Consider the following 57232-nt stretch of genomic DNA (forward strand, 5'->3'; position numbering starts at 1 on the left):
TGCTATCCCGATATGCCCGAGGGGCCGCCGCTTGCGACTTCGTCGCGGGCGCGTCGGTCGCTCGGACGCGAGCCGGGCCGCGAACGTCGCTCATAAGACTCGCTCCCTGGTGGTTGCGTGGTCTGTGCGCGATCGGTTTGCGCTCTGAGCGGTCGTCGTGTTGGTCTGATCGGCTGTGGATCCGCTGCTGTGGATGGGCGACTGGATGAAATATTTCGGCAATTCGGCGAGATGTCTGCCGGTATTTCTGTCGTTCGGGATATCTGCCTCGGGGCGGGCTCCGAGTGGATCCAGCATCGTGTGGGCGTGGGCGCTTCGGGTGGGAACGGATCGGACGGCGTGGGTCGGGTCGGAGGGTGCTGCTCGGTGGTTGTCGGGGCGCGCTTAGAGTTGGGGCGTGTCCTTGTCCCATGCCGAAAGCGCCCTGACGTCTGAGCAGAGGCACCGAGTTCGTCCCGCGTCGGAGAGTGACGTCGGGTTTCCGTTCTCGGCTGTCGTCGGACAGGAGCGGCTGCAGTTGGCGTTGGTGCTGTGCGCGGTGCACCCCGGCATCGGTGGTGTGCTGGTGCGCGGCGAGAAGGGCACGGCCAAGTCGACCGTGGTGCGCGCGCTGGCCCAGTTGCTGCCGCCCGTAGTGGACGAAACCGGGGCACGGCCCGCGCGGTTGGTCGAACTGCCGGTCGGCGCGACCGAGGACCGCGTGATCGGCTCACTGGACTTGGAGCGGGTGCTGCGTCATGGTGAGCAGGCGTTTCGTCCCGGCCTGCTGGCCGCCGCGCACCACGGTGTGCTCTACGTGGACGAGGTCAACCTGCTGCACGACCACCTGGTCGACGTTTTGTTGGACGCGGCCGCGATGGGCCGGGTACACATCGAACGCGACGGTGTCTCGCACTCACATCCCGCGCGGTTCGTCCTGGTCGGCACCATGAACCCCGAAGAGGGCGAGCTGCGTCCCCAGCTGCTGGATCGGTTCGGGCTGACCGTGGATGTGGCCGCGTCGCGGGAGGTCGACGTACGTATGGCGGTGGTGCGCCGCCGGCTGGACTACGAGGCGGATCCGGCGGGGTTCGCGGCGCGGTACGCCGCCGCCGACCGCGCGGTGGCCGAACGAATTCTCGCGGCCCGTGATCGGGTCGAACAGGTGGCACTCGACGATGTGGAGTTGCGCAGGATCGCCGCGCTGTGTGCGTCGTTCGACGTCGACGGGATGCGGGCGGACCTGGTCGTCGCGCGCGCCGCGACCGCGCACGCCGCCTGGCGTGGCGGCGAGTCGGTGACCGAGGCCGATGTGCGCGTCGCTGCCGAGCTCGCGCTACCGCACCGGCGCCGGCGCGATCCGTTCGACGAGCCCGGCATCAGCGACGAGCAACTCGACGACGCGATGCGCGACGCGGCGGCCGAGGCGCAGCCGTCCGCAGCCACCGGCGACTCGGAGACCGTGCCGCCGGCGCGTGCGGAACCCGGGGAGGACGGTCCCTCCGACGACCCCGACGGCGGACCCGAGAATCCTTCCCCGCCGGATGGCCCTGGGGGCGGCAAGGCGCGCGAAGGACACAGTGGCGCACCGGTTTCCGCCGCGGCGACGCCACCGCGCTGGGAGGTGCCCGGCGTCGGTGAAGGTGCGCCCGGCCGCCGCTCGCGTGCCGAATCGCGGCACGGGCGGGTCGTGCGTCCCAGCACCGACACCACCTCGGGTCTCTACCTGCTCGGCACCGTATTCGCCGCCGCGCCGTACCAGCGCGCCCGTGGACGCGTCGCCGGTCCGCTGCAACTTGCCGCCGACGACCTGCGCGGCGCATGCCGGGAAGGCCGGGAGGGCAATCTGATCGTGTTCGTGGTCGACGCGTCCGGCTCGATGGCCGCGAGGGACCGGCTGTCGGCGGTTACCGGCGCTGTACTCGCGTTACTGCGGGACGCCTACCGACGTCGCGACAAGGTTGCCGTCGTCACCCTGCGCGGCGCCGATGCCGAACTCGTGCTGCCGCCGACGTCGTCGGTCGACATCGCGGTGCGCCGATTGTCCGGACTGCGCACCGGCGGGAAGACGCCGCTCGCGGCGGGTCTGCTGCGGGCGCGTGACGTCGTTCGGCGCGAACGCGTCCGCGACCCGCGCCGCAGGCCGATGCTGGTGCTGTTGACCGACGGCCGCGCGACCGGCGGCGTCGATCCGGTCGGGCGCGCGCGCGGCGCCGCGGGATTGCTCGCCAACGACGCGGTGACCTCGATCGTGGTCGACTGTGAACGCGGCATGATCCGCCTCGGCTTGGCCATCGACCTCGCCCGCGACCTGCGTGGCGGATATCTGAGACTGGCGGAGCTGACCGGAGATTCGGTCGCGGACATCGTCCGCGCGGGCTCTGGTCATGGGAGCGGTGCGTCGCTGCGGGTCGCGTGAACAGCAGGGCCTCCACCATCGCGCAACGCCTTCCGGGCGCGCGGATCGAGTGCGCGCAACTGCTACCCGAGAACCGGACACCGTCCGGGATCGGTTTCGCCGCGGCCTACTCCGTTCGGGAGCCAGCGTTGTCATGGCGCGATAGTGCCCGAGTTCAGGGCGAAGTTCGGTCGAGGAATAGCGAGGAGATTCGATGCCCAAGGGTGTTCCGGAGACTGTGCCCGACGACGGGCTGACCACGCGGCAACGGCGCAACCAGCCGGTACTGGCGGTACATACCGGGCCGGGCAAGGGTAAGTCGACCGCCGCGTTCGGTATGGCACTGCGGGCCTGGAACCAGGGCTTCGATGTCGCGGTGTTCCAGTTCGTCAAGAGCGCCAAATGGAAGGTGGGGGAGGAGGCGGCCTTTCGAGCTCTCGGCAAACTGCACGAGGAAACCGGAGCGGGCGGACCGGTCGAGTGGCACAAGATGGGCGAGGGCTGGTCCTGGACCCGCAAAAAGGACAGCGAGGAAGACCACGCCGCGGCCGCGCTCGTCGGGTGGCAGGAGATCGCCCGCCGCCTCCGGGCCGAACAGCACCGCTTCTACGTCCTCGACGAATTCACCTACCCGCTGAAGTGGGGCTGGGTAGACCTCGGTGACGTGATCGATACCCTGCTGGCCCGCCCCGGCAACCAACATGTGGTCATCACCGGCCGCGACGCCCCCCAACGCCTCGTCGACGCCGCTGACCTCGTGACGGAAATGACGAAAATAAAACACCCCATGGACGCCGGCCGCAAAGGCCAAAGAGGCATCGAATGGTGATCAACCTCGTACCCTCCCGGTTGCGTGGCCGCCAGCCGCGGTACTCAGCGAGACGACCGAGCCCTCGTGCGGCGACGGGGTGGCTCGGGTGACGGCTGTGGTGGTTGCGGCTCCTGCTTCCGGGAGTGGCAAGACGACGGTCGCGACCGGGTTGGTAGGGGCGCTACGGCGGGTCGGGCATCGGGTGGCCCCGTTCAAGGTAGGGCCGGACTATATCGATCCTGGATATCACGGGTTGGCCGCCGGACGGCCGGGGCGGAATCTGGATCCGGTCCTGGTAGGGACCGAACGCGTGGTGCCGCTCTATCGACATGGTGCGCGAGGGTGCGACCTCGCCGTGGTCGAGGGCGCGATGGGGTTGTTCGATGGGCGGATCGATCCGGATCACTCCGGGCCGGTGGCGGAGGGGTCCACAGCGCAGGTCGCGAGCCTGCTCGGTGCGCCGGTGCTGCTGGTAGTGGACGCTCGCGGGCATAGTCAGAGCCTGGCGGCGCTGCTGCACGGGTTCGCCACGTTCGACAGTGGGGTCCGGCTCGGCGGGGTGATTCTGAACCGGGTCGGCAGCGTGCGGCATGACCAGGTGCTGCGCGCGGCGTGCGAGCGGGTCGGTCTGGCGGTGCTCGGTTCGCTGCCGCGGATGGCCGAATTGGCGGTTCCCTCCCGGCACCTCGGCTTGATTCCGGCCGTGGAACACGGCGCCGCCGCGACGGCCGCCGTTGCCGCGATGACCGATCTCGTCGCCGCGCATGTGGATCTGCACGCTGTCACGGCACTGGCCCGGTCGACGGTGAGCGGCCCGGCGTGGGATCCGTCCGAAGCTGTCCGCGGTCCGGACATCGCCGGTGGCTCGCGGGCATCCGCCGAGTCCACCGTCGGCGTTGCCGTCGATACCGTGGACGGGGGCCCGCTGATCGCCATCGCGGGTGGGTCGGCGTTCACCTTCGGGTACGCGGAGCACCGGGAGTTGCTGCTGGCGGCGGGGGCGCGGGTGGTCGTGTTCGATCCGCTGCGTGACGAATTGCCCACCGGTACGTCGGGGCTGGTGCTGCCGGGTGGGTTTCCCGAGGAGCATGCGGCGGAGCTGGCGGCCAACACCGGTCTGTTGCGGGCTGTGGCCGAGTCGGCCCGACGCGGGATGCCGGTGCACGCCGAATGCGCCGGGCTGCTGTATCTGACCAGGTCGCTGGACGGACACCCGATGGCGGGCGTGGTGCGTGCCGACGCCGCCTTCGGACCGCGACTGACCCTGGGCTACCGAGATGCCGTGGCACTGGCCGATTCCCCGCTGTGGCGGACCGGAGAACGTGTGCGCGGGCACGAATTTCATCGAACCCGCCTGATTACCGCGACGTCGGACGTTGCGGCATGGGGTTGGCGCGACAGCGCCGACGAACCCGCCCGCGAGGGCACGCTGATCCGTAATGTGCACGCTTCGTATCTGCACACCCACCCTGCCGGAAACCCTGCAGCGATCACCCGTTTCGTCCGTGTCGCGACGGACTACGCGAGCTCTCGTGCCGACGGCTGAACTCGTGGTCGGCATCGGACTCCGGCCGGGCACCTCGGCGGACCGTATCTATGCTGCGCTGCGAGAAGTCCTCTGCGACAACACCATAGGGTGCCTTGCCACACTCGATCGACGCGCGGGGGAGCCCGGACTTCGTGCGGTGGCCGCTGAGCTGGGTGTGCCGATCAAGTCCTACTCCGCCGCCGTCCTCGCCGCGGTCGACGTCCCCAACCCGGGCAGCCGGACATTCGCGGCGGTCGCGACGTCGAGTGTCGCCGAGGCGGCGGCGGTCCTGGCCGCGGACGGCGCTGCGTTGCTGGTACCCAAGCGGATCGTGCGCGGAGTGGTGATCGCGGCAACGCGCCTCGGCGGCCCGAGGTAGGACAGCGCGCCCATCGGGCCCGGATATCCGCGCGGGTCGGGCTGGAGTGCGACGGACTCGCGGCGAAGGGCGGCCCGAACGGGTTGCCGGTTCGCCGAGGCACGAATCGTTCCCACACGACCGAGACGACGTACTTCGTGCCGCGCGAGGCACAACGCGGTGACGCGGCGGCGCCCTGGGCTACGGTGCGACCGACCCCCAGTCGGCGAAGCCGGTGGGGGCGTGGCGGCCGATGCTGGCGTGTTCGAACAGGCCCCAGCCCTCGGCATCGCCGCAGCGCGCGTGGGCGACGTGGTCGATGACGCCGTAGGGCGTGCGGGCGACAACCGCGGGGTCGGTGAGGTCGTAGCGGCTGGTATCCGACCAGTCGCGGCCCCTCCATTGGCCGTGCTTCCAGTCGGGGTCGCCGCCGTAGCCGCAGCCGACGTGCAAAGGGATTCCGGTGCCCGGCGTGATCTCGATGTCGATCGGCTTGCCGTCCTGCGTGGTCAGCGCCAGCCGCGCCGCGACGGGAAGTCTTGTGCCGGCACGGTACTCGATCGATATCCGCGGCCAGCCGAGTTGCTCGGTGCGTCCGTCCGGCCAGATCCGGGTCGCGTCGTTGAGTGTGCGCCGGCCGTCCGGCTCCTCCTGCACGATCACGACCACCGCGAAGTCCTCGAACCGCAGCGGCGCGTACAACCACCAGAAACCGCCGGACGGCTCGGCGGCGGCGCGTCCGGCCGGCTCGGTCTCGCCGACCGGGCGGATGCCCCACGAGCGATCCCGCGTGCCGGTCCACACCGCTGGATCGACCGCGATGTCGTCGCCGTCCACGTGCAGTGTTCCCGCCCACGAACCGACCTGCGCGAACCGGGACGCGTCGATGATCGGCCGGTTGCCGGCGAGGATGAGATGCGGCTGCTCCTGCACGGCGGGAAAAGCGCCGGTCCAGGTGAGATCGAAGCCGAGGTCGTCGTGCTCGCAGACCACCCGGATGCGGTGCAGCGGCTCCTGCACCTCGATGCGGTATCCGCCGACCCGCTGTTCCAGTCCGCGGGGGCCGAGCGCGTCGGAGAACCGCACCGACCGCAGGATGTCGCCACGCCGGACCGCGGCGTAGGCGTCGGTCACTCCGAGGTTGGGGTACACCCCGAGACCGGTGATCAGCAGCGTGCCACCGTCGCGGTCGTGAGCGTTGAAGTAGCTGCGGTCGTAGAAGTTCCGGTCGCTGCTGGCCACCCTGGCCAGCGACAGCGCGGTCTGATGGATCGGGTATTCGTCCAAGGGTGCCGGCATGGTCAGTCCCATTCGTAGGTTCCGTCGAGTAAAGCTTCCAGGAACGCGCGGTGCATGACGTAATCGTCGCGGTCGGTGGTATCGGTGCCCTCACCGAAATGGATCATCCTGCGTTTCACCCTGGCCATCACGATCGCGAAGCGCAGCGCGGCGTAGACGAGATAGAAGTCGAGGTCGCGCGCGGAATAGCCGGAGACCTCACGATATTTCGCCACCACGTCGTCGCGGCGCAGGAAGTCCGGAAGGCCGGGTCGGTCGACTCGCGTCGCGATATCCTGGAAGAACCGATGGGTGAAGATCATCCAGCCCAGGTCGATTTCTCGTGGCCCGAGCGCGGCCATCTCCCAATCCAGCACCGCCACCGGATCGAATCCTCGGTAGATGATGTTTCCCGGACGGGCGTCGCCCCAACTGAGCACATCCGGGCCGGGATCGGTCGGCCAGTGCTCGTCGATCCACTGGAATGCCCTTTCGATGAGCGGGATTCGGAACCCGTCGTCCGCCAGCGCCCACCGATACGAGGCTCGCTGTGCCTCGACGTGTCTGCGCAGCGATTGCCCCGGTCCGCCCAGCATCGGGAAACGTGCTGCGGGATCGGGGATGTCGTGGATCTCGGCAAGCACCTGGACGGTGTTGTCGGCCAGCCGGAGGCGTTCGGCGGGGCTGGCATCGAACAGCCAGCCGGCGAACACGTACGGCGGATTGTCCGACGGCACCCGTCCGTCGACCCGCCGCATCACCAGGAATGGCGCACCGAGCGCCTTTTCGTCGGTTTCCAGCCAGCACAGCTCGGGTACCGGCGCGCCGGTGGCCGCCGCGACGCCTGCCATCACCTGGTACTGGGTGGCCAGGTCGTAGGTCTCGAACACCGGGAACGATCCGGCTTCGGGCGCTATCCGTGCGACGAACGATCCGCGCTCTCGCGCCGGTCGTGCACGCTCCATTCGGCGTCGAACAGGACTGTCGTACAGGACATGCCGCCGGACTCCGGGCGGGCCACCGCGGACATCCGCGGGGGCCGGTCGGCCGCGACCCGCGCGGCAAGCCAACGTGCCAGATCCGCGGCGAGCGTGTCGAGGTCGCGAGCGCTGACAGTCAGCTGGTGGCGCTGGGCCGGGTATGGATCGTCGGCCATGGTTGTCCTTCTGACGTGCGCACCCCTGGCGCGCACTGGTTGAGCGGATACGCGACTGTAAAGCGTTCCAGCGGTGTGCCGGGCCGAAACGGCCATGAAATCCAACCGGTCCGCTCGACGCGGCACACCGAGGACGCGCGCGGACCTGCGACAGCATCCTGGTCCGGGAATATCCGGTGATCCGGTCGACCGTCAGCCGACGGTGATGGCGTCCAGGCGGGTGCGCAGGAAGTCCGCGGAGACCACCGGGGGAAGGTCGCGCCTACGGCCGATCGGTGGTGCCAGCGGCCGCACCACCGCATCGTGGTTGAGCTCGTAGAAGTAGATCAGCGACACCAGGTCTTCGTCGGGAGCATGCGGCTGTGGTGGCTGCACCCGATGCCGTCCGGGCGACCAGCGCGCACCGCTCCAGTAAGCCAGCAGGTCGCCGATGTTCACGGTGAGCGCGGTCGGGTCGTAGGGTGCGTCCGCCCAGCCCTCCGGTTCGGTGTACACCTGCAGACCGCCCGCACCCGGCTCGCGATCCAGCACGGTCACAGTCCCGAAATCGGTGTGCGGACCGATGCGGAACTGTCCGGGCTCCGGACGGCCGAGCACCGACATGGCCGGGTAGTGGTTGATGTTGCAGGTCCAGGTGGGGTGTCCGGCCAAGCGGACGAACGGGTTGGTGGGCAGTCGCAGCGCGGCTGCGCACAAGGCGAGCAACTCGTCGGAGAGCACACGCATGGCGTCGGTGTAGCAGCTGATCAGCTCACGCAACTGCGGCACCTCGTCCGGCCATACGTTGGGCCGGAACCAGACGTCGTCGACCTTCGGATCGCCGGTACGGGTGTCGGCGCCGACGGCGAAGGTCTCCTTCAGATCCGGTGGCGTGGCCGTTGCCTCGGCGTAGCCGTTCGCCTCCCTGCCCGGACCGATCCAGCCGCGTCCACCGACGGTCACCGCGTAGCGCTGCTTCACCGTGTCCGGCAGCGTGAAGAAGCGCCGGACCGCGGCGCGCACCGCATCGGACAGGCCCTCGGGCACACCATGGCCGCGTACCAGCAGGAATCCGGCCCGGCACAGACCCTCGTCGACCGTGCGTTCGACCTCGGACGCCGCGGTGCCGCCCGCCCGCCACTCGGCGAGATCGATGGTGGCGATGGCCTTCATGGCGCTTGGATTCCGTCCGCGACGCCGATGTCCTCATGCCACAGCGCGGGATTCTCCGCGATGAACTCGGTCATCAACTCGATGCAGCGTTGGTCCTGGAGCACGGTGACCGACACACCGCACTCGGCAAGCCAATCGTGCCCGCCGGAGAAGGTCTGCGATTCTCCGATGATCACCGAGCCGATACCGAACTGACGCACCAGACCGCTGCAATACCAGCAGGGCGACAGCGTGGTCACCATGATCGTGCGGCCGTAGCCGCGCCGCCGTCCGGCCGCGCGGAAGGCATCGGTTTCGGCGTGGATGCTCGGGTCATCGGACTGTACCCGGCGGTTGTGGCCGCGTCCGAGCAGCGTGCCGTCGGCGTCGAACAGGGCGGCGCCGATCGGGATGCCGCCCTCGGCGAGCCCACGCAGTGCCTCGTCGTAGGCCACTCCGAGCAGCTGCTGTGCCGATCTCACCTGCGTCATGCGTCCACTGTCCAGGCAAGTCGCCCTCGCCCGCAACGTACAGTTCGTCAGTCGGACGAACACTGCCGTCTTGCCTCGCGCGTTCCGGCCGGCGCAGCGGGCTGTGCCTTCGCCGATGCGTGGAATCCCAGCGACGATTCCGGACCAGGTCCACCGCGCGGGGCCGGCCTGCCACCGACCGGGCGCACCGGAGACGGTGTGGTCGCGGTGCGACTCGATCGATTGCCGGACGCGCACGGACAGCACGTAGGCTCGAGACTTGTGCCGAACCCGTCAGACACAACCCGAGACCAGCCCGCGGGCGATCCGAACTACCTGGTCGGGCTCGATCTCAACGGTCGCCGCGTCGTGGTGATCGGCGGTGGCAGTGTTGCGCAGCGCAGGCTCGGTCTGCTGATCGCCGCCGGGGCCGATGTGCATGTGGTGAGCCGTGCGGTCACGCCCGCGGTCGAGGCGATGGCGAGTTCGGGCCGGATCGCCGTGACACTCCGCGGGTACGTCGCCGGCGATCTCGACGGTGCCTGGTACGTGCTCGCGTGCACCGACGACCCGGAGACGAACGCGGCGGTGGTGGCGGAGGCGATCCGGCGGCGGATCTTCTGCGTGCGCGCCGATATCGCCCGGCTCGGCACCGCCGTCACCCCGGCTACCGCGCGCTACGACGGACTGACGCTCGGTGTATTGGCGAGCGGGCAGCACCGGCGTTCGGCCGCGGTGCGCAACGCGCTGCTGGAGGCTCTGCAATCCGGTGTGGTGACCGATGATTCGACGCCGATCGTTCCCGGCGTCGCGCTGGTCGGCGGTGGCCCTGGCGACCCCGACCTGATCACCGTGCGCGGTCGGCGGTTGCTGGCCAGGGCCGATCTCGTGGTCGCCGACCGGCTCGCCCCGCCGGAACTGCTGGCCGAACTCGGGCCCGAGGTCGAGGTGATCGACGCGGCGAAGATCCCCTACGGGCGGGCGATGGCGCAGGACGCGATCAATACCGCGCTCGTCGAGGGCGCGAAAGCGGGCAAGTTCGTGGTGCGGCTCAAGGGCGGTGACCCGTACGTGTTCGGGCGCGGCTACGAGGAGCTGGAGGCCTGCGTCGCGGCCGGCGTTCCGGTCACCGTGGTTCCCGGGGTCAGCAGCCCTATCGCGGTGCCCGCCGCCGCGGGTATTCCGGTGACGCATCGCGGCGTCACCCACGAGTTCGTGGTGGTGAGTGGTCACGTGGCGCCGGATCACCCGGACTCGTTGGTCGACTGGCCTGCACTGGCCAGGTTGCGCGGCACCCTGGTGCTGATGATGGCGGTAGAGCGAATCGAGCAGTTCGCCACGGCACTGCTGCACGGCGGGCGTCCGTCCGAGACACCAGCGACAGTCATCCAGGAGGGCACGCTGCGCACCCAGCGGGTACTGCGCGCCGACCTCGCCACCGTCGCCGCGCGGGTCCGTGAAGAAGGCATCCGCCCGCCGGCGATCGTGGTGATCGGCCCAACTGCCGGATTCTCTGCCGACTTTGTCGAATCACCCACCGCGTAGCGCTGCGGCCCCAGCTCGGCGCAGGCCGGTCGTTTCGGTGTACCGGTGATCGGACGGCGTTGTCGGCCGTCGCCGCCCTTCAGGCCGAGGTGCCGGGGGTGTCTCAGACGTCCGAGTTTGTCGGGTTTGCCGGTGTCTGATCACGGTCGTCCGGGGCCGTTCGATCGTGCCGAATCCACGACACCCGGCAGTTCGTCTCGGATCCGGCCGGATCGCCGTGGCGCGGGCGACGGTGCTGCCATCAATTACAGTGGCTCACTGTGCTCCAGAATCCCGCTGCGATGATGCAGTACCCGATGACGCAGCGGGCCTTCGGGCTCGCGATCCTAGTACTGAGCGGGTTGCAGCTCATGGTCGTGCTCGATGGCACGGTGGTGATCTTCGCGCTGCCTCGACTGCAGGAGGAGATGGGGCTGTCCAGCGCGGGTAGTGCGTGGACGGTGACGTCCTACGGTCTCACCTTCGCGGGCCTGATGCTGCTCGGTGGCAGGCTCGGTGACGCCTTCGGGCGCAAACGCATGCTGATCCTGGGCGTCGGCCTGTTCACCATCGCCTCGCTGGCGTGTGGACTCGCGCAGAATCAGACGATGCTGATCGGAGCGCGCGCGTTCCAGGGCGCGGGCGCGGCGGTCGCCGCGCCGACGGCATTCGCCCTTGTGGCAACGACTTTCGCTCCTGGCAAGGCGCGCAACCAGGCGATCGCGATCGTCGGTTCGATGGTCGGCATCGGTTCGGTCGGCGGTCTGGTGGTCGGTGGCGCACTGACCCAGCTGTCGTGGCGGTGGATCTTCCTGATCAACGTTCCGATCGGGGCGCTGATCATCCTCGGCGCGGTCTACAAGCTCGCCGACACCGCCCACCACCGATCGGCGTTGGATGTTCCCGGCGCGGTGCTGGGCACCATCGCCTGCGCCGCCATCGTGTTCGGCGCCACCGAGGGGCCGGAACTCGGGTGGGGTCATCCGGCCATCATCGGTTCGTTGATCGCGGGCGTCGTGCTGCTCATCGTCTTCGTGGTGATGGAGCGACGCGTGGCGGACCCGCTGCTGCCGTGGTCGCTGTTCGACAGCCGTGACCGGGTCGCCACCTTCCTGCTGATCTTCCTGGCCGGTGGTGTGCTCGGCGCGATGACCTTCTTCGTCGCCCAGTTCATGCAGAACGTGATCGGCTACGGCCCCCTGAAGGCGGGTGTCGCGGCGATTCCGTTCACCGTCGGCATCGGCATCGGCGGCGCGCTGGCCTCCAAGGCCGCGTTGTTCATCGCGCCGCGCTGGCTGCTCGCCTGCTCGGCGGTGGTGCTCGGCGCCGGGCTGCTGTTCGGTTCCACCCTCGACGGAGGCGTGCGGTATTGGACGACGCTGCTGCCCCTGCTCGTCGTGATGGGCTTCGGCGTCGGCATGGCGATGGTGCTCGCGCCGCTGTGCGTGCTGGTCGGTGTGCCGCCGGCGAACATCGGTCCGCTGGCCGCGGTCGGGCAGATGTTCATGAACCTGGCGACACCGGTGGCCATCGGCCTGCTGACGCCGATCGCCGCGTCGCGCACGCTCTCGCTGGGAGGACACACCGGCAAGGTCGCGGAGATGACGCCCGCCCAGATCGCCGCGCTGGGTAGTGGGTACACCCTGGTGCTGTTCGTGTGTGCGCTCATCGCCGTCGCCGCCGTGCTGGTCGCGCTGACGCTGCGGTTCACGCCGCAGCAGCTGGCGAAAGCGCAGCATGCGCAGGAAGAGGCCCAGCAGGCCTGAACCCACCTGGCCTGCCGATCACATCCGGCCCACGACCCTGCGCGGTGTCACCCGCACGATCACGCGCGGACCATCGTGCACCGCGGCCGGGTTGAAGTCGAGGTACTTCTTGCCGGTGTACTTCAACGACAACTCGTCGGGCAGCGTCTTGTCCGGGTCCGGAGTGAGCGTTGCATCGCCGCGGATCTCCGCGTACACGTACGGGTTGTCCGGTGGGTTGATCAGTACGGTGATCCGCGGGTCGCGAATGAGATTCTTTCCCTGCTGACGATCGGTCGTGGTGGAGAACAGTAGATCGTCGCCGTCGCGCTTGATCCAGACCACGGTCAGATGTGGTTGTCCGATCGTGGCCGCGGTGGCGAACACCCGCTCCTGATCCAGGTGCTTCTTCAGGTCGTCGGACAGCATGACGGTTCCGGTCATGTGCTGAACGAACAAGCGGACGCGCCACGGCATTCCCGCCGCCTCGCCGCGGCCTCGGCGATCACGCACGGCCGGAGCCCGGTGTCGCCGTTCGTCGGAAGAGGCAGTCGACGTCCTTTCGCTGTCCTGCGCGTCGCCGTGCGTTCCTACTTGTTCTGCGGGAACCCGAGATTCAGCCCGCCGTGGCTCGGGTCGAGCCAGCGGGTGGTGACTGCTTTGCCGCGGGTGAAGAACTGCACGCCGTCGGTGCCGTGTGCGTGCGCGTCACCGAACAGCGAGTTCTTCCAGCCGCCGAAGCTGTAATAGGACATGGGAACCGGGATCGGCACGTTGATCCCGACCATGCCGACCTCTACCTCGTTGTGGAAGCGCCGCGCCGCCCCGCCGTCGTTGGTGAAGATGGCTGTCCCGTTGCCGTAGGGGTTGGCATTGACCAGGGTGAGCGCGGCGTCGTAACTGTCGACCCGCACGATCGACAAGACGGGACCGAAGATCTCGTCGGTGTAGACGCTCATGTCCGTGCGGACGTGATCGAGAATCGTCGGTCCCAGCCAGAAACCCTCGGCCGCACCGTCGGCCTCGACGTCGCGGCCATCGAGAATCACCGTGGCGCCGGCGGATTCGCCGGCCGCGACGTAGTCGGCAACTCGGTCGCGATGTGCGCGCGTGACCAGGGGCCCCATGTCGGCCGCGCCGGTGCCGTCGCCGGTCCTGATGGTCCTGGCCCGCTCGGCGATCTTGCCGACCAACTCGTCGGCCGCACCGCCGACCGCGACCACCACGCTGATCGCCATGCATCGCTCGCCGGCGGAGCCGAACCCGGCGTTGACCGCGGCGTCGGCGGCCAGGTCCAGATCGGCGTCCGGCAGCACCACCATGTGGTTCTTCGCGCCGCCGAGCGCCTGCACCCGCTTGCCCGCCGCGGTGCCGCGCTGGTAGACGTACCGCGCGATCGGCGTCGAGCCCACGAACGAGACAGCCTTGATGCCCGGGTTGTCCAGCAGCTCATCCACCGCGACCTTGTCGCCTTGCAGCACCGTGAAGACGCCTGCGGGCAGTTCGGCTTCGGCGAGCAGTTGGGCCAGCCACAGCGCGGCCGACGGATCTTTCTCACTCGGCTTGAGCACCACGGTGTTGCCCGCGGCGATGGCGAGGGGGAAGAACCACATCGGCACCATCGCGGGAAAGTTGAACGGGGAGATCACCGCGACCGGTCCGAGCGGCTGGCGCAGCGAGAAGATATCGACCTTGGTCGAGGCGTTCTCGGTGTAGCCGCCCTTGAGCAGATGCGGTACGCCACACGCGAACTCGACGACTTCCAGGCCGCGGCTCACCTCACCCAAGGCATCGACGAGGACCTTGCCGTGCTCGGCGGTGATCAGTTGAGCGAGTTCTTCCTTGCGTTCGTTGAGTAGTTCGCGGAAGCGGAACAGGATCTGGGTGCGGCGTGCCAGCGAGGTGTCCCGCCAGGCCGGGAAGGCCGCGGCCGCCGAGTCGATCGCCGCGCGGGTGTCCGCGGCGCTCGCCAGCGCGACCTGTCCGGTCACCACGCCGGTGGCCGGATTGGTCACCGGCGCCGTCGCCTCGCTGGTGCCCGCGAAAGTTTTGCCGTCGAGCCAGTGCGCGATCGTCTGCATATCTCCTCGATTCGATCGGTGTGCGTCGCCGCGGCCCCGATGTCGTGTGCTCGGCCTGGTATAACTCTGCGGCGTCAAGCCTGTCCGATAGACCGACGGTCCGTACCCGATTTCCGATTCGTCGGTGCTTTCCGCGGTCGCCGGTGGTGCGGGTCGACTCGATGTCGTCGGTGGCAGGTCGACGGCCCGGACCTCGAACCTCCGGCCTGACCTGTCGTCGACGTAGACGGCACACGTTTATCGGCGCCGGGTCGCGTCAGGTGAGGATCAGAAGCTCGGTCGGCGAGGCGATTTCAGTACGCAACCCGGCCTTGGTCGCCACCCGCGCCACGCCTCGGACGTCGGTCGGTTCAGCCCTGGTGAGCACGAGGGCGCGGGCCAGCAGGCCCTTGTGGTGCTTGTTGAAATGACTCACCACCGTGCGCGATCCGTCCTGGTGCACGGTGAGTACGTTCGCGGTGACCGCGCCCGGAACACGGCCCAGCTGCTGGTAGGTGCCGGAGCGCAGGTCGATGACGAGTTCGCCCGCGGCCTCCGCGTGCAGCGCCTCGGCCAGCGCGTCGCGCCAGACGGCCGAGAGGGTCGGCAGTCCGGGCAGTTTGGAGCCGCCGGAGAGTCGGTAGGCGGGAATCGGGTCGCCCGCGCGGATGGCGCCGAACAGCGCGGAGCCGATGCCCAGCCGGGCGTGCGCCTTGGCCTGCTGAAGTTTTGTGAACGAGCGCGCGTCGAGCGCGTCGTACAGCACGCCGGTGTAGCGCTCGAGCGCAGGGCGGGTCGGCGACGTGCGCAGCGCGGCGTTGCGGGCGATCTCGACATCCGCCCCCTTGCCCAGTCCCAGCGCCGTGCGGGAGCTCTTCGGGTCTGCCGCAAGCCGAACCACCTCGTCGATCAGCCGCGCGCGCACCGTCGTGAGCTGAGGCATCGCCAGCGAGTCCAGCGTGAGCGGCGCACCGGTGCCGCCATCGGACTTCGTTTCGGAGGGAGGCAGCAGCACCAGCACGAACGAATACCATAATGGGTTGCGAACGGCGTCCGAGCGACGACTATCCTGTGCTTTCGTGATCACCCGCCTCTCCCGCCTCTTTCTGCGTACCCTGCGCGACGATCCCGCCGACGCGGAGGTGCCCAGCCATAAACTGTTGGTTCGTGCCGGCTATGTGCGCCGTGTCGCTCCGGGTGTCTACTCCTGGCTGCCGTTGGGTCTTCGTGTGCTGCGCAAGGTCGAGAACGTGGTGCGCGAGGAGATGGACGCGATCGGCGCCCAGGAGATCTCGTTGCCCGCGCTGCTGCCGCGTGACCCGTATGAGACCACCAACCGGTGGACCGAATACGGCGAGGGCCTGTTCCGGCTGCAAGACCGTAAGGGCGGGGACTACCTGCTCGGTCCGACCCATGAGGAGCTGTTCGCGCTCACGGTGAAGGGGGAGTACAGCTCCTACAAGGACCTTCCGGTCACGCTGTATCAGATCCAGACCAAGTACCGCGACGAGGAGCGTCCCCGCGCCGGCATCCTGCGCGGTCGCGAATTCGTCATGAAGGATTCCTACTCCTTCGACCTGGACGAGCAGGGGCTGGCGGCGAGCTATCAGGCGCACCGTACGGCATATCAGCGCATCTTCGACCGGCTGCGCGTCGACTACGTCATCGTCGCGGCCACTTCCGGCGCGATGGGTGGCAGCGCGTCGGAGGAGTTCCTCGCCGAGAGCCCGGTCGGCGAGGACACCTATGTGCGTTGCCTGGAATCCGGCTACGCGGCCAATGTGGAGGCGGTGGTCACACCCGCTCCCGAGCCGATGTCGATCGAGGGGCAGCCGGCGGCTGTCGTGCACGACACCCCGGACACACCGACCATCGCGACCCTCGTCGACTGGGCCAACGGCGCGGGTATCGCCGAGCAGTACGGCCGCCCGGTCACCGCGGCCGACACTCTGAAGAACGTCATCGTCAAGCTGCGCCGCCCGGACGGCAAGACCGAGATCCTGGGCATCGGCATCCCTGGCGATCGCGAGGTGGACGAGAAGCGGCTGGGCGCCTCCGTCGAGCCGGCCGAGGTGCACTTGCTCACCGAAGCCGACTTCGCCGACAATCCGTTCCTGGTGAAGGGATACATCGGTCCGAAGGCGCTGCAAGCCAACGGTGTTCGTTACCTGGTCGACCCCCGCGTCGTCGCGGGCACCAGGTGGATCACCGGCGCCGACCAGTCGGGAAAGCACGTCGTCGGCTTGGTCGCCGGTCGTGACTTCATCCCCGACGGCACCATCGAGGCCGCCGAGGTCCGCGACGGCGATCCTTCACCCGACGGGCGCGGCGCGCTGGTGTCCGCGCGCGGCATCGAGATCGGCCACATCTTCCAACTCGGCAAGAAGTACACCGACGCCTTCGATGTGGACGTGCTCGGTGAGAACGGCAAACCGGTGCGGTTGACCATGGGTTCCTACGGCGTCGGCGTGTCGCGAATGGTCGCGGTGATCGCCGAACAGCAGCATGACGACAAGGGGCTGCGCTGGCCCGCCGAGGTCGCGCCGTACGACGTGCACGTCGTGATCGCGAACAAGGACGAGGCAGCGCGCGCAGGCGCCGAAGAAGTCGTGGAAGGACTGCACGCCCGGGGTCTGGATGTGCTTTTCGACGACCGTACGGCCTCGCCCGGCGTCAAGTTCAAGGACGCCGAACTACTCGGCATGCCGCTGGTCCTCGTGATCGGTCGAGGCTGGGCCGAGGGCAAGGTCGAACTGCGCGATCGTTTCACCGGCGAGGCCGAAGCGCTCCCCGCCGCGTCCGCCGTGGATGCGGTGGTAGCCAGAGTTCACCGCTGACCCAGCTGACCATGGCACTCGACTCGGTCGGGGGCCATAGGGCAGGTCGCGTCGGGACACCGCTGCGCCAACTATCGGGAAGCGACGGCGGGTGCACAGCCTGCCGATCACGACCTACGCATCCGTAGGCCGGATTTGCTGGACGCAGAACAACGGACCTGGTCCAGGCTGCGGTTACCCGCTGGTAAGTTAACCGGCATGACGAGCATCGACACGTTGTTGTTCAACCCGGCCGACTACGACCCGCAGCAGTTCGACCTGGAGACACGGCGGCTGTTGCGCGCCACTATCGAGTGGTTCGAGGGGCGGGGCAAGCAGCAGTTGCTCGCCGACGACGCGAATGCGGTGTGGACGGCGGAGTTCCTCGACTTCGTCAAGAAGGAGAAGCTGTTCGCCACCTTCCTCACTCCGGCGGCCTACGCCGACGGCGACCCGAATCGGCGCTGGGATACCGCGCGCAATGCCGCGTTGTCGGAGATCTTGGGTTTCTATGGCCTCGCCTACTGGTATGCCGAGCAGGTGACCATCCTGGGTCTCGGCCCGATCTGGCAGAGCGACAACGAGGACGCCAAGAGGCGGGCGGCCGCGGATCTGGCCGAGGGCGAGGTGATGGCGTTCGGCCTGTCCGAGCAGACGCATGGCGCCGACATCTACAACACAGACCTGGTTCTCACGCCGACGACGCCCGGTAGCGCGGACGCCGAGTCCGGAATCCTGTTCCGCGCCAACGGCGCCAAGTACTACATCGGCAACGGCAATGTGGCCAGCATGGTGTCGGTGTTCTCCCGCCGCGCCGACCTCGAGGGGGCCGACGGCTACGTCTGGTTCGCTGCCGACTCCCGGCACGAGAACTATCACCTGCTCGGCAATGTCGTGCACCAGCAGATGTACGTGAGCACGTTCCGCTTGGAGGACTACCCGGTGCGTGCCGAGGACATCCTGCACACCGGTCCCGAAGCGTTCTCCGCCGCGCTCAATACCGTCAACGTGGGTAAGTTCAATCTCTGCCACGGCGGCATCGGTATGGTCGAGCACTCGTTCTACGAGGCGATCACGCACGCGGGAAACCGCATCCTCTACGGCAATCCGGTCACCGATTTCCCGCATGTGCGCACCAACTTCGTCGACGCCTATGCGCGCATCATCGCGATGAAGCTGTTCAGCGACCGGGCCGTCGACTACTTCCGCACCGCGAGCCTGGAGGACCGCCGCTACCTGCTGTTCAACCCGATGACGAAGTCCAAGGTCACCTCGGAGGGTGAGACCGTGATAACGCTGCTGCTGGATGTGCTGGCGGCCAAGGGTTTCGAGAAGAACACCTACTTCGCCGAGGTGCAGCGGCTGATCAACACGCTGCCACGGCTGGAGGGCACGGTGCACGTGAATGTCGGGCAGATCCTGAAGTTCATGCCGAACTACCTGTTCGATCCGAAGGATTACCCCGAGGTCGGGACACGCCGAGATGCCGCCGACGACGCGTTCTTCTGGCGGCAGGGCCCCGCCCGGGGCGCGAGCGCAGTGCAATTCGCGGACTGGACCGCGGTGTACGAGAAGCACTCCGACATCCCCAACGTCGGTCGCTTCTACGAGCAGGCGCAGGCGCTGCGCACGCTGCTGAGCAGCTCGGCGCCCGATGCCGGGCAGCGCAAGGATCTGGACTTCATGCTGACCGTCGGGCATTTGTTCGCTCTGGTGGTCTACGGTCAGCTGATTCTGGAGCAGGCCGCGATCACCGGCCTGGACCGCGATCTGATCGACCAGATCTTCGACTTCCAGATTCGAGATTTCAACGCCCACGCCACGGCGCTGTACGGCAAGCCCTCGGCCACTCCTGCCCAGCAGGGCTGGGCCGCCTCCGCGCTGCGTCCCCCGGTCGCGGATCGACCGCGCTTCGACCGCGTGTGGGCCGAGGTCGCGTCCTACAACGGTGCTTACGAGATGCGTCCGTAGGGCCGGATAGGGCCGGATAGGGCCGGAAGAGCGTCGAATCGGCCGGTCGGCGCAATCACCGGAGGTCGGCCGATCAGCGCCTGACATGGGCTGACTTTCAGGCACATGCATGCCAAGCGGCGGTGTGGCTTCGTCGGCCATCAATCGCCGTAGCCTTCGTCTATGTCACTCCGGGAAGGATGAACGGCGAGTTCGTCGAGTATCCAGGTGAGGGGTCCCCGGGGTGGCAGTGAAGTCGCTGCTCGATCGGTGGGGACCTGCCCTATACCCTGCCGGGAAAAGCGACCGTCGGTGGATTCGTACCCAGGATGGACTGCCAGGTGGCCAGACGCACCGCGCATTCGGTCAGCGCGTCGACACCCATGCGACGAATCGGTTCGGACTCACCGCGTTCCACCACCGCCCGCCAGGCGACGGCGGTGTCGGTCTCGACGGTCGCGGCCAGCCGGGCGGCCGAGACCGGATCGGTCACCGGGAAGGGCGCCGGGTACGCGGCGGCCGGTGGGGGCACGTTGGCGCCGCCCTTGGCGAGTTCGTCGAGGGTGGCGTCCCGGCGGGCGCGATGAGCCGCGACGTTCTCCGCGACCACGCCCGCGCGCTCAGGAGCGCCGTAAGCGGCGATCACGCCGTAGGCGTACACCGCGCCGTATTCGGCGCTCAGTGCGTCCAGCAGGGCACGACGTTCGGCATCGGTCATCCGAGCAGAACCACCGCTTGGGCGGCGCAGGCCGCGCTGATCGAGGCGAGCAGGCCCGCCCGGTATCCGGATTGGCTCCGGGCCAGGTCGGCGGCCGACTGACGGGATCCGACGAGCTGGGTGCGCAAGGCATCGATGTTCGACGGTGGCTTCGGCGGCACGGCGGCGCCGGAGGCGCCGGCGGACTGTGCTCGGGCGATCTCGCGGGTTTTGTGGCTGGGTTTGGTGCCGTCGCCGTAGACGCCGATCACCCGATCGATCTCGGCTCGCAGCGCGTCGGCGTGCGCGGCGCGTTCGGTGGCGATCGCGGTCAGCGCGGCATGCCGCTGCGGTGCGAGCGTGATCGCCGCCGACGCGGCCGCGGCATCGGCGCGCGCCAGTACCTCCTGCGCGGCGAGCGGATCCGGTTCGAACACGGCGTCGTCGGTGTCGCAGCCGACGGCGGCGCCTAACAGCAGGGCCCCGACCGTGCCGCCGCTCGCCAGTCGTAGCGCGCTGCGGCGATTCAGGGCGGACGGGTGGGACTCGCGCCGGTCGGAGGGGATGCCGGAACTGCACCCGGCACGCGGCGGGGCGGGAAGGCGGATGGGCACGGCATCATCGTGCCAGATTCGCGGCACGCCTTCGGACGAGGCGTCGGCCGTGGCGCGCACACTCCGTGCCCGCCGGTCCTTTACACTCCCGTGGCGCGTTACGCTAGACCTTCGGTAGAGAAATTTCCCTCCGCGTCACAACTGAACCAGGAGCCACCGCACATGCCCATGCCGACCCAGGAAAGGGTGAGCCAGCTCGTGGCTGGACTCGTCGAACGCCGAGGATTCGACCTCGAGGGTGTCGAGATCTCGACGGCGGGAAAGCACGTGGACGCCCAGGCGCGGGTGCAGGTGACCGTGGACAGCGACCAGGCCTCCGACCTGGATTCGATCGCCACGCTGAGTTCGGAACTGTCCGGCCTGCTCGACGACGCCGGGGAGTTCGGCGAGACGCCCTACCTGTTGGAAGTCACGACCCCGGGCATCGACCGGCCGTTGACCGCTCACCGGCACTGGCGCCGAGCGCGCGGCAGGAAGGTGCGGATCTCGTTGGCCGAGGGCGCGCCGTCACCGTCGGGATCGGCGACGTTCGAGGCCAGGGTCGGCGCGCTCGGGGGCGACACGGTCGCACTGGTGCTCGGTGGCAAACGCAATCCGCACCGCGTGACGGTCCCGCTCGCCGACATCGCCACCGCCGTCGTTCAGGTCGAGTTCTCCCCGCCCGGCGCGCGGGAGCTGGAACTCGCGGGTGGAGTCGTTCCGGGGCGTCCGATCCCGGGTCAGGAAGACGCGGTGGCGGTCGACGACACCGCTGAAGTCCGAGGAATACCGCATGCGCAATCCGAATCAGTGACAGCGTCCGATTCGCCGACCGAAGGGATCGTGGAATGAACATCGAAATCGAAGCCCTGCGCGCGATAGTCGCCGACAAGGGAATCTCGATCGAGACCGTGATCTCCGCGATCGAGTCGGCGTTGCTTACCGCGTACCGCCATACCGAGGGGCACCAGCCCAACGCCCGCATCGACATCAACCAGAAGACCGGCGTGGTCCGGGTGATGGCGCGCGAGCTGGACATCGACGGCAACGTGATCTCCGAATGGGACGACACCCCCGAGGGGTTCGGCCGGATCGCGGCAACCACCGCCCGCCAGGTGGTGCTGCAGCGGTTGCGGGACGCGGAGAACGAGAAGTCCTTCGGCGAGTTCTCCACACACGAGGGCGACATCGTCGGCGGCGTGGTGCAGCGCGACGCGCGGGCCAACGCCCGCGGCACGGTGGTGGTGCACATCGGCAGCGAACTGCACGGCGCCGAGGGACTGATCCCGGCCGCCGAGCAGGTGCCGGGGGAGACCTATGAGCACGGCGATCGGATCAAGTGCTATGTCGTCGGTGTCTCACGCGGAACGCGCGGACCGCAGATCACGTTGTCGCGTACCCACCCGAACCTGGTGCGGCGGCTGTTCGCGCTGGAGGTGCCGGAGATCGCCGACGGCTCGGTGGAGATCGTCGCGGTCGCGCGCGAAGCGGGGCACCGCTCCAAGATCGCCGTGCGCACGACCGTGCCGGGCGTCAACGCCAAGGGCGCGTGCATCGGGCCGATGGGACAGCGCGTGCGCAACGTGATGAGCGAACTGGCCGGCGAGAAGATCGACATCATCGATTACGCCGACGATCCGGCGACGTTCGTCGGCAACGCGCTCTCACCGTCGAAAGTGGTTTCTGTCACGATCGTCGACGCCGAGGCTCGCGCGGCCCGCGTCGTGGTCCCGGATTTCCAGCTCTCGCTGGCCATCGGTAAGGAGGGGCAGAATGCCCGCCTCGCCGCGCGGCTGACCGGCTGGCGCATCGATATCCGCAGTGACGCCGCGCCCGACCTGGGCGGATCGGTTCGAACGGAGGCGCACCGGAGTTGACGGAAACCCGCCAGCGCGATCCTCGGGACGACCTGTCGGCAGCTTCTGTGGGGGACGGGTTCGGCGTTCGGGACCGGGCAGCGGTAGAGTGGTCGCAGGTTCAGTCCGAGCCTTCGGTTCCTTCGCCCGACCGCACCATCGAGCAGCAGGTGACGCCCCAGCGTCCAGCCGCTCCGGTGCGGACTTGTATAGGGTGCCGAAAGCGCGAGCTGGCCGTCGATCTGTTGCGGATCGTGGCTCGACACCGTGTAGCCGGAGACGGCTCTCACACCGTCGAGGTCGTTCCCGATCCGCGGCGCAGACTTCCCGGACGGGGTGCCTGGCTGCACCCCTTTTCGGTCTGTCTGAGCACAGCAGAGCGACGCCGAGCTATCGGCAGAGCACTACGAGTGTCCGGACATCTGGATATCTCAGCCCTGGAGCGTTACCTCGAGAACAGGCACGAGCACTCATGAGCACACCGTGATGAAGTACCAACGATGAACGTCCATCGGAGATAACCCGAGGTCGTGCGGGCCCCCGTCCCCAGAACGGTGGCGCTGCTCGACCTCTCAGTGAGGAGAGCAGTGGCAGGCAAGGCCCGCGTGCACGAGTTGGCCAAAGAACTCGGTGTCACGAGCAAGGAACTACTCGCAACGCTCAAGGAGCAAGGCGAGTTCGTGAAGTCGGCGTCGTCGACGGTGGAGGCACCTGTCGCGCGGCGGCTGCGTGAGTCGTTCGCAGCGAAGTCCGCCCCGTCGAACGGCGCCAAATCCGGCGCACGCCCCGGTCCGTCGGTCCGTCCGTCCGCGAAGCCCGCGGGTGGTGGCCCCCGTCCCGGCCCGCGCCCGACCGCGGTGCCCGCTCCAGCGGCACCCGCTCCAGCGGCGCCCGCCGCCCAGGAGACTGTCCGTCCCGCCGCGCAGACCAGCGAGTCTCCGGCTGTACGGCCGGGTCCCGCCGTGCGTCCGGGACCACCCCCCAAGCCCGCCGCACGGGAATCCGTCGCTCCGGCGGCTGCGTCCGGTGCGACCAACTCGGCGCCGGCCCCGACCGGTCCGCGTCCGGTGCCGGGTGGGGGCCCGCGACCCGGTCAGCAGCAGCGTCCCGGTACCCCCACTCCGGGTGGCCAGCGTCCCGGCGGTGCGGCACATGGACCTCGTCCGGGACCCAAACCCCCGCGGGTCGGTAACAACCCCTATTCCTCGGCTCCCGAGCGTCCTGCGCCTCGTCCGGCGCCCGGTCCTGGTGGTCCGCGGCCCGGCCCGACCCCGGGTGGTCCGCGTCCAGGCCCGGCGCAGGGTGGTCCGCGTCCCGGCTCCGCGCAGGGCTCGCGCCCGGCCCCCGGTCAAGGTGGCCCCCGCCCTGGCGGTCCGCGTCCGAGCCCCGGTTCGATGCCGCCGCGTCCGAACCCCGGCGCGATGCCCTCGCGCACTGCGCGTCCGGGTGGCGCCGGTGGTCCCGGCGCCGGTCGACCAGGTCGTCCCGGTGGCGCCGGGGCCGGTCGTCCCGGCGGTGGCGGTGGCGGCGGTGGCGCCGGCGGCGGTTACCGCGGTGGCGGTGGCGGTGCGCCCGGTGCCGGTGCGGGTGCGCCCGGTGCCGGTGGCGGCGGCGCGGCGGGCGGTTTCCGTGGTCGCCCCGGTGGTGGTGGCGGTGGTCGTCCCGGTGGCCCCGGCGGTCGCGGTGGTGCGGCCGGCGCGTTCGGCCGTCCCGGTGGCGCGCCCCGTCGTGGCCGTAAGTCGAAGCGGCAGAAGCGGCAGGAATACGACTCGATGCAGGCGCCCGCCGTCGGCGGCGTGCGGCTGCCGCGCGGCAACGGCGAGATCATCCGACTCGCCCGCGGCGCGTCGCTGTCGGACTTCGCGGAGAAGATCGACGCGAACCCGGCCGCGCTGGTCCAGGCCCTGTTCAACCTGGGCGAAATGGTCACCGCGACCCAGTCGGTGAACGACGAGACGCTCGAGCTGCTCGGCGGCGAGATGAACTACGTCGTGCACGTGGTCAGCCCGGAAGACGAGGACCGCGAGCTGCTGGAGTCGTTCGACCTCACCTACGGCGAGGACGAGGGCGGCGAGGAGGACCTCGAACAGCGTCCGCCGGTGGTGACCGTCATGGGTCACGTCGACCACGGTAAGACGCGACTGTTGGACACCATCCGCAAGGCCAACGTCCGCGAGGGCGAGGCCGGTGGTATCACCCAGCACATCGGCGCCTACCAGGTACTCACGCACCTCGGCGAGGAAGACCGACTGATCACCTTCATCGATACCCCGGGTCACGAGGCGTTCACCGCCATGCGTGCCCGCGGCGCGAAGGCCACCGACATCGCGATCCTGGTGGTCGCGGCGGACGACGGCGTCATGCCGCAGACGGTGGAGGCGATCAACCATGCGCAGGCGGCCGACGTGCCGATCGTGGTGGCGGTCAACAAGATCGACAAGGAAGGCGCCAACCCGCAGAAGATCCGGCAGCAGCTCACCGAGTACGGTCTGGTCTCCGAGGAGTACGGCGGCGAGACCATGTTCGTCGATATCTCGGCCAAACAGGGCACCAATATCGAGGCACTGCTCGAGGCGGTCCTGCTCACCGCGGATGCCGCCCTCGACCTGCGGGCGAACCCGGACATGGATGCGCAGGGTGTGGCCATCGAGGCACACCTCGACCGCGGCCGCGGCCCGGTTGCCACGGTGCTGGTGCAGCGCGGTACGTTGCGCGTCGGCGACTCGATCGTGGCGGGTGATGCCTATGGTCGCGTGCGCCGCATGGTCGACGAGCACGGCGAGGATGTCGACGCGGCGCTGCCGTCGCGACCGGTCCAGGTCGTGGGCTTCACGTCGGTGCCGGGCGCCGGTGATAACCTCTTGGTGGTCGATGAGGACCGGATCGCACGGCAGATCGCTGACCGGCGCAATGCGCGCAAACGCAACGCGCTGGCCGCACGCAGCCGCAAGCGGATCAGTCTGGAAGATCTGGATGCCGCGCTGAAGGAAACCAGCGAGCTGAACCTGATCCTCAAGGGCGACAACTCCGGTACCGTCGAGGCTCTCGAAGAGGCGCTGCTCGGTATCCAGGTCGACGAAGAGGTACGGCTGCGGGTCATCGACCGCGGTGTCGGTGGCGTCACCGAGACCAACGTCAACCTGGCTTCGGCATCGAACGCGATCATCATCGGGTTCAATGTGCGTGCCGAGGGCAAGGCGACCGAGCTGGCCAACCGCGAGGGCGTCGACATCCGGTACTACTCGGTGATCTACCAGGCGATCGACGAGATCGAGAAGGCCCTCAAGGGCATGTTGAAGCCGATCTACGAAGAGGTCGAGCTGGGTCGCGCCGAGATCAGGGCCATCTTCCGCTCGTCGAAGGTCGGCAATATCGCCGGTTGCATGGTTACCTCGGGTTCGGTCAAGCGCAATGCCAAGGCGCGCCTGCTCCGCGACAACGTGGTGATTGCCGAGACGATGTCGATCTCCTCGCTGAAGCGGGAGAAGGACGATGCTGTCGAGGTCCGCGAAGGCTACGAATGCGGTATGACGGTCACCTATTCCGATATCAAGGAAGGCGACATCATCGAGGCCTACGAGCTGCGCGAGAAGCCGCGCGACTGACCGAATGAGACGAGTCCGGACGCCACGCGGGTGGCGTCCGGTCTATGAATCACAAAGAGGTAAGTGGGTGTACCTGGGTGCCCTGGAGTTCGATCTCCTGCTGGGCGATGTGCATTCGCTGAAACAGAAGCGCTCGGTGATTCGGCCGATCCTGGCCGAATTGCAGCGCTTCGGTGTCAGCGCAGCCGAAGGCGGAGAACACGATCTGCACCGTCGCTCGGTGCTGGGCGTGGCCATGGTCAGCGCGGGAATGAACCATCTGACCGAGGTGCTGGACAAATGTGAACGACATGTCGCGGCCCGTCCGGAGTTACAGTTGCTGGCGGTGCGCCGCAGGATCTTCGGACCAGAAGACTGACCGCGGCAGGAGTGACGGGCACGCAGGCGGCAGTGGACGAGACCGTCGAGGCCGCTCCCCGCCATCGAACAGAGTTAGTGAGGAGGAAACGGCCATGGTGGATCAAGCCAGGGCACGTCGACTCGCCAAGCGGATTTCCTCGATCGTGGCCACCGCGATCGAATACGAGGTGAAGGATCCGCGGCTGCGTTTCGTGACCGTCACCGACGCCAAAGTCACCGGCGATCTCCGGGATGCGACGGTGTATTACACCGTGATGGGCGAAACCATCGACGCCGAACCGGATTACGTCGGCGCGGCGGCCGGGCTGGAGAAGGCCAAGGGTGTGTTGCGCTCCAAGGTGGGCGCGGGAACCGGGGTGAAGTTCACCCCGACGCTGGCGTTCGTGCTGGATACCGTGCCCGACGCGGCACGACAGATGGAGGAACTGCTCGACAAGGCGCGTGCCGCGGACGACGCGGTCGCCAAAGTCGCGGCCAATGCCAGGCACGCGGGTGACGCCGACCCCTACAAGGTCGAACGCGACGCCGATGAGTGACATGCGGTAGTCGATGACGACGATACGAGAAACGGCCGGGCTGGACGCGGCCGTGGCAGCGCTGGACGCTGCGCGCTCGGTGAGCGTCATCTGCCATGTGCAGCCGGACGCGGACACCATCGGAAGTGGTCTGGCACTGGCGCTGGTCCTGCACCGACGCGGAACTCCGGTGTGCGTGTCGTTCGCCGAACCGGCGAACCTGCCCATGTCGATGACCGAGTTGCCGGGTGTGCGCCATCTGGTGGCGCCTGCCGAGGTCCCCGCGGAAGTCGACCTGCTCGTCACGGTGGATTGCGGCAGTGTGGGGCGCCTCGGTGCGCTCGCCGATCGATTGCCCGGCGCCGCAACCACACTGGTGATCGATCACCATCGGTCGAATACGCGCTTCGGTGCGATCAATCTGGTCGATCCCGCCGCCGAGTCCACCACGAGTGTGATCGCGCGGTTGCTCGACGCGTGGGGCGTGCCGATCGATCCCGAGGTGGCGCAGTGCCTGTACGCGGGTCTGGTGACCGACACCGGGTCGTTCCGGTGGGTCCGGCCGGGTACGCACGACTTGGCCGAGCGGCTGCTGGCCACCGGTATCGCCGGCGCCGAGATCGCCCGCACTCTGCTCGATACCCACCCGTTCGGTTGGCTGCCGATGCTGTCGCGGGTCCTCGGCACCGCACAGCTGGTGCCGGACGTCCGTGGTGGCGTCGGGCTGGTGTATGCGTTCGTGCGCCGCGCCGATGTCGACGGGATGGGGTCGGAAGAAATCGAAAGTGTGATCGACATCGTGCGGACGACCGCCGAAGCGGGAGTCGCGGCGGTATTCAAAGAGTCCCGCACCGTGCCCAACCGGTGGACGGTGTCGCTGCGCTCACGCGGCAGCGGGCGGAATACCGGCGACGGTATCGATGTCGCCGAGATAGCCACGGCGCTGGGTGGCGGCGGTCATCGCTTCGCAGCGGGCTACACGGCGTACGGCACGCCGGACGATCTGGTCGGCGCACTGGTGGCCGTACTGGGGTGATCTCCCGGGTAGGAGAGGTTCGATGAACGTGATGCGCACCGGTGACGTGCAGGACGCCGGGTCGATGACGCCGCAGGCGCTCGGTGGTACCGAACCGGCACCCGCGGTCGGGCCCGGCGGCATTCTCGGGCTCGCGTTGCCGACGCTCGGTGTGCTGGTCGCCGAGCCGATCTACCTGTTGTTCGACCTCGCCGTCGTCGGCCGCCTCGGGGCGCTCGCGCTGGCCGGTCTCGCCGTCGGCGGATTGATTCTCGCGCAGACGAGCACGCAGCTGACCTTTCTGTCCTACGGCACCACGGCGCGATCGGCCCGCCGCCACGGCGCCGGCGATGAGCGGGGCGCGGTTGCCGAAGGGGTGCAGGCTACCTGGATCGCGTTGGCGGTCGGCGCCACGATCCTGGTGCTGGTACAGGGCTTCGCCGTGCCGCTGACAACGGCGATTGCGGGCGGTGGCGAGATCGCCGATGCCGCATTGGCCTGGATCCGGATCGCCCTGTTCGGCGTGCCGCTGATCCTGATCGCCATGGCGGGCAACGGCTGGCTGCGTGGCGTCCAGCAGACCCGCAAACCGCTGGCCTACGTCGTTGCTGGACTCGTCGTTTCCGGCATCCTCTGCCCGGTGCTAGTACACGGGCTGCTCGGCGCGCCGCGCATGGAGTTGCCCGGCTCCGCCGTCGCGAACGTCGCCGGTCAGGGTGTCGCGGCGGTGCTGTTCCTGAACGCGCTGATCCGCGAACGGGTTTCGCTCCTCCCGCACTGGGCGGTGATGCGCGCCCAGCTCGTCCTCGGCCGCGACCTCATCGTCCGCAGTTTCGCCTTCCAAGCCTGCTTCGTTTCCGCTGCCGCGGTCGCCGCCCGGTTCGGCGCGGCGTCGGTGGCCGCCCACCAGTTGGTGTTGCAACTCTGGAACTTCCTCGCGCTGACCCTGGATTCGCTGGCCATCGCGGCCCAGACGCTCACCGGTGCGGCACTCGGCGCCGGCGACGCCGTCGGTGCCCGCCGCCTTGCCTGGCGGGTCACCCAGTGGTCGGAGGTGTTCAGCGTGGTCCTCGCCGTCTGCTTCGCGGCGGGGGCATCGGTCATCCCGACCCTGTTCACCGACGACCCGGAGGTCGTGGACCGGACCCACGTGGTGTGGTGGTTTTTCGTCGCCCTGATCCCGGTGGCAGGCATCGTCTTCGCGCTCGACGGCGTCCTGCTCGGTGCGGGCGACGCCGCCTACTTGCGGACCAGCACGCTGGCCGCGGCGATGCTCGGCTTCCTGCCCGCCATCTGGCTGTCGCTGGCTTTCGGGTGGGGTGTCGCCGGAATCTGGTCCGGACTGGTCGCGTTCATGCTGTTGCGGCTGGTCGCCGTCGCGGTGCGGGCGTCGTCGGGTCGATGGGCCCGAGTCGGCGCCGAGGTGCCGCGGTAGCCGACACTCGGATCGACCGGTGCGCGCGGACCGGAACGGATGTGCCAAGGTAGGTGTGGTGATACCCAAGTTGATGGCGGTGAGCGACGTGCACGTCGGGCACCAGGGGAATCGGCCGATCGTCGAGCAGATCACGGCGGACTCGCCGGAGGACTGGCTCATCGTGGCCGGCGATGTGGGGGAGAAGACCGAGGACATCCGGTGGGCGCTGGAGCTGTTGCGTAGCCGGTTCGCCAAGGTGATCTGGGTGCCGGGCAATCACGAGTTGTGGACCACGGTGAAGGACGAGGTGCAGATTTCCGGCGTGGCGCGCTACGACTACCTCGTCGCGATGTGCCGGGACCTGGATGTGCTCACCCCGGAGGATCCGTTCCCGGTGTGGGAGGGCGCGGGCGCCGAGGAGTACGGCGGACCGGTGACGCTGGCGCCGATGTTCCTGCTCTACGACTACTCGTTCCTGCCGGAAGGCGCCACAACCAAAGCGGAGGGGCTCGCCATCGCGCGCGAGCGCAATGTGGTGGCTACCGACGAGTTCCTGCTCTCGCCGGAGCCGTATGTCACCAGGGACGCGTGGTGCCACGCCCGGGTACAGGTGACCGAGCGCAGGCTCGACGCGCTGGCGCCCGGAACCCCGGTCGTGCTGATCAACCATTTCCCGTTGGTTCGTCAGCCGACGGACGTGCTGTTCTACCCGGAGTTCGCGCTGTGGTGCGGCACCGAACTCACCGCCCACTGGCACACGCGGTACAACGTGGTCTGTTCGGTGTACGGTCACCTGCACATTCCGCGCACGTCGCACTACGACGGCGTCCGGTTCGAAGAGGTATCCCTCGGCTATCCGCGCGAATGGCAGCGTCGCGGTCTGCCCGAGCGGCTGCTGCGCCAGATTCTGCCGACTCCGCAGTACCCGCCGGGCACGCTGAACACCTGGGGCGGGCACTTCCAGGTGACGCCTGAAATGGAGGCGGCCGCGGCCGAAATGCGCAGCCAGGCGCAGCGGCGGCGCGGACTGAAGTAGAGCGCGTGCCGCCCGCTCGGCTGGTCCGGGTCGCCATCCAGCCATTCGATGGCTCGCGGCCTCCGCAGTGTGGAATGGCGAGGTGGTCACCGATTCGGCGCGGGCGATGGCGGCGGCGGAATCCGGCGCGTCGGCCCTCGACTACGCTCGTCGATGATGATCGAGAAAATTCTGCCCGCGGGTGTCGCGTCTGCCGAGCTGCTGACGTACCCGGAGGACCTGAAGCCGTTTCCGGCCGAGGAACATCTCATCGCCAAGTCGGTGGAGAAGCGGCGCCGTGATTTCATCGGTGCGCGCCACTGTGCGCGGCTGGCGCTCGCGCAACTCGGTGAGCCGCAGGTCGCGATCGGCAAGGGAGAGCGCGGCGCTCCGGTCTGGCCGCGCGGGATCGTTGGCAGCTTGACGCACTGCGATGGCTATCGCGCCGCCGCGCTGGGGCACAAACTGCGGTTCCGTTCGATCGGCATCGATGCCGAGCCGCACGACACACTGCCCGACGGCGTGCTCGACTCGGTCAGCCTGCCACCGGAGCGGGAATGGTTGAAGACCACCGACTCCGCGCTGCACTTGGACCGGCTGCTGTTCTGCGCGAAGGAAGCCACCTATAAGGCGTGGTTCCCGCTGACGGGGCGCTGGCTCGGCTTCGAGGACGCGCACATCACCTTCGAGATCGAAGACAGCGCCGCCGATTCCGGGCACGGCAGCTTCCACACCGAACTGCTGGTGCCCGGCCAGACCATCGACGGCGGGCCCGGGCTACGTTCGTTCGACGGCCGCTGGCTGATCACCGACGGGTACATTCTCACCGCGATCGTCGACGCGTGATGGACGGTCTGGGCGGGCTGCTCATCGTCGACAAGGACGGCGGCTGGACCAGTCACGACGTCGTCGCGAAATGTCGAAGGCTGCTGCACACGAAGAAGGTCGGGCATGCGGGCACGCTGGACCCGATGGCCACCGGTGTGCTCGTGCTCGGCGTGGAACGCGCGACGAAGCTACTCGGCCTGCTCACCTTGACGACCAAGGCGTACACGGCGACCATTCGGCTCGGGCAGTCGACCAGCACCGATGATGCCGAGGGAGAGGTGCTCGCCACGACCCCGGTGCGACAGCTGACCGACGACGACATCGCCGCCTGCACCGCTGCGCTGACCGGTGACATCGATCAGGTGCCGGCCACCGTCAGCGCCATCAAGGTGAACGGCGAGCGCGCGTACGCCCGCCACCGGGCGGGGGAGGACGTGCAGTTGGTCGCCCGGCCGGTCACGGTGGCACGCTTCGACGTGCTCGCTCGCCGCGACGTCGGCGAGTTCGTCGACCTGGACGTGGTGGTCGAATGCTCGTCGGGCACCTACGTGCGTGCGCTGGCTCGCGACCTGGGCGCCGCGCTGGGCGTCGGCGGCCATCTGACCGCGTTGCGCCGCACCGCGGTCGGCCCGTTCACCCTCGAGCACGCGCGCACCCTCGACGACTTGGCGGCCGCGGCGGAATCCGGCGCGCCGCTGCTCGGTCTCGACATGGACCAGGCCGTGCGGACCGCGTTCGCGCACCGCGAGATCGATCCGGCGCAGGCTGAGGACCTGCGTAACGGCCGCTGGCTCGAACCCATCGGCATGCCGGGCGTATACGCCGCCATCGACCAGGACGGCCGGGCGATCGCGCTACTGCGCGAGAGCGGCAAGCGGGCGGCGTCGGTCATGGTCGTGCGCCCAGCCAATCTGTAATCGGCCGCGAATCATTCGCGAACCGTGCAGTCACCGGCTCCCGGTGGCGCGTGCCGCGGAGCGGCTGAGTCGATCACCGGCTGTAGTGCGCCGAATAATGCCCCGAGCGACGTCTCGCGCATCTCGGTGCGCGTCAGCGTGCCGTTCTCCAGCCAGTCGACGGTGAGCACTCGGACGAAGGTGAGCCAACTCATCAGGATCGAGGAGACGGCCGCGCGAATGCGCCCCTCCAACCCCATCGCGTCGAGCACGCGGTTGCGCAGCTCGCCGAGCTCACCGGTGACGATCGCCTGGATCGTGGGATCGGCGGCCAGCACACGGTTGGCGGCGAGCACGCTGTTGGCGTTGGCTTCGAAGTAGTCGAAGTGCGTGTCCAGACCTGCGGCGAGCTGGTCGGCCAGCGGGGCTGCGGCGTCGAAAGTCGTTGCGATCAGCAATCGATCGGACGCGAGCTCGTAGACGCCGGCGAAAAGGTCGCGCTTGCTCGGGAAGTGCCGGTAGAGCAGAGCGCGGGACACTCCCGCCGCGGTAGCGACATCCGCCATGAGCACGGCGTCGTACGGGCGTTCGGCGAACAGTGTCGCTCCGGCGTCGAGCAACGTACGGCGGCGTTCATCGGGCGACATACGGCGGCGGGTACTCACCTCGTGAGCTTAGTTGACGCGTGTCTACCAAAGCCGTAGAGTTGCTTAGTTGACGCACGTCAACTAAATCGCCGAGCGGTCGGAATGCGAATTCTCCTGCGCGCCCGGCGGATACGCGACGAGTATCCGAAAGGGATGTATGTCCGCGGCATTGAAGTGGCTTTCCCTGATCATGGGCGTCGCCTGCGTGGCCATCGGGTTCCTGCACATCACACTCGGGATCGACGCGGTGCCCGACCTGGGCTCCGCCGGCGTGACCGCCGACAGTCAAAGCAGGTTCTTCGGTGCGATCTTCGTCGGGTACGGCCTCGCCTGGATCTGGGCGGCGCGACAATCGCCGATCCCGGCGATCACTGTGCGCTGGCTGGCCGGGATCTTCCTGCTCGGTGCGGTAGCCCGTTTCGTGTCGGTCGCGGTGTACGGCTGGCCGCACTGGTTCCAGCTCGTGCTGACCGCCCTCGAGGTGCTGCTCCCGCCGATCTACTTCTGGCTCGCCGACGCCGACGAGAAGCGCGTCGGCTCGAAGTCGGTCACCGGCCAGGTGCCCACGTCGAGTTGAGCCGCGTAGCCGGCCTCGACGCGGCCCGTCCTGAGTTCTGGACCGCACGGCGCCAACGGAATCCGTACAGTATGCGGTGGCTGTTCGGTGCGGAATCCGCCCCCGGCTACCGGTAGGAAGTGGCAGCGAAGGCAGTAGGCAATGACAGAACACCCGGTCGACACGTTCGAACTGTGGGATCGTGACGGCGACGGCCTCGTCTCGGTCGAGGACATCACCGACGGCATCCGCGCGCTGGGTCTGGAAGTCGACGTCGAGGCGGTCGAGCGCTTGGTCGCCGCAGCCGACACCAACGGCGACTTCCTGGTTTCCCGTGCTGAATTCGACGTTGCCCTGGTCGGCGGCCGCATCGAGGTCACCGATGCCGAGGCCGCCTTCGCGGTCTTCGATGTCAACGGTGACGGCCGCATCTCGGTCGAGGAACTCGAATCCCTCCTCCGTCATGTCGGGGAAGGTCGGATCGACGAGCCCGCCGAGGCTCTGCTTGCCGCGGCGGACCGGGATGGTGACGGCTACCTCTCGCTCCCGGAATTCCGCGCGCTGCTGGACTTTCTCTCGCGCTGACGATCTGCCGTGCGGGCCGGGCCCGCGCTCAGATCGCGTTGGGCACGTTGCCGATCTGCCGGCGGAGGCGTTGCACGGCGTCCTCCATGTGCTCGACCAGCAGGGCCCTTGCCCGGTCGGGTGCGGCGGTGGCGATCGCCTCGCGCAGATCGACGTGTTCGCGGGCCTGCTCGCGCAGGTCGGGGTAAGTGGTCTGCAGGGCGCCCAGGCACATGCGGGTCTCGATGAGCAGGGTGCGGGCGGCGCGGACCAGTCGCGGGCAAGCGGCGCTTTCCACCAGGGCCTCGTGGAAAGCCTGATCGGCATCGGACACGCCGACCACGTCGCCGCATTCGGCTCGGGCGCACATCTTCTCGACGCTCGGACCGAGAGCTTCGTAGGCGAGGGGCCGGCGACCGTCCAGGATCAACTCGAGCGCGCCGCCCTCGAGCGCCGTCCTGGCCCGGTAGATGTCGATGACGTCGTCGAGGGTCAGCTCGATGACGAAGATGCCGCGATGGCGGATGCTGTGCAGCAGCCCCTCGGACACCAGGCGCTGCATCGCCTCCCGGACCGGACCCCGCGACACCCCGAACTGCGCCGCGAGATCGGCTTCGCCGAGCTGCGCACCGGGAGTGAGGTTGCCGTGCATAATCGCTTCGCGAAGCCGGTCGGCGATCATCTCCGCGGTCGACTGCCGGTTCACCGGCTCGAAATCAAGGACGGACATCGGTCTGCCTTTCGAACAGGGCGCCGAGCCCGGCGACGAACGGTTCGGCGCCGGCCAGCCGCAGTCCGGCCCAGATGGTGACCTGATTGGCGGTCAGCACGGGTTTGCCGAGCGTCACCTCCAGCTCCGGCAGAACGGTCAGGGTGTGCATGGCGGTATCGGGGATCAGCAGCGCCTGGGCTTCGGGGTGGTCGTTGTCGACGGCCAGCCGTAGCACCTCGGCGGGGGTGAGGGTGCCGACCTCGGCGGCGGTGTCGATGCCCGCGCTGGACATGGAGACGACCTCGATGCCGGCGTCGGCCAGAAACTCGACGAACAGGCGCGCGACCTCGTCGGGATAGCTCGCCGCGACGGCGACGGTGCGCAGCCCGAGCGCGTGCACGGCGTCGGCGAATGCCAGGCTGGTGCTGGTCGCCGGTACGCCCGCGACTTCGGCCAACGCGCGCACCTGATCGCGGGCGCCGGCGGGGCCGTAGACGAAACTGCCGGATGTGCAGGCCCAGACCACCGCGTCGGGTCGGTGCGGTGCGAGCAACGCGGCGCCGTCACGCAATTTCTCCGGGCTGCCCAGGTCGAGCAGTTCGGGGATGGCGTGCAGGTCGGTGCCATAGATGTGCGCTACTGGGAGGTTGGCGCCGAGTGTCGCCGCGGCCAGTGGGTAGTCGTCCTCGGCCGCGTGATCGGGGTAGATGAAGCCGATGGTGGGTGCCTGCATAGGAGGTGATTCCTTCAGAAAACGTTGGCTAGCCATTTGCCTGGACCCATCATGGGCAGCTTCATTCGGCCGAGACAGGCCCACATGGTGAGCTGGTTGGCGGTGATCACCGGTTTGCCGAGCGCCTGCTCCAACGGCTCGATGACGTCATAGGTCGGAAGGTTGGTACAACTGACGAAGATGGCCTGGGCCGACGGATCGTCGGCGCCGACGATCCGCTCGGCGATGGTGCGGTAGCTGACCTTCCAGATCCCGCCACCGAGCCCGAGATGGTCGGAGCGGACCACCTCGCACCCGGCCTCGGCGAGGAAGTCGTGCAGCCGGTGGGTGAGGATCTCGTCGTACGGGGTGAGCACCGAGATTCGGGTGAGATCGAGGTGGCGGATGGCCTCGAGCAGGGCGCCCGAGGTGGTCACCGCGTCCTGAGCGCCCGCCTGGCAGATGGTGTCGCACAACGACTTCTCGTAGTCGAGGCCCTTGATGAAGCTGCCCGATGTGCACAGGTAGGCGACCACCTCGGGCTCTACATGCAGCACGTTGCGCGTGGCGGCGGTCAAGTGGGCCGCGTCGGACACCAGCTCGGCCATCTCCAATGACACCGGGACCGGTTCGTAGGGGGTGCGGGCCAGGTGCAGACTCACTTCCAGTGGCGCCCAGCGCCACAGCTCCCGTTCGAGTGCGAGGTCGAACGGGGCGATGATCCCGATGCCCCGTTGCGCAACGGGCCCCTCGAGGTCGGGAAAACTCAGATCCACTGGAGCCCCTCTCGCGCTCAGCCGGAACCACCTCCGAACACGATCGGATTGTTGACAATCATACGATGTGATCTTAGTGTGTCAATGTGGAAGAGGGCCCCATTGTCGCCGTCCTGCACAGTGACAGTGTGCCCGACGCCGAACTCATGGCCGCCGTCGCAGATCGCGCCACGGTTCGCTATACCGAGGCGGTCGGGCTCGCCACCGCGCTACGCGGGGCGGAGGCGTTGTTCGTCTACGACTTCGGCACCCGCGCGTTGCCCGGCGCCTGGCACGCGGCCGACCGGCTGCGCTGGCTACACATGGGATCGACCGGTGTCGATCCGGCGATGTTTCCCGAGCTGCGGGCGAGTGATGTGGTGGTGACCAATACGCGAGGCGTCTTCGATTCCGCGATCGCCGAGTACGTGCTCGGACAGATTCTCGGATTCGCCAAGGATCTGTCTGGCTCGCTGTTGCTGCAGCAGCAGCACGAGTGGCGCCATCGCGAATCGGAGCGAATCGAAGGGGCGACCGCCCTGGTCGTCGGCACCGGCGCGATCGGGCGGCGGATCGCCCGGCTGCTGCGCGCGGCCGGGATGACGATCCGCGCGGTGGGCCGGCGAGAGCGGGCTGCGGATCCGGATTTCGGCACCGTCGCCACCGATCTGTATGCCGAACTGTCCGAGGCGGACTACGTCATCGCGATCGCCCCGCTGACGGCTCAGACCAGAAATATGTTCGACGCCAGCGCTTTCGCGGCGATGAAGCCACATGCCAGGTTTGTCAACGTCGGTCGCGGGGAACTCGTTGTGACCGACGATCTCGTTGCCGCGCTGCGCACCGGATCGATCGCCGCAGCGGCGCTCGATGTGGTGGATCCGGAACCGCTCCCGGCGCAGCATCCCTTATGGGACCTGCCGAATGTGCGGATCACTCCGCACAACTCGGGTGATTTCCTCGGCTGGCGGACCGAGATCGTCAACGCGTTCACCAAGAACTTCGACAAATGGATCGCCGGACGTCCGCTGGACAACGTGGTCGACAAAAGGCTGGGGTACGTCCCCGGCTGAAGGAGCCCATTCATGAGCTACCCCGATATGAAAAATCCCACAGATCCGGCCGCGATGACGGCGGTCGAGTTGGTTTCGGCCTACGCGGCGGGGGCACTGTCACCCGTCGAGGCCACCGAGGTGATCCTGCGGGCCATCACCGACCGGGACGGCGCGGTCAACGCGTTCTGTCTAGTCGACCCCGACCGTGCCATGGTGCAGGCGAAGGAATCCGAGGCGCGCTGGCAATCCGGCCATGCCCGCGGCCTACTCGACGGCGTACCGATCTCGATCAAGGATGTGTTCCTGACCGAGGGGTGGCCCACCCGGCGCGGTTCCACGTCCATCGACCCGAGCGGCCCGTGGCCGGTCGACAGCCCGGTCGCGGCGCGGCTGCGCGAGGACGGGATGGTCTTTCTCGGCAAGACGACCACTCCGGAGATCGCCTGGAAGGCGGTGACCGACAGCCCGCTGACCGGCATCACCCGAAATCCGGTCGATCCGTCCACCACCGCGGGCGGTTCCTCCGGCGGAAGCGCCGCGGCGGTCGCGGCGGGCATGGGGCCGGTTTCGGTCGGTACCGATGGTGGCGGCAGTGTGCGGATTCCGGCCTCCTTCTGCGGCATCGTCGGCTTCAAGCCCACCTATGGCCGGATTCCGCTGTACCCGGCGAGTCCTTTCGGTCCGCTGGCGCATGCGGGCCCGATGGCACGCACTGTCGAGGACGCGGCATTGCTGATGGATATCCTGTCGCTGCCCGATCCGCGCGACCCGACCGCGCTCGCCCCGCCGGTCACCGCGCTGCGCGCCGAGATGCACCGCGACGTGCGCGGGCTGCGGGTGGCGTACTCGGCAACGCTCGGCTACGCCGAGGTCGACGCCGAAGTCGCGACGATCGTGGCGGGGGCGGTAGCCCAGCTCGCCGAAGCCGAACTCCTGGTCAGCGCGGCCGACCCCGGCTTCACCGATCCGCGCGAGGCGTTCGAGTTGCTGTGGGCCGCCGGTGCGGCCACCATGTTGTCGGACTTCCCGGATGGCACCCGCGAGCGGGTCGATCCCGAGCTGGGGTTGGTGTGGGACCGCGGCGAGACCGTCCGGGCCGTCGATTATCTCGCCGCGCGGAACGTGGCGGCCCAGATCGGCATCGCCATGGGTGCTTTCCACACCGACTACGACGTCCTGATCACCCCGACGGTGCCGATCCCGGCCTTCGAGGCGGGCCACGACGTGCCGCCGGGCAGCGGGTTGCACAGCTGGCCGCAGTGGACGCCGTTCACCTACCCGTTCAACCTCACTCAGCAGCCGGCGATCAGCATCCCCGCGGGAACCACCCGTGCCGGGCTTCCGGTCGGACTACAGATTGTCGGCCCCCGCCACTCCGACGATCTGGTGTTGGCCGTGGCCCGCTTCGCCGAACACGTGCTGGCGTCCTGAACGCCGAGCAGCGGCTCCGGAGGCTCCGGGGCCGCTGCTCGGTCAGTCAGGCGAGGTCAGGCGCGGGCGAAGGCGAGCGTCTCGCCTTGCACTCCCTGCAGCCACAGTGCGTTGCACGCGGCGGCCATCTCGGCGAGCCCATCCTCGATGGTGGCGAAGACATTGCCCGGTACCCAGCCCAGGTCACCGTTGATCAGTAGGTTGTTGCGGCCGTAGAACAGGGCCAGATCGGTGGCGCCGCGATCGTGCTCGGCCGCGGAGCCGGGTTCGTAGCCGTAGGCGGGATTGCCGATCTCCCACGGCTCGAAGTCGAACAGGCACACGTCGCCGGGGATCGGTGTGATGGTCGGGTTCTCGCGATGCGGGGCCGCGCTGATCCGCGGGACGAGGGTGTAGACCTCGTTGCGCGCGTACTTGGCGTGAAACGCGTCGCCTTCCTGCGGCAGCGCATCCCACACCGCGGCGCAGGTACCCGGTGCTTCCGCGTCGAGTAGTCGTGCGCGACAGGCCACCCCGGCTTTGGTCAGGGTGATGGTGATGTAGCGGGCCATGCGGTCCTGCTTCCTGGTCGGTGCTCATCGGCGCGAGCACAGCGGTCACGAGCGATCGGGCGACCTGCGGCGGTCGCTGCGGAAAGCGCTACAGCTCGGCGAGGACTTCCGACCAGATCGCGAGTGCGTCCTCGATCTGCGTATCGGTCACGATCAGCGGCGGAATCATCCGCACCACGTTCGAGTGGGCGCCGCAGGTGAGCAGCAGCAGTCCCTTCGCCACGGCGGCGCGCTGGGCTGCCGCGGCGGTATCCGGATCGGGTTCGCCGGTGGGCGTGGTGAATTCGGCTCCCGCGAGCAGACCGAGGCCGCGCACGTCACCGATCGCCTTGGTGGCGTTCTCGCGCAGGCCGCGCAGCAGTTGCGTGCCGCGGGCGGCGGCGTTCTCCACCAGCCCTTCGGATTCGATGACCTCGAGCGTGGCGATTGCCGCCGCACAGGCCACCGCGTTGCCACCGTAGGTGCCGCCTTGCGAGCCCGGCCATGCCCGAGCCATGAGCTCGCGCGAGGCCGCGATGCCCGAGAGCGGGAATCCGCTGGCGAGTCCCTTGGCGATGGTGATCACGTCGGGGCGCACGCCGAAGTGCTGATGTCCGAAGAATTTTCCGGTGCGCCCGAATCCGGTCTGGATCTCGTCGAAGATCAGCAGGATGCCGTGCCGGTCCGCGCGGTCGCGCAGTCCCCGGAAGAACGCCGTGTTGCCCGGGATGTAACCACCCTCGCCGAGCATCGGCTCGACGACGAACGCCGCGGTCTCCGCGGGTGAGGTGAGCGTGGCGAACAGGTAGTCGAGTTCGCGCAGCGCGAAGGCGGTGGCCTCCTCCTCGCTCCAGCCGTACCGGAACGCGGTGGGGAAGGGCGCGACATGCACACCCGACATGAGCGGGCTGAAGCCCGCCGAGAACCGGGTGCCGGAGGTGGTCATGGTCGCGGCGGCGACGGTGCGGCCGTGAAATCCGCCGTGGAAGACGACGACGTTCGGCCGCCCGGTGGCCTGCCGGGCCAGCCGCAGCGCCGCCTCGACCGCTTCGCTGCCGGAGTTGGCGAAGAACAGCGCGTCCAGCCCCTCGGGCAGCACCGCGCCGAGCCGCTCGGTCAATTCCAGTAGCGGCTTGTGCATCACTGTTGTGTACTGGCCGTGGATCAGTGACGCGACCTGGGCTTGCGCCGCCGCGACGACGTGCGGGTGACAATGGCCGGTGCTGGTCACCCCGATTCCGGCGGTGAAGTCCAGATACCGGCGTCCGTCGGTGCCGTAGAGATAGCACCCGGCGCCATGGTCGACGATCACCGGGGTGGCTTGTTTCAGGACGGGCGATAGCTCGGTCATGGTGATCCGCCTTCGTGTGCGAGGGGCGTGCGTCTGAAGATTGTCTATTGTCGGATTGTCGACAATATGCATAACATGGCCGCACGGGTCGCAGCAATGGCCGAGCGCTGCGCGGGGATGAAAGGAGCCCTCAACGATGCTCACCGAGACCGCGCTGAGCGCAGCGGAGCGGGTCGCGATCGATACGGTGCCGAGAGGGCTGTTCATCGGCGGCCGATGGCGGGAGACCGAGCGGTCCCTGCCGGTCGTCGATCCGGCGACCGGTCACCTGCTCTGCGAGGTGGCCGATGCCGGCCCGGAAGACGGCTCGGCGGCGCTCGATGCGGCGGACGCGGCGCAGGCGGAGTGGGCCCGCACCCCGCCGCGGGAGCGCAGCGACCTGCTCATGCGCGTGCACCGCGCGCTGTTGGACGACGTCGACCGGCTCGGATTGATCGCGACATTGGAGATGGGCAAGCCGTTGGCCGAGGCCCGCGGCGAGATCGCCTACGCGGCCGAGTTCTTTCGCTGGTTCGCCGAGGAGGCCGTGCGGTTGGACGGCGGATACATGCCGGCGCCGACGGGCGGCGGACGTTTTCTGGTGACCAGGCAGCCGGTCGGTCCGAGCCTGCTCATCACACCGTGGAACTTCCCGATGGCCATGGGTGCGCGCAAGATCGCGCCCGCGCTTGCCGCCGGCTGCACCTGTGTGGTGAAACCCGCTGAGCAGACCCCGCTTTCGATGCTCGCCCTGGCCGAGGTGATGGCCGCGGCCGGGTTGCCCGCCGGGGTGGTCAACGTTGTCACGACCGCCGACCCCGCGGCAGTGATGACGCCGCTCATCCTGGACGACCGCTCACGCAAACTGTCGTTCACCGGCTCGACCGCGGTCGGCAAACAGCTGCTCGCACAGTGTGCGCAGACGGTCATGCGCACCTCGATGGAACTCGGCGGGAACGCCCCGCTGCTGGTGTTCGAGGACGCCGACCTCGACGAGGCGGTCGAGGGAGCGCTCGCGGCGAAGATGCGCAATATCGGCCAGGCGTGCACGGCCGCCAACCGGATCCTGGTCCAGCGCTCCGTCGCCGGTGATTTCTCCCGTCGCCTGGCCGATCGGATGGCGGCGCTACCGGTAGGCCGCGGCACCGAACCGAACGTGGTCGTCGGCCCGCTCATCGACGCCGATGCCGTGACGAAGGTGCGGGGCCTGGTCGACGACGCCCGCGCCCGCGGTGCCGAGGTGCTGACCGGCGGAGCCCCGCTGGACGGACCGGGAAACTTCTACCCCGCGACCGTGCTGGTCGACGTGCCCGACGATGCCGAAATGTGCCACACCGAGATCTTCGGTCCCGTCGCGGCGATCGGTGTTTTCGACACCGAGGAGGAAGCGGTCACGCGCGCCAACGACACCCCGTACGGATTGGTGAGCTACGTGTTCACCGAAAACCTTCGGCGTGGCTTGCGGGTGTGCGAAGCGTTGGAGACCGGCATGGTGGGACTCAACCAGGGTGTGGTGTCGAATCCGGCCGCGCCGTTCGGTGGCGTCAAGGAATCCGGGCTCGGCCGCGAAGGCGGCCTGACCGGAATCGACGAGTTCCTGGAGACCAAGTACATCGGAGTACGACTGTGAAGGAGCGTCAGCGCGTGAACCGAGGACACAGCGCGCACTCGCGCACGACCGAACCCCGCGTCAGCGAGGCATCATCGTGAGCGGATACCGCATCGCCACCATCCCGGGCGACGGCATCGGCGTCGACGTCACCGCGGAGGCGGTGAGGGTGCTCGACGCCGTGCTGCCCGGGCTGGAATGGACCGAATTCGAGTGGTCGTGTGAGAACTACCTGCGTACCGGCGCGATGATGCCGCAGGACGGTGCGGAGCAACTCGCGGGGTTCGATGCGATCTTGCTCGGCGCGGTCGGCTTTCCCGGTGTGGCCGACCATGTTTCGCTGTGGGGCCTGCTGATCCCGCTGCGCCGCGCCTTCGGCCAGTACGTCAACCTGCGTCCGGTGCGACTGCTGCCCGGCACCCAGTCGGCGCTGCGCGACCGGACCGCCGCCGACCTGGACATTCTCATCGTGCGGGAGAATTCCGAGGGCGAGTACTCCCGGATCGGCGGCATCCACAACGAGGGCCGTCCCGACGAGTTCGTGCTCCAGGAGTCGGTGTTCACCCGGACCGGGTGCGAACGGATCATTCGCTACGCGTTCGAGCGTGCCGCCGAACGGTCCGGGCAGTTGTGTTCGGCGACGAAGTCGAACGGGATCATCCACTCGATGCCGTACTGGGACAGCGTCTTCGAGCGGATCGCGGTGGAATACCCCCAGGTGAGCACCCGTCAGATGCATGTCGACGCGCTGGCCGCCGAACTGGTGTTGCACCCGGACCGGCTCGACGTGATCGTCGGCTCGAACCTGTTCGGCGACATACTCTCCGATCTTGCCGCCGCCGTCACCGGGGGACTCGGGCTCGCACCCTCGGGCAATATCAATCCCGATCGCATCGCCCCGTCGATGTTCGAGGCCGTGCACGGTAGCGCGCCGGATATCGCCGGTCAGGGCATCGCGAATCCGGTCGCGCAGATCTTGGCGGGTGCCATGCTGCTCGATCATCTCGGCGAAGCCACCGCGGCGGCCGCGGTCGACCGAGCGGTATGCGATGTCCTGGCCACCGGCGAGACGCTCACTCCTGACCTCGGTGGAACCGCCACCACCGCCGACCTCGGCGCGGCGATCGCCGCCCGCGCCGCTGAACTGGCACGGCGACCCGCCGGAGTCGATCCGCGCTGACCGAGGTGCCGGAAGTCGTTGCGGTACACCCGATCACCGGTCTCGACCAGCTCCGAGCCCCGGACCGGCGGTACCCGGTAGATCGCGAGCACGCGGACGCTCCGTACCGCGCTACGGTGCGCTGGTCCAGGTGTTGCTGGGAGCAGGCGGCGTCGTGATGGGCGAAGATGTGTTTGTCACCTGTGCGAGGAGCGGCAGCGCGGTGCCGTCGTACCGCGACACTTCCTGACCCCCGCCGATCGCTTCGCGTGGCGCCTCGGCGACGGCAGTTGCCGAAGCAATCCGCTGAGACGACAGGCGCGGACCGGCCGGAGACGTCGCTCGTCATGCGCGCGAAACCAGCCGAGCAGGTCTTGTCGTAGTTCGAGACGTCCTCGGCGGAAACCGCGCCGCACGCCGCGGCCGGCTCGCGAGAGATCCGTCCGGACGGTCAGGCAGTGAGCCAGATGGCGTCCGCGGCGGGACGACCGAGGTCGGTCGGTGATTCGGCGGCGCCGATGCGAATGGCGATGGTGCCCGCGAAGTCGCGGCGTTCGACGACCGTGATGGTGGTGTCCAGGGCGATACCGACGGAGTCGAAGTAACGCAGCATGTCCGGATCGGCGTCCGAGATGCGGGCGACGCGGCCGGATTCGCCCGCGTCGAAGTCGCTGAGCTGGCGCGCGGGCGGGGTGGGCACCGCGCCGTCCACCGACGGAATCGGGTCGCCGTGTGGATCGCGGTCGGGATAGCCGAGTTTGGCGTCGATGCGGGCCATCAGCAGTTCGGAGACCGCGTGCTCGAGCACCTCGGCCTCGTCGTGCACTTCGTCCCATCCGTAGCCGAGTTCGTTGACCAGGAACGTCTCGATCAGCCGATGCCTGCGCACCATGGCGACGGCGGCGCGACGACCCGCCGCGGTGAGCGTGATCGCGCCATAGCGCGCATGCTCCACCAAACCCTGGTCGGCGAGCTTGCGCACCGCCTCGGAGACGGTCGACGCGGACACGCCGATCCGCTCGGCGAGTAACTTGGTCGACACCTTCTCCTGTGACCACTCCTGTGCGGTCCAGATGACCTTCAGATAGTCCTGGGCGACCGACGAGAGCACAGGCGCGATCGTCGCGGTAGCGCCGCGTGGTTCGCTTGGCGCGGGGGCGTCGGACAACTCGCGTCGGGTCGCGATATCTCGTTTACCGGGCACATACCCGAGCTTAGGCACATGCGTCCCGATACACACATCCCCGACACGGTGGCGCACGTCCGCGACACGGTGTCGGCCGGTCGAGCGCAGACAGCCGTCCGATCCGCCGCGTCGGCGGATCGGACGGCCGCTGCGCTTCGCGCGCGGTCGGCGTCGGCGGGCCGTGGTTTAGCGGCTCTGTACCCGAGGGGCCGCACCGCCGAGCGTGTGACCTCCGCCTACCCCGTGCGATTACCCAGGTAGCGCCGCGCCTCGGCAACGCCGTCGAATCGACTTCCGGTCAGCTGCGCGGTGGACGGGCTGTCCACCGGCCGACCGGTGAGGTCGTAGAACGTCGCGGTGGCCGATCCGGACAATCGGTCGCCGGTCACCTCGAGTTCGAAGGCGACGATCCCTTTCCGCACCACGGTGGGATCGGCGCGATCGACGACGAATTCCAGGAACGCGCCGATGACGCTCCGGCCGTCGGCGCGCCAGGTGCCCATGCCGTTGCTGTCACTCGTGGCGGGATTACCACCGTCCGGATTCGACTGCAGCACAGTGCCGCCGGGGTGGAACTGCATCACGTGGTAACCGAACGGGGCTCCGTGGGCGATGACCTCCCAGGTGCCGAGGATCGGATGTCGATCGGTCATGCTGCCTCCGCGCAGACGGCGGCCAACAGTTCTATGCCGCGGTCGATATCGTCGTGTGGCACGTTGGCGAAACTCAACCGCATCGTGTTGCGGTGGTCGGTCTCGTTGTCGGAGTAGAAGACGCTCCCCGGCAGGAAAGCGACGCCGTGCCGCAGCGCTGTGTCCAGAAGCGCGTCGGCGTCGAAACCTGGTGGGCACTCGATCCACAGGAACATTCCCCCCTCGGGCACGATCCACTGGAAGCCGGGTGGGAGGCGCCGCCCGAGGGCGTCGACCAAGGTGTCCAATTTGGCCGAGTAGGTATCGATGACGTGGGTGAGGTGCGTAGCTCCGGCCGCGCTACCGAGAAACTCGGCGGCGATCGCCTGACAGTAGGTCGACGTCTGCATATCGATGCCCTGCTTCAGGGCGAGCACATTCTTCAGCAGATCGGGACGCATGGCGGTAATTCCGACGCGGATAGCCGGCGCAAGGGTTTTCGACAGCGACGTGATGTAGATCGAGTTGTCCGGCGCGAAGGAATAGAGCGCAGGCGGCGACACGCCGCGATACCGTAGATCGGTATAAACGTCGTCCTCGACCAGCAGCGCGCCGCGGCGGACGACGATATCGGCTATCTGTGTTCGCCGGTCGATCGACATCGTTCGTCCGGTCGGATTCTGGAAGGTCGGGAGCAGATACACGAAGGTGGCGTCATATCGGGCCAGGGCTTCGTCGAGTGCTTCCGGCACGATTCCGAAATCATCGGACGGCACCGCGATGACGGTCGCCCCGTGGCTACGGAAGACCTTCACGGCCGGGCCGTAGGTCGGTGTCTCCACCAGAACGACGTCCTGGGGGTCCAGCAGTGCCGAACACACGTTGTGCAATGCTCCGGAACCGCCGGTCGAGATATGCAGCCTATCGGGGGAGCATTGAATATGGCGGTTGCTCAAAAGATTTCGCGCCTGCTCGAGGAGTGGCGCGAATCCCTTCGTCATGCCGTACTGGAGCACGGCGCTTCCGTACTTGGCGAGGACGTCGTGGGACAACGCCGAGACGAGGTCGCCGGGCAACAGCGTCGGGTCGGGCGCCCCGACCGCGAACGAGACGACCTCGGGGCGTCGTGCGAGGGTCGCGAAGATGTCGTCGATCGGCCCGCTGGTCACCGCGGCCGCGCCGCGGCTGGTTTTGACGAGCGCCATCTCACGAACCGATCAGGTGCTGTCGCCGAAGCTCGGCCACGACGTCGGGTACCCGGGCGTCATATTCCGGAGTGAGTACGACGTCGTCGTTGAACAGGGGATCGGTCCGCATCTCCACCGCCGCGAGATCTTCGGTCTCGTCGAGGTTCACCGCCACATGGATGACACCCTCCGGGATATAGATGAACTGGCCCGGGCCGTGAAAGTAGGGCGTCAATTCCGGCCCGATCAGGCTAACCGCCGTACCACGCAGGCAGATGACAATGATCTCGCTGTGTGCGTGGTAATGCGCCTTCGACATCGCGCCGGGAGCCATGTTGACCATGCCCGCCGAGATCCCGGACGCACCACAGGTTTCTTGTGTGATGCAGGGGATCAGGCGTTGTCGTTGGCGTCCTAGTGTTTCTGTCGAATCGGATGGTCCGATCACACGCACCTGTTTGACTGCGCTTTTCATGGGGGTACTCCAAGGTACTTCGGTCACCAACAGGACTGGACGGTAGACCATCGCTGTCGCTGACGCGAGACGAACGGTCGGATCGCGAAAATCAGCGGCTGCGTGCGTACTTTCGTGCATAGATCCGGAATATTTCGTGTCTGCGCCGAGAAAACACGCGCGTCGGCGGCGCGAGGGAGTAGCTGCCGATCAGGTGATGTCGCGAACCGCGACGTTGTGCGGTAGCCGTGCGTACCTCTTCCGACACGGGGCCGATCACGTGTGCGGTGTGTCGTCGGCCTTCTCCGGACCGGAGCCCGGTACCGACGACACGCTCCGGGGTGACCTCGGGTCGGCTCGGAGCGAGCGCGCAGCGTTATGCTGTGCCATCGGCATGCCTGAATACTGTTCGTCACCTGATTTGCGTAGGCTGCGGCTGTGCAGAGATGGCGAAGCCTCGACGATGTGCCCGCGGACTGGGGGCGTTGTGTCCTCACGATCGGCGTGTTCGACGGTGTGCACCGCGGCCACGCGCAACTGATCAGCCGCGCCGTGAAATCCGCTGCCGCGCGCGGCGTGCCCGCAGCGCTGATGACCTTCGATCCGCACCCGATGGAAGTGGTGCGCCCCGGCTCTCATCCTGCTCAGTTGACCACCCTCACCCGCCGGGCCGAACTGGCCGAGGAACTGGGTGTCGACGTGTTCTGCGTGATGCCCTTCACCCAGGAATTCATGAAGCTGACCCCCGCGCGCTACGTTCATGATCTGCTGGTCGAACGATTGCACGTGGTCGAGGTTGTCATCGGCGACAACTTCACCTTCGGCAAGAAGGCCGCCGGCACTGTCGCGACCATGCGCGAGCTCGGCCAGCGCTTCGGTTTCGAAGTCGACGGTGTGAAGCTGCTCGCCGAACACGCGGTGACGTTCTCCTCCACCTACATTCGCGCGTGCGTCGACGCCGGCGACATGGCGGCCGCCGCCGAGGCGCTCGGTCGCCCGCATCGCGTCGAGGGCGTGGTGGTGCGCGGTGACGGCCGCGGCCGTCAACTCGGCTTTCCGACCGCGAACGTCGCGCCACCGATGCATGCCGCGATCCCGGCCGACGGCGTGTACGCGGGCTGGTTCACCGTGCTCGGCCCCGGCCCGACCATCGGCACCGTCACCCCGGGCGAGCCGGCCATGGCCGCCATCTCGGTGGGCACCAACCCGACCTTCTCCGGCCGTGCCCGCACGGTCGAGGCGTACGTCCTCGACGGCGAGGCGGATCTCTACGGGCAGCATGTCGCGGTCGATTTCGTCGAACACCTGCGCGGCCAGCGCAAGTTCGACTCGGTCGACGAACTCGTCGAGACCATGGGCCGCGACGTGGAGACCGCGCGCAAGACTCTGACCGCTGTCGACGGTCGGTGAGCGTCAGGACGTTCCGATGTCGAGCGCCTCGTGGTCGAGCTGCTCGGCGTGTCGCGTGGTGGCGGGCAGGGCCCATGGCAGAGGTGCCCATGCGGAGGCGCCGGCCCGTCGCCGTCCTGGTCGCCGACCCGCGGTTCGGGCGGCCCGTCCCGTGATTCGGCGGGAACAGCCCGGTCGGGTAGGGTGGACCCTCGGGTTTGCTGCGGTCCGCGGCGGCGCCCACACCGGGTAACCGGATATTCGAGCGCGGAACTGAGATAGAGGAGTGGATGCCACATGGCGTTGACCACCGAGCAGAAGTCGGCGATTCTCGCCGAGTACGGCCTGCACGAGAAGGACACCGGTTCGCCGGAGGCGCAGATCGCGCTGCTGTCCAAGCGGATCGCCGACATCACCGAGCACCTGAAGAAGCACAAGCACGACCACCACACCCGCCACGGTCTGATGGCGCTGATCGGTCGCCGCAAGCGGCTGTCGAAGTACCTGCAGGACAACGACATCAACCGCTACCGTTCGCTGATCGAGCGCCTCGGTCTGCGTCGGTGACGTCGACCGCGCCTGGGCGCGGTGTGTTCGCGGCCTCCTGATGGCATTCCGGCGAGCGGCCCTCGCCTCCTGCGACCCCGTCGCGGGGCGAGGGCCGCTCGCCCCGCGAGGCGAGCCGCGAACGACAGCCTCGCGTACTGACGGTCGCGGGAGAAATGAGCGTGATGTGCTCGACTCACGACTTCGGAGGCGGTCGATAGCTCGGCCAACGGGGAGACGTACACTCTTCTCGTTGGCTCTTTGTGTATGAGGGGTGGGTTCGCCCCGTCGCACGACAACAGTGGATAGCCGTATGCACCCGCCCGCGTGGCGTCGGTCTTCGGTAGTGGCCTTTCGGCAGCGAGTTCGCGCCGTCGGGCTTCGATCGATGACCGCCTCCGCGTCGCCGCATCCACGGGGATTCGGCCGGGTGCGCGCGTCGCAGCCAGAGGGTTGCCGCGCGCCCGTACCTGGTATGGCTGACGACAGCCGGATCGCGCCCACACGCGCTCGAGCCGGCGAAGACGAGAGGTTGAGAGAAGAGAATGACCGAAACAACTGAACGTAGGACCTCGGCCGTCGAGGTCGAACCAGGCGTGTTCGAATCCGTCGCGCTGATCGATAACGGCAGCTTCGGCACCCGGACTGTTCGCTTCGAGACCGGACGGCTGGCCCGCCAGGCCGCCGGTTCGGTCGTCGCCTACCTGGACGACGAGACCATGCTGCTGTCGGCCACCACCGCGGGCAAGCACCCCAAGGACCAGTTCGACTTCTTCCCGCTGACGGTCGACGTCGAAGAGCGGATGTACGCCGCGGGCCGCATCCCCGGCTCGTTCTTCCGCCGGGAGGGCCGCCCCTCGACCGACGCGATTCTGACCTGCCGTCTGATCGACCGTCCGCTGCGCCCCTCGTTCGTCGACGGCCTGCGCAACGAGATCCAGGTCGTGGTCACCGTGCTGAGCCTCGACCCGAACGACCTCTACGACGTGGTCGCGATCAACGCCGCGTCCGCGTCCACCCAGATCGCCGGACTGCCGTTCTCCGGCCCGGTTGGCGGCGTGCGTGTCGCGCTGATCCAGAACGGGGCCGCGTCCCAATGGGTCGCGTTCCCGACCGTGGAGCAGCTCGAGGGCGCCGTGTTCGACATGGTGGTCGCGGGCCGCGTGGTCGAGTCCGGTGACGTCGCCATCATGATGGTCGAGGCCGAGGCCACCGACAAGGTGCTCGAGCTCATCGACGGCGGCGCGCAGGCGCCGACCGAGGCGGTCGTGGCCGAGGGGCTCGAGGCGGCCAAGCCGTTCATCGCCCGCCTGTGCAAGGCACAACAGGATCTTGCCGAACTGGCGGCCAAGCCGACCGGCGAGTTCCCGCTCTTCCCGCCGTATGAGGCCGACGTGTACGAGGCGGTCGAAGGCACCGCCAAGCGTGAACTGGGCGAGGCGCTCAGCATCGCGGACAAGCAGGAGCGCGAGGCGAAGATCGACGAGGTCAAGCTCTCCGTGCTCGACCGGCTCGGCGACGACTTCGCCGGTCGGGAGAAGGAACTGGGCGCGGCATTCCGCTCGGTCACCAAGAAGCTGGTGCGCCAGCGGATTCTGACCGATGGCTTCCGGATCGACGGTCGCGGCCTCGCCGACATCCGCGCGCTGTCCGCCGAGGTCGCGGTGGTGCCGAGGGCACACGGCTCGGCGTTGTTCGAGCGTGGTGAGACCCAGATCATGGGCGTTACCACCCTCGACATGGTGAAGATGGCCCAGCAGGTCGACTCGCTCGGCCCGGAGACCAGCAAGCGCTACATGCACCACTACAACTTCCCGCCGTTCTCCACCGGTGAGACCGGCCGCGTCGGCTCGCCCAAGCGCCGCGAGATCGGCCATGGCGCACTGGCCGAGCGGGCGCTGATCCCGGTGTTGCCGAGCCAGGAGGAGTTCCCGTACGCCATCCGCCAGGTCTCCGAGGCGCTGGGCTCGAATGGCTCCACCTCGATGGGTTCGGTGTGTGCCTCCACCTTGTCGCTGCTGAACGCCGGTGTGCCGTTGAAGGCGCCGGTCGCCGGTATCGCCATGGGCCTGGTGTCGGACACCATCACCAACGACCAGGGCGAGGAGGAGGTCCGCTACGTCGCGCTGACCGACATCCTCGGCGCCGAGGACGCGTTCGGCGACATGGACTTCAAGGTCGCGGGCACCCCCGAATTCGTGACCGCGCTCCAACTGGACACGAAGTTGGACGGCATCCCCTCGCAGGTGCTGGCCGGGGCGCTGAGCCAGGCGCGGGACGCGCGTACCACCATCCTGGACGTGATGGCCGAGGCCATCGCCACCCCGGATGAGATGAGCCCGTACGCGCCGCGCGTCACCGCGATCAAGATCCCGGTGGACAAGATCGGTGAGGTGATCGGCCCCAAGGGCAAGGTGATCAACCAGATCACCGAGGACACCGGTGCCAATATCTCCATCGAGGACGACGGCACCGTGTTCGTCGGCGCGACCGACGGCCCGTCGGCGCAGGCCGCGATCGACGCGATCAATGCCATCGCCAACCCACAACTGCCGAAGGTCGGCGAACGCTTCCTCGGCACGGTCGTCAAGACCACCGCCTTCGGTGCGTTCGTTTCGCTGCTGCCCGGTCGCGACGGCCTGGTGCATATCTCCAAGCTGGGTAACGGCAAGCGCGTCGCCAAGGTCGAGGACGTGGTGAACGTGGGCGACAAGCTGCGCGTCGAGATCGCCGATATCGACAACCGCGGCAAGATCTCGCTGGTGCCGGTGGACGAGAACGCCGAAGAGCCCGCCGATGACGCTGTCGATGCGGACGTCGCCGGGACCGAGTAGTACTTGCCTCTGTGACGAAAAAGACGACGACAACCCCTCTGCTCAGCAACGGGCGGGGGGGTTCGTCACTGGAGTTGCGGACGGACGCCGACACCGGAGTGCGGCGCACCGTCCTACCCGGCGGGTTGCGTGTGGTCACCGAGCACCTGCCCGGGGTGCGTTCGGCCTCGATCGGCGTCTGGGTGGGTGTCGGGTCCCGTGACGAGGGTCCGACGGTCGCAGGTGCCGCGCATTTCCTGGAGCACCTGTTGTTCAAGGCGACGCCCACCCGAACGGCACTGGATATCGCCGAGGCGATGGACGCGGTCGGCGGTGAGCTCAACGCGTTCACTGCCAAGGAGCAGACCTGCTACTACGCGCATGTGCTCGACGATGACCTGCCGCTGGCGGTCGACATGGTCTCCGATGTGGTGCTCAACGGTCTGTGCCGGTCCGTGGACGTCGATGTCGAGCGTCAGGTGGTGCTCGAAGAGATCGCCATGCGCGACGATGATCCGGAAGACCTGGTCGGCGACGCGTTCCTGACCGCGCTGTTCGGCGACCATCCGATCGGGCGCCCGGTGATCGGCTCCATCGAATCCATCGAGGCCATGCAGGCGGCGCAGCTGCGATCGTTCCATCTGCGGCGCTACCGGCCGAACCGGATGGTGGTCGCGGTCGCCGGGAACGTCGAACACGAGCACACGGTGGAGTTGGTGCACCGTGCTTTCGGGAACCGGCTCGACCTTTCGGCGACACCCGCGCCGCGGCGGGAGGGCCGGTTCCGCCCGCAGGGTGCGCCACAGCTGAACCGCAGTTACCGCGACAGTGAGCAGGCGCACTTGGCCTTCGGCGTGCGGGCCTTCGGACGACACGAGGGGCAGCGGCGGTGGCCGCTGTCGGTGCTCAACACGGCAGTGGGCGGCGGGCTGAGTTCCCGTTTGTTCCAACGGATTCGGGAAGAGCGCGGATTGGCGTACTCGGTGTATTCCAGCGTCGATACCTTCGCCGACACCGGCGCGTTCTCGGTCTACATCGGCTGCCAGCCGGAAAACCTCGGCGAGGTGGCGGCGCTGGCGCGCGGCGTATTGGAGGAGGTGGCCGCCCACGGCATCACCGACGCCGAGTGTGCTCGGGCCAAGGGTTCGCTGCGCGGCGGTCTGGTGCTCGGTCTGGAGGACTCCGCCTCGCGGATGAACCGGATCGGACGCAGCGAACTCAGTTACGGAAACCACCGCAGCGTGTCCGAAACGCTCTCCCGCATCGACGCGGTCACTACCGACGAGGTGTCCGCGATCGCGCGCACGCTGCTGTCGCGGCCCATGGCCGCCTCGGTAGCCGGGCCGTACAAGCGCACCAGGGATCTGCCTGCCGCGGTCCGTCGCCTGGTGCCCAGCTGATCCTGCCACGGTGCGGCGGGATCAGATTGGTCGAGCCCGGGATCTTCGGTGTCGCGTGACGCGGCGGCTTGGTGAAATTCCGGCGCCGCGATACTGTTTCGGCCGACCCGCGGGTGGAATTCGCGTCGGGTAACGCTGAACTCGATTGGCCGGGTATCGGATCCGGCGATCTATGGCAAGGAGTCGAGATGAACCGAACCCATCGTGCCCTTCGTGTGCTCGGCGCTGTCTCGATGCCGGTTCTCCTGCTGTCCGCGTGCGGCGAGGGGAACGTCGACAGCGCGGCCGGACCGACCCCCGCCGCGCTGCGCGGCGAAGCCTCGAAGCTGGTGGCCGCGTTGGCGAGTCACGATTACGCGGCCGCGTATCAGGTTCGCTCCGCGCGCTGCAAGCTCACGCTGAACCAGGACGATTTCGTGGCGTCCATGGCGCAGCGTTACGACGGCAGAGACCTGACGACCAAGCCGTCGGAGGTCACCGTCAGCACGTCTGGATCTACTGGGACAGTGACGATGACACACTTCGACGCCCGAGCGAGCGAGGACGATCCCAAGCCGACGACCTGGACGTTCATCGACGGGCAGTGGCGGTTCGACAGCTGCTGAGCGTAGCGGGCGCACAGCAGCGTGGTGGCGAATGCCGCCGAATCAGTCGTGCTTGGCCCGGTTGGCGGCTTCGACGATCGTGGGCACCAACCCGGGTAGGGCCGATTCGAGTTCCTGGGCACGTAGGCGCTGGCAGGTCTGACCATCGACGATCAGGCGTTCGATGACGCCGGCATCGCGCAGGATCCTGAAGTGATGGGTAGCGGTCGATTTGTTGATCACATCGTAGAGCGCACTGCAGCGGACCGCCGTTTCCGCGTTGCTGAGCCGACGCACCATCTCCAGGCGCACCGGGTCCTGTAGGGCGCCGAGCACGGTGGACAGCGAGGCCACCGGTGGCGCTTCATCCGCTGCTTGTTCAGCGTTGGCCATGATAAAGTTCACTCCCAGGTTTGATGATCATCGTACTGGCTGTAGGGTCAGTCGCTGTTCGATCATCATCAAACTTACCTGATCGGAGTTCTGATGGCAGCAACAGTCGTGGTGGCTGCAGACAAGCCGACCGCGCAGCCCTGGGCATACGCCTTGGTGCTGGTGGCGTCTGGCGTGGCACTCGGGGTGTCGGGTGCGCCGGCCCCGCTGTACGGCATTTACCAGCAGCAATGGCACATCTCAGCGCTCACGACGACGATCGTGTTCGCCGCATATGCGTTCGCCGCGCTGGGCGCGGTGCTGGTAACCGGGCGCATCTCCGACATAGTCGGCCGCAAGCCGGTCCTGCTCGTCGCCTTCGCGACGATGGTCGCGGGGCTGATCGTGTTCGTGCTCGCCGACAGTGTGCTGATGCTGCTGCTGGCCCGTGCCCTGCACGGCGTCGCGGTCGGCTCGACCGTGGTCGCGGGCGCCGCCGCGCTGCTGGATCTGCGTCCGCACCGCGGCGCCCGATCCGGGCAGCTCAGCGGCGTCGCATTCAATGTCGGCCTGGCGGTCGCGGTTCTCGGCTCGTCGCTGCTGGCGCAGTACGCGCCGCATCCGCTGCGCACGCCCTACGTCGTGATCACCGTCGTCTGCCTCGCGATCGGCGCCGGGGTGCTGGCGCTGCGCGAACCGCACGCGACGCGGGCGGCGGGCCGCATCCGAATCGCGAAACCTGCCGTGCCGCACGAGATCCGCGGCGACTTCTGGTTCTCGGCGATCGGCGTGATGGCGGCCTGGTCGGTCCTCGGCGTGCTGCTGTCGCTGTATCCCTCGCTGGCCGCGCAGCAGACCGGCATCCACAATCTGGTCTTCGGCGGCGCGGTCGTCGCCTCGACCGCGCTCTCCGGCGCCGTCGCCCAGCTGTTCGCGACCGGGGTGCCCGCCCGCCGGGCCGCGATCATCGGCGATACCGGCATGGCGCTGGCGCTGCTGCTGACGGTACCTGCGCTGGCTACCCACAACTGGATCGCCGTACTCGCCGCCGGTGTCGCGCTCGGAGCGACATTCGGACTCGGCTTCGGCGGGTCGCTGCGCCACCTGTCCGAGGTGGTGCCGCACCACAAGCGCGGCGAAACGATGTCGGCGTACTACCTGTTGGCGTACTCGGCCATGGCCCTGCCCGCCATTCTGGCCGGCTGGGCGGCCACCACGTGGGGTCTGAACACCGTCTTCCCCTGGTTCGTCGGGCTCGTCGCCCTGGCCTGCCTGTCTGCCGCAGGACTCGGGCTGTTGCGCAACCGAGAGTTGGTTCGCCCGGCGGCATGAGCGGCGATTGGCTTTTCCTCCGCACCATCCGCTAATGTTCTGTCTCGCATCACGGCACCATCGCGATGCGAATGCGGATGTAGCGCAGCTGGTAGCGCATCACCTTGCCAAGGTGAGGGTCGCGGGTTCGAATCCCGTCATCCGCTCCACGAACAGCTGGTCCAGGCGCGTGTTCGCCCCGGACCCGGGCTCATTTCCTCCGAACGATCGGGCAGCCGACGGCGTTGCCGTTCCATACCGCCGCTGTCAACCTTTCGTCTTCGTGCTCGGACCGTCACCGCCGCGCTGTCGCTCCGCCCTGCCGATCTCGCCCGGGATCGGCAGCCAATAGAACGACATGAACGCGGCGATCACGGCGAGTCCCAGCGCGGGAAGCAGGAGACCCAGCAGGATTCCGCCGGCTATCCAGGCGAGGGCGAGCCGGAATCGCCAACTGATGGCTCGCACGCCAGCAGAATCAATCGTGGCGGCGAGCAGCCGGTGATCTCGACGCGCATACTCCCAGATCGCGTTGAACAGGATGGCCGCCAGTTCGAAGGTGAGGCCGTGGAACACGACGGCAGTGCGCTGCCCGTGCCCATCGTGGAAGGCCTTGGCCAACACCGAGGCGGCGAACGGCAGGAACGCGATATCCATGAGGAGCACGGTGTTCAAGAACAGCACCACTCGATCGACCCGGCGGATGTGATCGAACATGACGTGGTGATTGGCCCAGATCTGCCCGATCAACAGGAATGTGACGACGTAAGCCAGGTAGGACGGCCAGAGCAGGGCCAGGCCGTGCAGCAGGTCCTGGGTGTCTTCCGGTACGTGGATCTCCAGGACCAGCAGAGTGACGGCGATGGCGGTGACCGCGTCGCTGAACGCGGCGACTCGCGCGGGGTCGCGCCGCGTGCCGAACGGCGTCGACCTTCGCGGCTCATCAACGGATTCGGTCATCGTCTTAGTGTGCGGTACCGAACATCGCAGATCATGGAGCTGAACGCAGGTCGTCGGCGGTCGCAACCACTGATATCGCGTGCGGCGTAGCGGCCGAGCGCCGGCCGCGTCGCGTCGCGTCAGAACTTGCCGGTCTGATGATCGATGCGGTGTCGCAGGTGTGCGGCGAACTCGGTGCGGAAGCTGTCGGTGAGTGGTGGCCAGCCCCAGAAGTCGAAGGCGAGCGCGCCGAGCGCGAACCCGGACGGCCAGTGCCACTCGGTGACGGGAACGACATCCCCACAGCAGTGGCAGGCGACCGCCCCGACACCCGTCTGTTTCCACTCGTCGATGGCGTCCCGGAAGGGCTGCCAGACCGCGGGATCGGCCTCCCACCGCTGCGGGTAGTCGATGATCACGGTCTTCGCGTGGCAGTGCGGGCACACGGCGGAATCCGGCTCGATCGCGCCCTGCCCACCGAAGTGGTCGGCACGCCCGACGATGACGGCTACCGGGCCGGGAATCCACTCGCCCCAATCCTCGGTTATCTGCGGCCAGTCGGGTCCCGGCACATAGCCTTTGTCCACCTCGAGGCTGTACATCGCGTCGCCGGACATCTCCCGCGAGAGCAGCCGGCGGGAGAACATCCATTCCAACATCCGCGCTGCCAGCGCGTCCGCCTCCGCAGCGGTCACCTCGATGTCGACGATTCGTTCGAAGTAGTCACCCATGGTCGTCGAATACCTCCTCCGTAGCGCTGTTCATACTGACAGCACCGACCGACAACCCTCAGGTCTTCGCCGTGCCGGCCCGACGCCGTCACCGAAGGTGAGACAAGGTCCCTCGGCCCGCGCTCAGGATGCCCGCGCGGGCGTGGCCGGGCGCAGCCTGCTTCCGAGTACCGCCACGCCGGCCGCGGCCTGGACGGCGTACATCGCCAGCAGCAACCACAGGATCGCACCCCAGTCGCCGATGTGCACATGCAATGCGCTCAGCGCGGCGACACCACCTCCGGCCAGGGCATAGCCCAGACCATGGGTCACGGCGGAGATCGTGGTAACCCATTCCGGTTCGGGCGCGCTCAGGGGCACCAGGGTGAGCACCAAGGACAGCGATCCGAGCCCGACGCCCACGGCGACTGCCCACAACCAAGAGAGTGTGGTCGGCATCCACCACAGGCCGACGAGCCCGGCGGCCGGTATCGCGGTAGCGAAGGCGATCGGCAGGCGGGGGCGCGAGCGACGCAGCATGCCAGGTAACAACATGGCGACCGGAATGCCCGCGGCGGCAGCGATTCCGAGCAGCATCCCGGCCTGGGCGCGGTCGACACCCGCAGTCTGATAGATCGAGGGCAACCA

At 68.2% G+C, this 57232-nt stretch carries 55 protein-coding genes and 1 tRNA gene (1 of these 56 cut by a window edge); 32 read left to right on the forward strand and 24 right to left on the reverse strand.

Translation table 11 applies throughout. The annotated features are described in order from the left end of the window. Positions 1-424 precede the first annotated feature (424 nt). The 4 genes from AB0B25_RS19615 to AB0B25_RS19630 all read left to right on the forward strand — a co-directional run bounded on the left by AB0B25_RS19615 (position 425) and on the right by AB0B25_RS19630 (position 5095). Complete coding sequence (locus AB0B25_RS19615; protein WP_357181491.1) at positions 425-2398, forward strand: VWA domain-containing protein; 1974 nt, start codon at positions 425-427, stop codon at positions 2396-2398. A gap of 193 nt (positions 2399-2591) precedes the next feature. Beyond that, a complete protein-coding gene (gene cobO, locus AB0B25_RS19620; protein WP_357181232.1) occupies positions 2592-3206 on the forward strand; it encodes a cob(I)yrinic acid a,c-diamide adenosyltransferase in 615 nt (204 codons plus the stop codon). 97 nt (positions 3207-3303) lie between these two features. Beyond that, positions 3304-4734, forward strand: coding sequence for a cobyrinate a,c-diamide synthase (locus AB0B25_RS19625; RefSeq protein WP_357181493.1), 1431 nt, complete (start codon positions 3304-3306; stop codon positions 4732-4734). Then, complete coding sequence (locus tag AB0B25_RS19630; protein ID WP_357181234.1) at positions 4721-5095, forward strand: cobalamin biosynthesis protein; 375 nt, start codon at positions 4721-4723, stop codon at positions 5093-5095. The genes AB0B25_RS19625 and AB0B25_RS19630 overlap by 14 nt, the downstream gene beginning before the upstream one ends. A 180-nt stretch (positions 5096-5275) precedes the next feature. Here AB0B25_RS19630 and AB0B25_RS19635 read toward each other — a convergent pair whose 3' ends face one another. The 5 genes from AB0B25_RS19635 to AB0B25_RS19655 all read right to left on the reverse strand — a co-directional run bounded on the left by AB0B25_RS19635 (position 5276) and on the right by AB0B25_RS19655 (position 9130). Then, positions 5276-6373 (reverse strand): hypothetical protein, encoded by a 1098-nt coding sequence (locus AB0B25_RS19635; protein ID WP_357181496.1) that lies wholly within the window; start codon positions 6371-6373, stop codon positions 5276-5278. A 2-nt stretch (positions 6374-6375) separates the two neighbouring features. Continuing rightward, a complete protein-coding gene (locus tag AB0B25_RS19640) occupies positions 6376-7242 on the reverse strand; it encodes a phosphotransferase family protein (protein WP_357181237.1) in 867 nt (288 codons plus the stop codon). Between the two features lie 23 nt (positions 7243-7265). Continuing rightward, positions 7266-7508 (reverse strand): hypothetical protein, encoded by a 243-nt coding sequence (locus AB0B25_RS19645; RefSeq protein ID WP_357181240.1) that lies wholly within the window; start codon positions 7506-7508, stop codon positions 7266-7268. 192 nt (positions 7509-7700) lie between these two features. Next, on the reverse strand, positions 7701-8660 hold the full coding sequence (locus tag AB0B25_RS19650) for a 2-oxoglutarate and iron-dependent oxygenase domain-containing protein (protein ID WP_357181243.1): 960 nt from the start codon (positions 8658-8660) through the stop codon (positions 7701-7703). Next, the gene (locus tag AB0B25_RS19655) at positions 8657-9130 is read right to left on the reverse strand and encodes a nucleoside deaminase (RefSeq protein WP_357181245.1); all 474 of its coding nucleotides are present in this window, start codon (positions 9128-9130) and stop codon (positions 8657-8659) included. The genes AB0B25_RS19650 and AB0B25_RS19655 overlap by 4 nt, the downstream gene beginning before the upstream one ends. Before the next feature lie 261 nt (positions 9131-9391). Between AB0B25_RS19655 and cobA the strand changes: the two genes are divergently transcribed. After that, positions 9392-10654, forward strand: coding sequence for a uroporphyrinogen-III C-methyltransferase (cobA, locus tag AB0B25_RS19660; protein ID WP_357181248.1), 1263 nt, complete (start codon positions 9392-9394; stop codon positions 10652-10654). A 284-nt stretch (positions 10655-10938) separates the two neighbouring features. Further along, the gene (locus tag AB0B25_RS19665; protein ID WP_357181498.1) at positions 10939-12399 is read left to right on the forward strand and encodes an MFS transporter; all 1461 of its coding nucleotides are present in this window, start codon (positions 10939-10941) and stop codon (positions 12397-12399) included. 18 nt (positions 12400-12417) lie between these two features. Here AB0B25_RS19665 and AB0B25_RS19670 read toward each other — a convergent pair whose 3' ends face one another. The 3 genes from AB0B25_RS19670 to yaaA form a co-directional block, all read right to left on the reverse strand. After that, positions 12418-12822: a PPOX class F420-dependent oxidoreductase gene (locus AB0B25_RS19670; protein WP_357181251.1), complete on the reverse strand. Its 405-nt coding sequence runs from the start codon at positions 12820-12822 to the stop codon at positions 12418-12420. Between the two features lie 146 nt (positions 12823-12968). Then, a complete protein-coding gene (locus AB0B25_RS19675) occupies positions 12969-14459 on the reverse strand; it encodes a CoA-acylating methylmalonate-semialdehyde dehydrogenase (RefSeq protein ID WP_357181254.1) in 1491 nt (496 codons plus the stop codon). Positions 14460-14715: 256 nt separating this feature from the next. After that, complete coding sequence (gene yaaA / locus AB0B25_RS19680) at positions 14716-15459, reverse strand: peroxide stress protein YaaA (protein ID WP_357181256.1); 744 nt, start codon at positions 15457-15459, stop codon at positions 14716-14718. Between the two features lie 58 nt (positions 15460-15517). On the opposite strand from yaaA, the gene AB0B25_RS19685 reads away from it, so the two are divergent. Both AB0B25_RS19685 and AB0B25_RS19690 read left to right on the forward strand, forming a co-directional pair. Then, positions 15518-17275, forward strand: coding sequence for a proline--tRNA ligase (locus tag AB0B25_RS19685; protein ID WP_357181257.1), 1758 nt, complete (start codon positions 15518-15520; stop codon positions 17273-17275). 198 nt (positions 17276-17473) lie between these two features. Next, positions 17474-19225: an acyl-CoA dehydrogenase family protein gene (locus AB0B25_RS19690; protein ID WP_357181260.1), complete on the forward strand. Its 1752-nt coding sequence runs from the start codon at positions 17474-17476 to the stop codon at positions 19223-19225. 262 nt (positions 19226-19487) lie between these two features. On the opposite strand, the gene AB0B25_RS19695 is transcribed toward AB0B25_RS19690, so the two are convergent. After that, entirely contained in the window at positions 19488-19922 is a 435-nt protein-coding gene (locus tag AB0B25_RS19695) for a ferritin-like domain-containing protein (protein WP_357181263.1), read from the reverse strand. Then, complete coding sequence (locus AB0B25_RS19700) at positions 19919-20515, reverse strand: hypothetical protein (RefSeq protein ID WP_357181265.1); 597 nt, start codon at positions 20513-20515, stop codon at positions 19919-19921. Before AB0B25_RS19700 ends, AB0B25_RS19695 begins: the two co-directional genes overlap by 4 nt. A 162-nt stretch (positions 20516-20677) precedes the next feature. On the opposite strand from AB0B25_RS19700, the gene rimP reads away from it, so the two are divergent. The 11 genes from rimP (at position 20678) to truB (ending at position 32022) form a co-directional block, all read left to right on the forward strand. Then, on the forward strand, positions 20678-21346 hold the full coding sequence (rimP, locus tag AB0B25_RS19705; RefSeq protein ID WP_357181268.1) for a ribosome maturation factor RimP: 669 nt from the start codon (positions 20678-20680) through the stop codon (positions 21344-21346). Then, on the forward strand, positions 21343-22371 hold the full coding sequence (nusA, locus tag AB0B25_RS19710) for a transcription termination factor NusA (RefSeq protein ID WP_357181269.1): 1029 nt from the start codon (positions 21343-21345) through the stop codon (positions 22369-22371). The genes rimP and nusA overlap by 4 nt, the downstream gene beginning before the upstream one ends. Positions 22372-22508: 137 nt before the next feature. Then, the gene (locus tag AB0B25_RS19715; RefSeq protein WP_357181501.1) at positions 22509-22826 is read left to right on the forward strand and encodes a YlxR family protein; all 318 of its coding nucleotides are present in this window, start codon (positions 22509-22511) and stop codon (positions 22824-22826) included. Positions 22827-22937: 111 nt separating this feature from the next. Continuing rightward, entirely contained in the window at positions 22938-25955 is a 3018-nt protein-coding gene (gene infB, locus AB0B25_RS19720; RefSeq protein WP_357181272.1) for a translation initiation factor IF-2, read from the forward strand. A gap of 67 nt (positions 25956-26022) precedes the next feature. Further along, a complete protein-coding gene (locus AB0B25_RS19725) occupies positions 26023-26313 on the forward strand; it encodes a DUF503 domain-containing protein (protein WP_357181275.1) in 291 nt (96 codons plus the stop codon). A gap of 94 nt (positions 26314-26407) precedes the next feature. Continuing rightward, positions 26408-26851, forward strand: coding sequence for a 30S ribosome-binding factor RbfA (gene rbfA / locus AB0B25_RS19730; RefSeq protein ID WP_357181277.1), 444 nt, complete (start codon positions 26408-26410; stop codon positions 26849-26851). 13 nt (positions 26852-26864) lie between these two features. Beyond that, the gene (locus AB0B25_RS19735) at positions 26865-27866 is read left to right on the forward strand and encodes a bifunctional oligoribonuclease/PAP phosphatase NrnA (RefSeq protein ID WP_357181280.1); all 1002 of its coding nucleotides are present in this window, start codon (positions 26865-26867) and stop codon (positions 27864-27866) included. A gap of 64 nt (positions 27867-27930) precedes the next feature. Next, on the forward strand, positions 27931-29280 hold the full coding sequence (locus AB0B25_RS19740; RefSeq protein ID WP_357181504.1) for an MATE family efflux transporter: 1350 nt from the start codon (positions 27931-27933) through the stop codon (positions 29278-29280). A 58-nt stretch (positions 29281-29338) separates the two neighbouring features. Continuing rightward, positions 29339-30298, forward strand: a complete 960-nt coding sequence (locus tag AB0B25_RS19745) for a metallophosphoesterase (RefSeq protein ID WP_357181283.1) — start codon at positions 29339-29341, stop codon at positions 30296-30298. Between the two features lie 156 nt (positions 30299-30454). After that, a complete protein-coding gene (gene npt, locus AB0B25_RS19750; RefSeq protein WP_357181286.1) occupies positions 30455-31123 on the forward strand; it encodes a 4'-phosphopantetheinyl transferase Npt in 669 nt (222 codons plus the stop codon). After that, entirely contained in the window at positions 31123-32022 is a 900-nt protein-coding gene (truB, locus tag AB0B25_RS19755; protein WP_357181506.1) for a tRNA pseudouridine(55) synthase TruB, read from the forward strand. The genes npt and truB overlap by 1 nt, the downstream gene beginning before the upstream one ends. A gap of 11 nt (positions 32023-32033) precedes the next feature. Here truB and AB0B25_RS19760 read toward each other — a convergent pair whose 3' ends face one another. Next, a complete protein-coding gene (locus AB0B25_RS19760; protein WP_357181289.1) occupies positions 32034-32666 on the reverse strand; it encodes a helix-turn-helix domain-containing protein in 633 nt (210 codons plus the stop codon). Between the two features lie 139 nt (positions 32667-32805). Here AB0B25_RS19760 and AB0B25_RS19765 point away from each other — a divergent pair, with 139 nt between their 5' ends. Together AB0B25_RS19765 and AB0B25_RS19770 are read left to right on the forward strand one after the other, a co-directional pair. Next, positions 32806-33225, forward strand: a complete 420-nt coding sequence (locus tag AB0B25_RS19765) for a DUF4345 domain-containing protein (protein ID WP_357181291.1) — start codon at positions 32806-32808, stop codon at positions 33223-33225. Between the two features lie 141 nt (positions 33226-33366). Next, on the forward strand, positions 33367-33789 hold the full coding sequence (locus AB0B25_RS19770; RefSeq protein WP_357181294.1) for an EF-hand domain-containing protein: 423 nt from the start codon (positions 33367-33369) through the stop codon (positions 33787-33789). Between the two features lie 28 nt (positions 33790-33817). On the opposite strand, the gene AB0B25_RS19775 is transcribed toward AB0B25_RS19770, so the two are convergent. From AB0B25_RS19775 to AB0B25_RS19785, 3 genes are read right to left on the reverse strand one after another with little or no spacing between them, the layout of a single operon-like run. Further along, positions 33818-34498, reverse strand: coding sequence for a GntR family transcriptional regulator (locus AB0B25_RS19775; protein ID WP_357181297.1), 681 nt, complete (start codon positions 34496-34498; stop codon positions 33818-33820). Continuing rightward, positions 34485-35213, reverse strand: coding sequence for a maleate cis-trans isomerase (locus AB0B25_RS19780; protein ID WP_357181300.1), 729 nt, complete (start codon positions 35211-35213; stop codon positions 34485-34487). The genes AB0B25_RS19775 and AB0B25_RS19780 overlap by 14 nt, the downstream gene beginning before the upstream one ends. 14 nt (positions 35214-35227) lie before the next feature. Next, a complete protein-coding gene (locus AB0B25_RS19785; protein WP_357181303.1) occupies positions 35228-35968 on the reverse strand; it encodes an Asp/Glu/hydantoin racemase in 741 nt (246 codons plus the stop codon). Positions 35969-36054: 86 nt separating this feature from the next. Between AB0B25_RS19785 and AB0B25_RS19790 the strand changes: the two genes are divergently transcribed. Both AB0B25_RS19790 and AB0B25_RS19795 read left to right on the forward strand, forming a co-directional pair. Next, entirely contained in the window at positions 36055-37020 is a 966-nt protein-coding gene (locus AB0B25_RS19790) for a D-2-hydroxyacid dehydrogenase (protein ID WP_357181306.1), read from the forward strand. 27 nt (positions 37021-37047) lie between these two features. Continuing rightward, complete coding sequence (locus AB0B25_RS19795; RefSeq protein ID WP_357181508.1) at positions 37048-38433, forward strand: amidase; 1386 nt, start codon at positions 37048-37050, stop codon at positions 38431-38433. A 56-nt stretch (positions 38434-38489) separates the two neighbouring features. Here AB0B25_RS19795 and AB0B25_RS19800 read toward each other — a convergent pair whose 3' ends face one another. Next, the gene (locus tag AB0B25_RS19800; RefSeq protein ID WP_357181309.1) at positions 38490-38984 is read right to left on the reverse strand and encodes a DUF3830 family protein; all 495 of its coding nucleotides are present in this window, start codon (positions 38982-38984) and stop codon (positions 38490-38492) included. 88 nt (positions 38985-39072) lie between these two features. Then, positions 39073-40314 carry an aminotransferase class III-fold pyridoxal phosphate-dependent enzyme gene (locus tag AB0B25_RS19805; protein ID WP_357181312.1) on the reverse strand — a complete coding sequence of 414 codons (1242 nt, stop codon included), beginning with the start codon at positions 40312-40314 and terminating at the stop codon, positions 39073-39075. Between the two features lie 136 nt (positions 40315-40450). Between AB0B25_RS19805 and AB0B25_RS19810 the strand changes: the two genes are divergently transcribed. Both AB0B25_RS19810 and AB0B25_RS19815 read left to right on the forward strand, forming a co-directional pair. After that, positions 40451-41923: an NAD-dependent succinate-semialdehyde dehydrogenase gene (locus AB0B25_RS19810; protein WP_357181315.1), complete on the forward strand. Its 1473-nt coding sequence runs from the start codon at positions 40451-40453 to the stop codon at positions 41921-41923. A gap of 73 nt (positions 41924-41996) precedes the next feature. Continuing rightward, positions 41997-43082, forward strand: a complete 1086-nt coding sequence (locus tag AB0B25_RS19815; RefSeq protein ID WP_357181511.1) for a tartrate dehydrogenase — start codon at positions 41997-41999, stop codon at positions 43080-43082. A 430-nt stretch (positions 43083-43512) separates the two neighbouring features. Here AB0B25_RS19815 and AB0B25_RS19820 read toward each other — a convergent pair whose 3' ends face one another. The 4 genes from AB0B25_RS19820 to AB0B25_RS19835 all read right to left on the reverse strand — a co-directional run bounded on the left by AB0B25_RS19820 (position 43513) and on the right by AB0B25_RS19835 (position 46568). Further along, the gene (locus AB0B25_RS19820) at positions 43513-44181 is read right to left on the reverse strand and encodes a metal-dependent transcriptional regulator (RefSeq protein ID WP_357181513.1); all 669 of its coding nucleotides are present in this window, start codon (positions 44179-44181) and stop codon (positions 43513-43515) included. Between the two features lie 302 nt (positions 44182-44483). Continuing rightward, complete coding sequence (locus AB0B25_RS19825; RefSeq protein WP_357181318.1) at positions 44484-44900, reverse strand: hypothetical protein; 417 nt, start codon at positions 44898-44900, stop codon at positions 44484-44486. After that, positions 44897-46084, reverse strand: coding sequence for a PLP-dependent aminotransferase family protein (locus AB0B25_RS19830; protein WP_357181320.1), 1188 nt, complete (start codon positions 46082-46084; stop codon positions 44897-44899). Before AB0B25_RS19830 ends, AB0B25_RS19825 begins: the two co-directional genes overlap by 4 nt. Position 46085: 1 nt before the next feature. Then, on the reverse strand, positions 46086-46568 hold the full coding sequence (locus AB0B25_RS19835) for a cupin domain-containing protein (protein WP_357181516.1): 483 nt from the start codon (positions 46566-46568) through the stop codon (positions 46086-46088). Between the two features lie 390 nt (positions 46569-46958). On the opposite strand from AB0B25_RS19835, the gene AB0B25_RS19840 reads away from it, so the two are divergent. The 5 genes from AB0B25_RS19840 (at position 46959) to AB0B25_RS19860 (ending at position 53273) form a co-directional block, all read left to right on the forward strand. After that, complete coding sequence (locus tag AB0B25_RS19840) at positions 46959-47930, forward strand: bifunctional riboflavin kinase/FAD synthetase (RefSeq protein WP_357181323.1); 972 nt, start codon at positions 46959-46961, stop codon at positions 47928-47930. A 276-nt stretch (positions 47931-48206) separates the two neighbouring features. After that, on the forward strand, positions 48207-48476 hold the full coding sequence (gene rpsO, locus AB0B25_RS19845; RefSeq protein WP_039799352.1) for a 30S ribosomal protein S15: 270 nt from the start codon (positions 48207-48209) through the stop codon (positions 48474-48476). A 524-nt stretch (positions 48477-49000) separates the two neighbouring features. Beyond that, positions 49001-51289 carry a polyribonucleotide nucleotidyltransferase gene (locus AB0B25_RS19850; RefSeq protein WP_357181326.1) on the forward strand — a complete coding sequence of 763 codons (2289 nt, stop codon included), beginning with the start codon at positions 49001-49003 and terminating at the stop codon, positions 51287-51289. 68 nt (positions 51290-51357) lie between these two features. Beyond that, positions 51358-52668 carry a pitrilysin family protein gene (locus AB0B25_RS19855; RefSeq protein WP_357181519.1) on the forward strand — a complete coding sequence of 437 codons (1311 nt, stop codon included), beginning with the start codon at positions 51358-51360 and terminating at the stop codon, positions 52666-52668. Between the two features lie 188 nt (positions 52669-52856). Next, positions 52857-53273, forward strand: coding sequence for a hypothetical protein (locus AB0B25_RS19860; protein WP_357181328.1), 417 nt, complete (start codon positions 52857-52859; stop codon positions 53271-53273). A gap of 42 nt (positions 53274-53315) precedes the next feature. Here the strand turns inward: AB0B25_RS19860 and AB0B25_RS19865 are convergent, their stop codons facing one another. After that, complete coding sequence (locus AB0B25_RS19865; protein WP_357181331.1) at positions 53316-53645, reverse strand: helix-turn-helix domain-containing protein; 330 nt, start codon at positions 53643-53645, stop codon at positions 53316-53318. 93 nt (positions 53646-53738) lie between these two features. On the opposite strand from AB0B25_RS19865, the gene AB0B25_RS19870 reads away from it, so the two are divergent. Then, positions 53739-54956, forward strand: a complete 1218-nt coding sequence (locus AB0B25_RS19870; protein ID WP_357181334.1) for an MFS transporter — start codon at positions 53739-53741, stop codon at positions 54954-54956. 73 nt (positions 54957-55029) lie between these two features. After that, positions 55030-55105: transfer RNA gene (locus tag AB0B25_RS19875), tRNA-Gly, on the forward strand. A 97-nt stretch (positions 55106-55202) separates the two neighbouring features. On the opposite strand, the gene AB0B25_RS19880 is transcribed toward AB0B25_RS19875, so the two are convergent. The 3 genes from AB0B25_RS19880 to AB0B25_RS19890 all read right to left on the reverse strand — a co-directional run. Then, positions 55203-55895: a TMEM175 family protein gene (locus tag AB0B25_RS19880; RefSeq protein ID WP_357181337.1), complete on the reverse strand. Its 693-nt coding sequence runs from the start codon at positions 55893-55895 to the stop codon at positions 55203-55205. A 119-nt stretch (positions 55896-56014) separates the two neighbouring features. Beyond that, the gene (locus AB0B25_RS19885) at positions 56015-56605 is read right to left on the reverse strand and encodes a hypothetical protein (RefSeq protein WP_357181340.1); all 591 of its coding nucleotides are present in this window, start codon (positions 56603-56605) and stop codon (positions 56015-56017) included. A 123-nt stretch (positions 56606-56728) separates the two neighbouring features. Continuing rightward, positions 56729-57232: the 3' end of an MFS transporter gene (locus tag AB0B25_RS19890; protein WP_357181342.1), read on the reverse strand. It continues 735 nt past the right edge of the window; only the last 504 of its 1239 coding nucleotides appear in the window; its start codon lies off the right edge, out of view — the gene reads right to left on this strand; the stop codon is at positions 56729-56731.

The sequence above is a fragment of the Nocardia sp. NPDC049190 genome (assembly GCF_040648115.1).
Lineage (GTDB): Bacteria > Actinomycetota > Actinomycetes > Mycobacteriales > Mycobacteriaceae > Nocardia.

Coding starts and splice junctions, on each gene's coding strand:
- cobO (WP_357181232.1), top strand. CDS start 2,592: ATGCCCAAGGGTGTTCCGGAGACTGTGCCCGACGACGGGCTGACCACG.
- AB0B25_RS19635 (WP_357181496.1), bottom strand. CDS start 6,373: ATGCCGGCACCCTTGGACGAATACCCGATCCATCAGACCGCGCTGTCG.
- AB0B25_RS19645 (WP_357181240.1), bottom strand. CDS start 7,508: ATGGCCGACGATCCATACCCGGCCCAGCGCCACCAGCTGACTGTCAGC.
- AB0B25_RS19650 (WP_357181243.1), bottom strand. CDS start 8,660: ATGAAGGCCATCGCCACCATCGATCTCGCCGAGTGGCGGGCGGGCGGC.
- AB0B25_RS19655 (WP_357181245.1), bottom strand. CDS start 9,130: ATGACGCAGGTGAGATCGGCACAGCAGCTGCTCGGAGTGGCCTACGAC.
- AB0B25_RS19665 (WP_357181498.1), top strand. CDS start 10,939: ATGCAGTACCCGATGACGCAGCGGGCCTTCGGGCTCGCGATCCTAGTA.
- AB0B25_RS19670 (WP_357181251.1), bottom strand. CDS start 12,822: ATGACCGGAACCGTCATGCTGTCCGACGACCTGAAGAAGCACCTGGAT.
- AB0B25_RS19675 (WP_357181254.1), bottom strand. CDS start 14,459: ATGCAGACGATCGCGCACTGGCTCGACGGCAAAACTTTCGCGGGCACC.
- AB0B25_RS19690 (WP_357181260.1), top strand. CDS start 17,474: ATGACGAGCATCGACACGTTGTTGTTCAACCCGGCCGACTACGACCCG.
- AB0B25_RS19695 (WP_357181263.1), bottom strand. CDS start 19,922: ATGACCGATGCCGAACGTCGTGCCCTGCTGGACGCACTGAGCGCCGAA.
- rimP (WP_357181268.1), top strand. CDS start 20,678: ATGCCCATGCCGACCCAGGAAAGGGTGAGCCAGCTCGTGGCTGGACTC.
- nusA (WP_357181269.1), top strand. CDS start 21,343: ATGAACATCGAAATCGAAGCCCTGCGCGCGATAGTCGCCGACAAGGGA.
- rbfA (WP_357181277.1), top strand. CDS start 26,408: ATGGTGGATCAAGCCAGGGCACGTCGACTCGCCAAGCGGATTTCCTCG.
- AB0B25_RS19735 (WP_357181280.1), top strand. CDS start 26,865: ATGACGACGATACGAGAAACGGCCGGGCTGGACGCGGCCGTGGCAGCG.
- AB0B25_RS19740 (WP_357181504.1), top strand. CDS start 27,931: ATGACGCCGCAGGCGCTCGGTGGTACCGAACCGGCACCCGCGGTCGGG.
- npt (WP_357181286.1), top strand. CDS start 30,455: ATGATCGAGAAAATTCTGCCCGCGGGTGTCGCGTCTGCCGAGCTGCTG.
- truB (WP_357181506.1), top strand. CDS start 31,123: ATGGACGGTCTGGGCGGGCTGCTCATCGTCGACAAGGACGGCGGCTGG.
- AB0B25_RS19765 (WP_357181291.1), top strand. CDS start 32,806: ATGTCCGCGGCATTGAAGTGGCTTTCCCTGATCATGGGCGTCGCCTGC.
- AB0B25_RS19770 (WP_357181294.1), top strand. CDS start 33,367: ATGACAGAACACCCGGTCGACACGTTCGAACTGTGGGATCGTGACGGC.
- AB0B25_RS19775 (WP_357181297.1), bottom strand. CDS start 34,498: ATGTCCGTCCTTGATTTCGAGCCGGTGAACCGGCAGTCGACCGCGGAG.
- AB0B25_RS19780 (WP_357181300.1), bottom strand. CDS start 35,213: ATGCAGGCACCCACCATCGGCTTCATCTACCCCGATCACGCGGCCGAG.
- AB0B25_RS19795 (WP_357181508.1), top strand. CDS start 37,048: ATGAAAAATCCCACAGATCCGGCCGCGATGACGGCGGTCGAGTTGGTT.
- AB0B25_RS19800 (WP_357181309.1), bottom strand. CDS start 38,984: ATGGCCCGCTACATCACCATCACCCTGACCAAAGCCGGGGTGGCCTGT.
- AB0B25_RS19805 (WP_357181312.1), bottom strand. CDS start 40,314: ATGACCGAGCTATCGCCCGTCCTGAAACAAGCCACCCCGGTGATCGTC.
- AB0B25_RS19810 (WP_357181315.1), top strand. CDS start 40,451: ATGCTCACCGAGACCGCGCTGAGCGCAGCGGAGCGGGTCGCGATCGAT.
- AB0B25_RS19825 (WP_357181318.1), bottom strand. CDS start 44,900: ATGACCGATCGACATCCGATCCTCGGCACCTGGGAGGTCATCGCCCAC.
- AB0B25_RS19830 (WP_357181320.1), bottom strand. CDS start 46,084: ATGGCGCTCGTCAAAACCAGCCGCGGCGCGGCCGCGGTGACCAGCGGG.
- rpsO (WP_039799352.1), top strand. CDS start 48,207: ATGGCGTTGACCACCGAGCAGAAGTCGGCGATTCTCGCCGAGTACGGC.
- AB0B25_RS19850 (WP_357181326.1), top strand. CDS start 49,001: ATGACCGAAACAACTGAACGTAGGACCTCGGCCGTCGAGGTCGAACCA.
- AB0B25_RS19860 (WP_357181328.1), top strand. CDS start 52,857: ATGAACCGAACCCATCGTGCCCTTCGTGTGCTCGGCGCTGTCTCGATG.
- AB0B25_RS19865 (WP_357181331.1), bottom strand. CDS start 53,645: ATGGCCAACGCTGAACAAGCAGCGGATGAAGCGCCACCGGTGGCCTCG.
- AB0B25_RS19870 (WP_357181334.1), top strand. CDS start 53,739: ATGGCAGCAACAGTCGTGGTGGCTGCAGACAAGCCGACCGCGCAGCCC.
- AB0B25_RS19880 (WP_357181337.1), bottom strand. CDS start 55,895: ATGACCGAATCCGTTGATGAGCCGCGAAGGTCGACGCCGTTCGGCACG.
- AB0B25_RS19885 (WP_357181340.1), bottom strand. CDS start 56,605: ATGGGTGACTACTTCGAACGAATCGTCGACATCGAGGTGACCGCTGCG.